This is a genomic window from Herbidospora cretacea (assembly GCF_001570605.1).
In the GTDB taxonomy this organism is placed as follows: domain Bacteria; phylum Actinomycetota; class Actinomycetes; order Streptosporangiales; family Streptosporangiaceae; genus Herbidospora; species Herbidospora cretacea.
The window spans coordinates 1-57671 of record NZ_BBXG01000004.1 but is presented as its reverse complement, the minus strand read 5'-3'; the positions used below and the strand labels follow the sequence as shown (position 1 = coordinate 57671).

Below are 57671 nucleotides of genomic sequence, written 5' to 3'. Positions count from 1 at the left end.
GGTGTCGGGCTTCTCGATGCCGCCCAGGATGCGCAGCAGCGTGGTCTTCCCGGCGCCGTTGAGGCCCAGGATGACGACCCGGTGGCCCCGGTCGACGGCGGCGTCGACGTCGGTGAAGACCTCAAGGGACCCGTAGGACTTCGACAGGTCGACGGCGGTCAGCGGGGTGCGCCCGCAGGGGGCGGGGGCCGGGAAGCGCAGCTTGGCGACCTTGTCGGAGCGCCGCTCGGGCTCGATGCCGCGCAGCAGCCGCTCGGCCCGGCGCTGCATGTCCTGGGCCGCCTTGGCCTTGGTGGCCTTGGCCCGCATCTTGTCGGCCTGCGCCATCAGCACGCCGGCCTGCTTCTCGGCGTTGGCCCGCTCGCGCTTGCGGCGCTTCTCGTCGGTCTCGCGCTGGAGCAGGTAGTTCTTCCACCCGACGTTGTAGGTGTCGATCACGCACCGGTTGGCGTCGAGATGGAGCACCCGGTTTACCGTCGCTTCAAGTAGACCAACATCGTGGCTGATGATGATCAAGCCGCCCTGGTGGGAACGCAAAAAATCACGAAGCCAGCCGATGGAGTCCGCATCGAGGTGGTTTGTCGGCTCGTCGAGAAGGAGAGTCTCCGATCCCGAGAAAAGAATGCGCGCCAGTTCGACCCGGCGTCGCTGACCTCCGGAGAGGGTCTCCAGCGGCTGGCCGAGCACCCGGTCGGGCAGGCCCAGGCTGGAGGCGATCGAGGCGGCCTCCGACTCGGCGGCGTAGCCACCCAGCACGTGGAGGCGGTCTTCCAGGCGGCCGTAGGCCTTCACGGCCTTGTCTCGGGTGCGGTCGTCGGCCGAGGTCATGCCCAGCTCGGCCTTGCGCAGGTCGCGGATGACCTCGTCGAGGCCGCGGGCCGACAGGATGCGGTCGCGGGCGAGCACCTGGAGGTCGCCGGTGCGCGGGTCCTGCGGCAGATAGCCGACCGCGCCGGTGATCGTGACGGTGCCGCCGGAGGGGACGCCCTCACCGGCGAGGGTCTTGGTGAGCGTGGTCTTGCCCGCTCCGTTGCGGCCGACGAGGCCGATCTTGTCGCCGGGGTTGACCCGGAACGACGCTCCCTCGATGAGGAGCCGCGAACCGACGCGGAGTTCGATGTCTGTGGCGATGATCATGGTTGGGGGACACTCCCGCTGACAAGCGAGACGCGGACGGCCGAAGGCCGGTCGTGGCTCGCGCTCTGAATCTGCCTGGAGACAGGGCTTGAGGACCGTGGGCACACGGAAGAGATCAATCGGGAGTGCGCATGCCTCCGATTGTATGGGGGCCCGGCGAAATCCCCGACTCCTTAAACCTCCGGCGGATCGACGATCCGGATCCTGACGGCCCGGAACTCCTCGGGCGTCTTCTCCAGCACCGCCAGCCGGGGGTCGGGGACACTCAGGAAGGGCCCGGTCTCCAGCGCGAACAGGGGCGCGAGGCGGCGGTCGGCCCGCAGTTCGTCGATCGCCTTCTTGTCTCCCCCCACGATGAATCCGTCGAGCCCCTGGTCCAGGGCGGGCAGCAGCACCCGGGCGGCCACGTCGGCGGCGGCGCCCATGGCCTCGTAGGCCTGCTTCTCCCGCCGCCGCGCGAACCGGTGTTGCGACCACCCCCCGGCGGCGCTGCGCCCGTGGACGAGCCGGGACCCCACCTTGGAGGCGAGCAGCCGGTCACCCTCGAAGACACCGGCGGCGTGACCCCCGAGCCGCACGAGAAGAATGGCGACGCGGCGGTCACGTGAGACGTGGGCGATCAGCGCGGAGGCGGCGGCATCCGGAGGAGGTGGTGACGCCTCGCCTGCCTCCCCCGGAACGGCCAGCGGGCCGAAGGGGACGTGGCACTCCGCCACCGCGCCGTCCGGAGCCGTGAAGACGACCAGGTCGGAGTGGCTCTCCGCGGAAGGCGGCCCGCCGTGGCGGGCGGCGAAGTTGTCGAGCCAGCGGGGCAGCCGGGACGGGGGGATCGACACCCACCGTCCGCCCCCGGCGGCCGGGCGTGCGCTCATGAGCGCTCAGCGTAGTGGGTGGGATATGGGCAGGCGTCCACGGTTGTCGATAGGGGGAAATGTGGGTGAATTTCGATTCACCTGCATCAATGAGTGAGAGTCGCGCAAGAGAATCGTGCCGTGTCGGTTCCCACGCCCTTTACGGCGCCGGTCGCGGTCACCCCACCAGGTGAGCAGTCCTCGACGACCGGTCCCTTCACTGTGCCGGGCTACGTGTCGGGGTACGTGCCGGCGTGGGCCGCCGCGCCCCACGACCCCACCGGCGGTCCGCCCGGCGTCTTCGGGCCCGCCTCCAGCTTCACCCCGGTCGTCGACCTCGACACCGGCGGGGTGATCGCCATCCAGGTCACCGGGGACACCCCCGCCGCGGAACGGTCCGACGTCGCCGGGACGGTCGCGGGGCTCCGCGCCGCCGCCGACGCCGACGCGCGGCTGCCCCTCGTGCTGCCCATCCCGATCCACGCCGTGTCGGCGGGGTCGGCCGGTCTCGCGCCGCTGCACGAGGCGATGCGGCTGGCCGGGCGGCGGCCCCGGGAGATCATCCTCACCATCGAGGGCGACCTCGACCCGGCCGGCCGGTCGCGGCTGCTGGCCGGGGTCGACGGGCTGCGGGCGGCCGGATATCTGATCGCCTTCGGCGGGGCCGGGGTCCGGAACCTCCCGCTCGACGTGCTGGCCGACGCCTCGCCCTACGTCATCCTGATCGCCCCCGAGCTGGTGGAGCGCGCCCCCAAGGACGCCCGACGGGCGGCGGTGGCAGAGGCGCTGGTCACCGTGGCCAAGGGGGTGGCGGCGCACATCCTGGCGCCGGGCGTGCAGGACGAGGCGCAGCTCGCGGCGGTGCGGGCGTGGGGGGTCAGGCTGGCCACCGGGCCGCTGCTGGCGCCGGGCGACTGGCGGCCCGCCGACGGGCGGGTGCACGTGCCGGTCCCGGCCACCGAGACCTCGCCGAACCTGTCGCATCTCCTCGGGCCCAGGGTGCAGGAGTTCCTGATGCCCGCGGTGACGCTGCCGATCACGGCGACCTCGGAGGAGGTCGTCTCGGCGTTCGGCACCGAGGCGTCGATCTCCAGCGTGATCCTGGTGGACGAGTACCAGCGCCCCCAGTCGATGATCGACCGCAGCCGCTTCCTGCTCTACATGGCGGGCGCCTACGGCCACGCCCTGCACGCCAAGAAGGCCGCCCACCGGATCGCCGACAGCGCCCGGCTGGTGCCCAAGACGACGCCGGCGATAGCGGCCATGCAGGTCGCCGGGCAGGACCCCAAGCGGGTCTACGACGACCTCGTGGTGGTCGACGAGGTGGGCCGCTGCCTGGGCACGGTCCACGTCAGCGACCTGATCAGGCACGTCGCCAACCGGCCGGGCCACTAGGGACCCGGCCGGTCGGCCCGTCTGTCAGAGGCGGCAGGCGTAGATGTCGGTGATCAGGATCGCCTTGGCGCCGAGGTCCCACAGCTTGTCCATGACCTGCTGGTGTCCCTTGCGGCGGATCATCGCGCGGACCGCCACCCAGCCCTCGCGGTGCAGCGGCGAGACCGTCGGCCCCTCCATGCCCGGCGTGACCTCGATGGCCTCGTCGATGCGCTCGACCCGGATGTCGTAGTCGATCATCACGTAGTCGCGGGCCGCCAGGACGCCCTGCAGACGCCGGATGAGCTGCTGGAAGCCGTTGTTCTCCGGCGCCCCGACCTGCTTGATCAGGATCGCCTCGGAGGTGCCGATCTGGTCGCCGAACACCTCCAGGCCGACGTTGCGCAGGGTGGTGCCGGTCTCCACCACGTCGGCGACGGCGTCGGCCACGCCGAGCCGGATCGCCGTCTCGACCGCGCCGTCGAGCTTGATGACGCGGGCGTCGACGCTCTGCTCCTCCAGGTAGCCGGTCAGCAGCCCGGCGTAGGCGGTCGCGACGCGCTTGCCGTTGAGGTCCTTGACGTTGGAGAAGACGCCCGTGGGCGCGGCGAAGCGGAAGGTCGAGCGGCCGAACCCCAGGGGCACGACCTCCTCGGCCGGCGAACCGGAGTCGATCAGCATGTCCCGGCCGGTGATGCCGGCGTCGAGGGTGCCCTCGCCGACGTACACGGCGATGTCACGGGGGCGGAGGAAGAACAGCTCGACGGAGTTCTCGGGGTCGACGACCACGAGCTCCTTGCTGTCCTTGCGCGGGCGGTAGCCCGCCTCTTTCAGGATCACCTGGGCGGCCTCTGACAGCACGCCCTTGTTCGGTACGGCAAGGCGGAGCATGTGCGTGGAACCTTTCGGGATGGACGCTGGCTTGAGCGAGGTCCGGGCACCCGGGGGTGCCCTAGAGATGCTTGTAGACCTCGTCGAGCCCGATCCCGCGGGCCAGCATGAGCACCTGGAGGTGGTAGAGAAGCTGCGAGATCTCCTCGGCCGTCCGGTCGGCCGATTCGTACTCCGCCGCCATCCAGACCTCGGCGGCCTCCTCGACGATCTTCTTGCCGATCGAGTGGACCCCGGCGTCGAGCGCCTTCACGGTCCCCGACCCTTCGGGACGGGTGCGGGCCTTCTCGGACAGCACGTCGTAGAGCTCATCGAACGTCGTCACTCGCCCAAGCCTAATGGGGCCTGCCGGTCGGATCACGGCACCGTCCACTGAGCGAGACCGTGTCGGCCCCCGGGCCACTCCGCCCCGCTGACCAGCCCTTCAGTGGAGCTCGGTTTCCGGGTCTCACACTGAGAGAGTTCTGACCATGATCCGCAGCGCGCGGCGCAGGTCCGGCTCCTCCACGTGGCCGAAGCCGAACACGACGCCGTTCCCGGCCCGGCCGGCCGGATGGTGGAACCCGGCGAGCGTCGCCACCCGGACCCCGCGCGCCCGCAGCTGCTCGGCCAGCGCCGTCGCCGGGAGCGCCCGGGGCAGCAGCAGCGTCGCGGTGGCGCCCGTCTCGGTGCCGATGACCTTGGTGTCGCGGCGGACCCCGGCCAGCGCTCCGCGGACCATCGACCGGCGCCGGGCGAAGATCGCCGACAGCCGGTCGACCCGCCGGGTCAGCGCGCCCGTGGCCAGCAGGTCGGCGGCGGCCCGCTGGCAGGTCTCCGGCACCGCGCAGGCCCGCGCCCGGATCCCGTCGGCCAGACGGCGCGGCACGACCAGGTACGCCAGCCGCATCCCCGGCGTCAGCAGCTCGCGGAACGACCCCAGCATGATCGTCGTCTCCGGGTCGCCCAGCGCCAGCAGCGACGGGTACGGGTTCAGGCTCGTGTTGAACAGGCCGTCGAAGGCCGGTTCGATCAGGTACGTCCCCCGGTCGGCCGCCCACGCCGCCAGCGCCTTGCGGTGCTCGGTCGGCAGTCGGTACCCCAACGGCTCGTTCCGGTCGGGTGTGAGCACCAGAGCGTCCACACCGGACGGAACCTGCGGCCCGGTGGAACTGACCGGGACGGGCACCACATGACCCGTATGGCCCGTCAGGGCCCCTCTGAGGCGAGGCAGCGCCGGGTCCTCGATCCCCACGACCGGCCGGCCCGGCGGCAGGGCGAGCTGGAGGGCGGTCTCGCAGCCGGTGGTGACCACGATCTCGTGCCGGTCCAGCACCAGCCCCCGGGTGTCGCGCAGGTGCGCGGCGATGGCCGAGCGCAGCTCCGGCAGCCCGCCGGGCGGCGGCTCGGCCGCGCTGGGCAGGCGGTGGCTGGCCCGCCGCCAGGCCGCCCGCCACTCGGCCAGCGGGAAGGCGTCGGCGGTCGGCTGGTCGGGCCGCAGGTCCACCAGGTTCTGGCGGGTCGCCGGGCGCAGCGGCGCCCGCTCGGTCTGCCGGGCCCGCGCGGCGACGTAGGTGCCGGAGCCGTGGCGGCTGGTGACGTACCCCTCGGAGTGCAGGATCTGGTACGCCGTCAGCGCCACCCCCCGGGAGATCTTGAGCGCCACGGCCATCGTCCGTGTGGACGGCATGCGGATCCCCGCCGCGAGCTGTCCCGAGTCGATGGCCTGGCGGAGCTGTCCGGCGAGCTGGTCGGGCAGCGGTTCGGCGGCGGCGCGGCCCAGGTGAATCGGCACGCGGAGCCCCTGTGGGTTGCGCATGGTGAATGCCCCCGTCGGTTCGGCGAATCTCTGTCACCTAGGGCGTGACACAGGTGTTCCATCGGAAGGAACGGCCGTGTGACGTGGCACAACAGAAAGACGCCGGCCCCCTGGAAGGGAACCGGCGTCTTCTGGATCTATTTAGCGACCGTTGAACCGGCCGCCGCCGCTCGGGCGGCCGCCGCGGAACCCGCCGCCGGAGCGGCCACGGGCGCCGCCGCGGGCCCGGTCCTCACCGAAGGTGCGGGGCTCGCCGCCGCGGTCGTCGCGGACGGGCCGCTCGCGGTCGCCGTAGGGCCGGGGCGCGCGGTCGTTGTTGTACGCACGCGGCGCGCGGTCGTCACGGTAGTGACCCCGGGCCGGGGCCGCCGAGGCGGCGGCGTCGCGGCGCGGACGGTCGTCGTTGTGGCGGGGACGGTCGTCCTCACGGCGGGGACGGTCGTCGTGGGCGAAGCGGGGGGCGTGACCGAACTCACGGCGCGGCGCGCGGTCGTCGCCGTCGCGGCGCGGCCGGTCGCCGCCGTTGCCGTTGTAGCGGGGACGCTCGTCGCCCTCACGGCGCGGACGGTCGTCCTGGGAGTAGGGGCGCTCGCCCTCGAACCGGCGGCGGCCCTCGAACCGGCGGCCACGGCCACCCGACGGACGCTCGTCGCGGCCGGCGCCGTTGCGGGCGCGGAGCGGCTTGCGGATGTCGGGCTCCCAGACCGGGATCGACTCGCCGCTGGGCTGACGCGCCCCGGCGATGTCGGCCAGCACCGGGGCGCCGGGAACGGCGCGGTGACGCGACGGCACGATGCCGGCGCGGCGGGCCATGGAGTCGGTCGAGCGGCGCTCGTTGGGCATGACCAGCGTCAGGACGCTGCCCTTCTCCCCGGCGCGGGCGGTGCGGCCACCGCGGTGCAGGTAGCTCTTGTGGTCGGCCGGCGGGTCGACGTGGAGGACGAGCGACACGTCGTCGACGTGGATGCCGCGCGCGGCGACGTCGGTGCAGACGAGCACCATGATGCCGCCCTCGCGGAACTCGCCGAGGATGCGGGTGCGCTGGTTCTGCCGCTTGCCGCCGTGGAGGCCGCCGGCCTTCACCCCGACGCGGGCGAGCTGCTTGACCACCCGGTCGACGCCGTGCTGGGTGCGCACGAACAGGATGGTGCGGCCCTCGCGGTTGGCGATCTCGGCGGTGACGGCCGGCTTGTCCTGCCAGCTCACCGTGACGAGGTGGTGTTCCATCGTGTCGACCGCCGAGGTGGCCGGCGCGAGGGAGTGGGTGATCGGGTCGACGAGGAAGCGGCGCACGAGCTGGTCGACGTCGCCGTCGAGGGTGGCCGAGAACAGCAGGCGCTGGCCGCTGACGGGGGTCTGGTCGAGCAGCGCGCTGACGACCGGGAAGAAGCCCAGGTCACACATGTGGTCGGCCTCGTCGAGGATGCTGATCTCGACGTCTTCGAGCGAGCACTCGCCCTGCTCGATCAGGTCGGTGAGGCGGCCCGGCGTGGCGACGATGACCTCGACGCCGCGGCGCAGCGCCTCGATCTGGCGGCCCATGGACATGCCGCCGACGACGGTCTTCATCCGCAGGGACAGGCCCCGGCCGAGGGGCTCCAGGGCGTCGTTCACCTGGAGCGCCAGCTCACGGGTGGGGACGAGGATGATGGCCTTCGGACGGCGCGGCAGCGCGCGCTCACCCGAGATGCGGGCCATCATCGGCAGGCCGAACGCCAGCGTCTTGCCGGAGCCGGTCGCGCCGCGGCCGAGCACGTCGTGGCCGGTCAGGATGTCGGGGATGCAGGCTTCCTGGATGGGGAACGGCGATGCGATGCCCTGACGGGCAAGCCCGGTGACCAGCGGTCGCGGCAGCCCCAGCTCGGCGAAACCGTTGACGGTCTCGTCGGTGGACTCGGTCGCGGGCATGGTCGGGTCGAGCATGGTCACGTGGTCGTGCCTTTCGGTGAGAGGACGTGCCGCAGCACGCAGGCGCGTCTCTTCTGCGAAAGGACGAGCCAGGTTGATCCGGGGCGGCATCCGCCGCATCGGGGGAGGGCACCCCTTCCAAAGGTGCCGAGTGCAAGCTCTGCGCACCGCCCGATAAACGCGCCGATCATGCGGCGCGAGAAACTGCATAGCAGTGTGCAGTCGCCGCGGTTCACAGTCGCGGCAGACGGCCGCCCGCCTCGAAAGCGGACGGCCTTTGAAGTCAACCCTCGTATCTTACACCGGGATCGTCACTGGGATCACCATTGGGGATCACACGTTGAAGCCGAGCATCCTCAATTGGTCACGGCCGTCGTCGGTGATCTTGTCGGGGCCCCACGGCGGCAGCCACACCCAGTTGATGACCACGCCGCTGACCAGGTCGGCCAGCGCCGAGTTGGCCTGGTCTTCGATCACGTCGGTCAGCGGGCAGGCGGCGCTGGTCAGCGTCATGTCGATGGTCGCGACCGGCTTCTCGCCCTCGCCGGCGGCGTCGAGGTTGAGGCCGTAGATCAGGCCGAGGTCGACGACGTTGACGCCGAGCTCGGGGTCGACGACGTCACGGAGGGCCTCCATGACCTCGTCGTTGGACAGGTCGCCCTCATAGGGGGCGGCCGTCGGGGTCTCGGTCGGCTTGCTCATCTCAGGCACTCCTCACCACGGCGTCCTTGTACGCCATCCACGACAACAGGGCGCACTTCACCCGCGCGGGGTATTTGGCGACCCCGGCGAACGCCACCGCGTCGCCGAGGACGTCCTCGTCGGCCTCCACCTGGCCGCGTCCCTGCATCAGCCGGGTGAACTCGTCGACCACGCCGAGGCTCTCCTCGACGGTGGCGCCGGTGGCCAGTTCGTGCAGCACCGAGGCGGCGGCCTGGCTGATCGAGCAGCCCTGGCCCTCGTAGGAGACGTCGAGGACCTTGCCCTCGTCGACCTTCACCCGGAGCGTGATCTCGTCGCCGCAGGTCGGGTTGACGTGGTGGACCTCGGCGTCGAACGGGTCGCGCAGGCCACGGCCCTGGGGGTGCTTGTAGTGCTCCAGGATCAGTTCCTGGTACATCGACTCAGCGATCATCCGAACACCTTCTGCACATGGTGGAGCCCCCGCGCCAGGGCGTCGATCTCGTCCGTGGTGTTGTAAAGGTACAACGACGCACGGGTGGTGGCGGGGATGCCGAACCGCAGGTGAAGCGGCCTGGCGCAGTGGTGACCGACCCTGACGGCGATGCCGAACGCGTCGTCGAGGATCTGTCCGACGTCGTGGGGGTGGATGTCGTCACCCGACAGGTTCTTCAGGGTGAACGAGATCGTGCCGCCCCGGGAGATGTTGGTGCGCGGGCCGATCACCTTCAGGCCGGGGACCTCGCCGAGCGCGTCGAGGGCGTAGCCCGTCAGCTCCTTCTCGTGGGCCCGGACGTCGGCCATGCCGATGCCGGTCAGGTAGTTCGCCGCCGCGCCCAGGCCGATGGCCTCGACGATCGGCGGGGTGCCGGCCTCGAACTTGTGCGGGATGGGCGCGTAGGTCGAGCGGTCCATCCAGACCGCCTCGATCATCTCGCCGCCGCCGAGGAACGGCGGCATGGCCTCCAGCAGCTCGCGGCGGCCCCACAGCACGCCGATGCCCGAGGGGCCGACCATCTTGTGGCCGGTGAAGGCGACGAAGTCGACGCCGAGCTCGGTCACGTCGACCGGCATGTGCGGCACCGACTGCGACGCGTCGAGCATCATCAGCGCGCCGACCTCGCGGACGCGGGCCAGGATCGGCGAGACCGAGTTGACCGTGCCCAGCACGTTGGACTGGTGGACGATCGAGACGATCTTGGTGCGCTCGTTGACCAGGTCGTTCAGGTCGTCGAGGTCGAGGCGGCCCTCGTCGGTCACCTTGAACCAGCGCAGCGTGGCGCCGGTCCGCTGGGCGAGCAGCTGCCACGGCACGATGTTGGAGTGGTGTTCCATCTCGCTGACGACGATCTCGTCGCCCGGCCCCACCCGGAAGCGCTCGTCGGTGGCGATCGGGTTGCCGAAGGCGTACGCGACCAGATTGAGCGCCTCGGAGGCGTTCTTGGTGAAGATGACCTCGTCGCGCGACGGGGCGCTGACGAACGCGGCGACGGCGTCGCGGGCGTCCTCGTAGGCGGCCGTCGACTCCGCGCCCAGCGTGTGGTGGGCGCGGCCGACATTGCTGTAGTGGTGGGCCAGGTGGTCGCGCATCGTGTCGATCACCTGGTTCGGCTTCTGCGAGGAGTTGCCGGAGTCCAGGTAGACGAGCGAGCGACCTCCCGGCAGCTCACGAGAAAGGACCGGGAAGTCCTTTCTGATGAGATCGACGTCGAACATCAGGAACTGACCTTCGTGTAGGCCTCGTAGCCCTCGTTCTCCAGCTTCTCGGCGAGCTCGGGACCGCCCTCTTCGACGATGCGGCCGGCCGCGAAGACGTGCACGAAGTCGGGCTTCACGTAGCGCAGGATGCGGGTGTAGTGGGTGATCAGCAGCACGCCGGTGTCACCCGAGGCGCGGAAGCGGTTGACGCCCTCGGAGACGACGCGCAGGGCGTCGACGTCGAGGCCCGAGTCGGTCTCGTCGAGGACGGCGACCTTCGGCTTCAGCAGCTCCAGCTGGAGGATCTCGTGGCGCTTCTTCTCGCCGCCGGAGAACCCCTCGTTGACGTTGCGGGTCGCGAAGGCCGAGTCGATCGCCAGGTTGTCCATGCCGGACTTGAGGTCCTTGGCGAACTGGCGCAGCTTGGGCGCCTCGCCCGACACGGCCGTGACGGCGCTGCGCAGGAAGTTGGACACCGAGACGCCGGGCACCTCGACGGGGTACTGCATCGCCAGGAACAGCCCGGCGCGGGCGCGCTCGTCGACCGTCATGTCGAGCAGGTCCTCGCCGTCGAGGGTGACGCTGCCGCCGGTGATCGTGTACTTGGGGTGGCCGGCGATGGCGTACGCGAGAGTGCTCTTGCCGGACCCGTTGGGGCCCATGATGGCGTGGGTCTTCCCGGCCTGGACGACCAGGTCGACCCCCTTGAGGATCTCCTTGTCGCCGACGGACACGTGCAGGTCGCGGATCTCAAGCGTGGACACGTTATGACTCCTTCGAGAGCGAGACATACACGTCGTCGCCTTCGATCTTGACTCGGTATGTGGGAACGGGCCTGGTCGCGGGCGGTCCCGTCGGTTTGCCGGTACGGATGTCGAAACACGATCCGTGCAGCCAGCATTCCAGCGTGCCGTCGTAGACCTCCCCCTCGCTGAGGCGCACCTCGGCGTGGGAGCAGACGTCGTGCACGGCGTACACCTCGGAGCCCTCGCGGACGAGGGCCACGGGGGTGCCGCCCACCTCGACGCCGATGACGCCCTCGTCGGGGACGTCCTCGATCTTGCAGACCTTCTCGAACGTCATCGCGCGAGCTCCGCCTCGACGGCGGCCAGCACCTTCTCCTGGATCTCCGGCACCTCGATGCGCTGGATCAGCTCGTTGAAGAAGCCGTGGACGATCAGCTTGCGGGCCTCGTCGGCGGGGATGCCGCGCGCCTGCAGGTAGAACATGTGCTCGTCGTCGAGCCGCCCGGACGCCGACGCGTGGCCCGCCCCGGCGATCTCGCCGGTGAGGATCTCCAGGTTCGGCACCGAGTCGGCGCGGGCGCCGTCGGTCAGCAGCAGGTTGCGGTTGAGCTCGTAGGTGTCGGTGCCCTCGGCCTCGGCGCGGATGATCACGTCGCCGATCCAGACCGTGTGGGCGTCGTCGCCTTGGAGGCCGCCCTTGTAGGTGACGTCGGAGGCGCAGTTGGGCACGCTGTGGTCGACCAGGAGGCGGTGCTCCAGGTGCTGACCGGCGTCGGCGAAGTAGAGCCCGACCAGCTCGGCCCGCCCGCCGGGAGCCGTGTAGGCCACCCGCGGCGAGATCCGCACCAGGTCGCCGCCGAGGGTGACCACGACCGACTTGAACGTGGCGTCCCTGCCGACCAGCGTCGTGTACTGCGCCACCTGGACGGCGTCGCGGTCCCAGTCCTGATTCGACACCACGGTGAGCTTGGCGCCGTCGCCGACGACGAACTCGACGTTCGCCCCCTGCACGCCGGTGCCCGTGTAGTTGAGCACGACGACCGCCTCGGCCATCGGCTTGACGTCGACGAGCAGGTGGCGGAAGACGGTCCCGCCCTGCCCGTGGACGTTGACGACGATCGGCTCCGACGGCACTAGCTCCTTGGGCACGGTGATGACACCGGCCTTCTCGAACGCGTTGTACGCCTGCGCCGCCACCCGGTCGGCCGGCTTGCCCGCCGTGCCGATCCGGGGGTCTTCCCGGCTGACCAGCTCGTAGCTCACCCCGGACGGGGTCAGGACCTCGGTGCGGTCGTTGCCGTCGTTGACGGCCGAACCGTCGTGGAGGCCCTTCAGCCGCGACAGCGGCGTGAACCGCCACTGCTCCTCACGTCCGGTCGGGACGGGGAAGTCGGCCAGGTCGAAGGAGGCCGTCTCGTGCAGGGTCACGAGCGGCTTGGTCTCAAGCCCCATGGTTAGCCCACCGCTCCTTCCATCTGAAGTTCGATCAGACGGTTGAGCTCCAAGGCGTACTCCATGGGAAGTTCACGGGCGATCGGCTCGACGAAGCCGCGCACGATCATGGCCATGGCCTCGTCCTCGTTCAGACCGCGGCTCATCAGGTAGAAGAGCTGGTCCTCGGAGACCTTCGAGACGGTCGCCTCGTGGCCCATGGACACGTCGTCCTCGCGGACGTCGACGTAGGGATAGGTGTCGGAGCGGCTGATCTGGTCGACCAGCAGGGCGTCGCACTTGACCGTGGAGGCCGATCCGGCGGCGCCCTCCTCGATCTGGACCAGGCCACGGTAGGAGGTGCGGCCACCGCCGCGCGCCACCGACTTGCTGATGATCGTGCTGGAGGTGTTGGGCGCCAGGTGCACCATCTTGGCGCCGGCGTCCTGGTGCTGGCCCTCGCCGGCGAACGCGATGGAGAGGGTCTCGCCCTTGGCGTGCTCCCCCATCAGGTAGACGGCCGGGTACTTCATCGTGACCTTGGAGCCGATGTTGCCGTCGATCCACTCCATGGTCGCGCCCTCGTAGGCCACGGCGCGCTTGGTGACCAGGTTGTAGACGTTGTTCGACCAGTTCTGGATGGTCGTGTAGCGGCAGCGGGCGCCCTTCTTCACGACGATCTCCACGACCGCGCTGTGCAGCGAGTCGCTGGAGTAGATCGGGGCGGTGCAGCCCTCGACGTAGTGGACGTAGCTGTTCTCGTCGACGATGATCAGCGTGCGCTCGAACTGGCCCATGTTCTCGGTGTTGATCCGGAAGTAGGCCTGGAGCGGGATCTCGACGTTGACGTTCGGCGGCACGTAGATGAAGGAGCCGCCCGACCAGGTGGCGGTGTTCAGCGCGGCGAACTTGTTGTCGCCGACGGGGATCACCGAGCCGAAGTACTCCTTGAAGAGCTCCTCGTGCTCGCGCAGGCCGGTGTCGGTGTCGACGAAGATGACACCCTTCTCCTCAAGGTCCTCACGGATCTTGTGGTAGACCACCTCGGACTCGTACTGGGCCGCGACGCCCGCGATGAGCCGCTGCTTCTCGGCCTCGGGGATGCCCAGCTTGTCGTAGGTGTTCTTGATGTCCTCGGGCAGTTCGTCCCAGGACGCCGCCTGCTTCTCCGTCGACCGCACGAAGTACTTGATGTTGTCGAAGTCGATGCCCGTGAGGTCGGAGCCCCAGGTCGGCATGGGCTTCTTGCCGAACAGGCGCAGCCCCTTCAGACGCAGGTCGAGCATCCACTCGGGTTCGTTCTTCAGCGCGGAGATGTTCCGCACGACGTCCTCGTTCAGGCCGCGGCGCGCCACGGCGCCGGCGGCGTCGGGGTCGGACCAGCCGAACTTGTAGTTCCCGAGGCCTTCCAGCTCCGGGCGGTCGGTGACAGTCACCTTCCGGGCTCCTTGCTCTCTATACGAGTGGCTCGCGCCAGCGCGTGGGGGCTGACGTGGGTGGTGCAGATTCCGTCTCCGTGGGCGATGGTCGCCAGCCGCTGGACGGGCGTGCCCAGGAGACGCCCGAACGCTTCGGTCTCGGCCTCGCACAACTGCGGGAACGCGGCCGCGACGTGGGCGACCGGGCAGTGGTGCTGGCAGAGCTGCTCTCCGCCGGTGCCCGTCTTGGTGGACGAGGCGGCGTATCCGTCGGCCGACAGCGCCTCGGCCAGCATCCGCACCCGCTGCTCGGCGGGTGTCGCACGCATGGCGGGCGCCAGCCGGGCGACCAGCCCGGCGACCTGCTGACGGGCGAACTCGGTGACGGCGGCGGCCCCGAGCCGTTCCTCCAGGAACCGCAGGGCGCTGCCGGCGAGGTCGTCGTAGGCGTGTTCGAAGGCGCTGCGCCCGGCATCGGTGATGCCGAACAGCTTGGCCGGACGGCCCCGCCCCCGCTGCCCCTTCTTGTGGGCCTGCCGGGTCTCGACCATCCCTTCGGCGAGAAGGGCGTCGAGGTGCCGCCGGACGGCGGCCGGGGTGAGCCCGAGCCGTTCGCCGAGGTCGGCGGCGGTGACCGGGCCGTGTTCGAGGATTAGACGCGCGACCCGCGCCCGAGTCCCCCGTTCCGAGGACACGCCGGAAGACCGCGTGGTCTCCGCTGCGCTGGTCCCGGTCACGTTTTTCACAACATCAGTGTGCCGTAATTCCTTCCCGCACGACAAACGGAACCCCGCATTCGTGGGTAATGCAATTTGTCACCCAGGTAAGGCTTACCTAAGTTGAACAGGTCACGAATGGGGCATCTTCCCGCTGGGGCAGGGCGGGTCGAGCATATAGTCCTGACGTGCGTGGCCGACGCCTGGACCGCTCCCTGACCATGGCCGACGCGCTCGCCGACGAGATCGGCGAGTGGATCGCGGCACGGCGGGCCGATTCGCGGTTCCACCGATTCTCGGGACATTTCCCGGTTTTGAGCACCGTGCTCGGCGAGATGCTGCGCGCGGTGCGCTCGGCCTACCTCTCGACCGACGATTTCGCGCGGCCGGACCGATGCCAGTTGGTGGTCCGCCGGATCTTCGAGTGGTACTCGGCCAAATACGACCAGCGCCTGTCCTCCCGGTGGGCGCCGGTGCTGGCGGCGGCCGACGAGGTGGTCCGCTCCTGCTGGGCCCAGCCGTTCTCCGTTCTCGGCAGGACCCCTCCCACCGGGCCTCTCGCCTATGTCGAGCACCGCTTCGACGCCTTCGCGACGCCACGGGTGTCGGTCCCCGTCGATCTCCGCGCCCCCGCCGACGCGGAGGCGGCCTCCTATGTGAAGGAGTTGCCGATCCCGGCGATCTGCCTGCCGGCGTGGTCGGCCTTCGAGTCGTGGTGGCTCGGCCTCGTGGCCCACGAGGTGGGGCACCATGTGCAGCTCGACCTGGACCTGGAGGCGGCGACCCGCGACCTGCTGGGCGACGACCGGCGGTTCGCCCGGGAGGTCTTCGCCGACGCCTGGTCGGTCCTGATGATCGGGCCGGGGGCGTCCTGGCTGGTGGCCGAGCTCGGCGGTCCCGAGCAGGCCGTCGGTGGCTATCCCCCTCTTTCCGTACGGCTGTCGCACATGCGCGGCCATCCGCTCCAGGAGCTCGGGCTGGACAGACTCGCGGGTTCGTTCGACGTCGGCGGCTGGCCCTCGGCGCTGCGGCGGCCCGATCCCCTGCTGGTCAAGCTCGGCGACCTTCCCGCCGCCCGGCGGCTGCTGGCGGCGGCGTTCGCAGGGGAGCTGACGCCGGTCGTCCACGAGAACCTGCTCAAAGCCTTGCCGAAGTGCGGGCCCGAGGGGACGCTGGGGGCCGTTCCCCGGCCGGATGTGAAGCGGCTGGCAGCCGATCTCGCCGGGCGGTTGGTACGGGTATGAAGGCAGCGCGCGTCATCGTCACCGTGGAAGGCGGCTCTGTGACGCTCTTCCATGAGGGGAGCGTGCTGGCGGGGCCGTACCCTCTGGGGTCCCTGCGAGGCGACCTCTTCGACGCCCTTCTCGGACCGGCCTGGCGGGCGCTGCGCCGCTTCCGCGCCCTGGAACTCACCTTGGAGCTGCCACCCGAGCTGCAAGGCCACAGCTGGGAGGCGATGCGCGCCGACGGCATCCCCCTGCTGGCGATCTCCCGGCGGCTGGGGGTGCGGGGGTTCCGTGAACCGGTGCGCGACGTGCCGAAGGTCCTGTTCGCGAGCGGCGCCGAGCTGACCGACCCGGTGATCAGGCCCGGGGCCATGTTCCTCGGCACGCTCCGCGACTGCGACGCCCAGGGCCTGGCCCAGACCCGGGTGGCGGAGGCCGTTACGCTCCGGCGGCTGAGCGACCGGTGCGCCTCCTTCTCCCCCGACGTGGTCCACCTGGTCGCCCACGGCCGCCTCGACGCCGACGGCGGGCTGTGGATCGGTCTGGGCGGCGAGTTCGTGCCCGCCGACCGGCTCGCCCCGGCGCTGACCTCGGGCGCCCGGCCGCCGCTCGCGGTGGTGCTGAGCATCTGCCACTCCGCGGTGACGGCGGGACCGGTGGAGGCGCTCTTACGCGCGGGCGTCCCGGTGGTCGTCGCGATGGGCGGCGAGATCACCGAGTACGCGTGCCGGCTGTTCTCCCGCCGCTGCGTCGACGCCCTCCTCCACGGCGAATCGGTGGCCGTGGCCGTCGCCCACGGCCGGCAGGCCGCGTCGGCGGCCGGGTCCGACTGGGCCCTCCCGGCGCTCTACGTCACCGACGACCTGCCGGAGGACTTCCAGGCCGTCGACCTGGCCGAGGTCCGGCGGATCTCCGGGCTGGCCGGACGCCTCGAACTCCTCGAAGCGCCCGCCTATGTGGGCCGGACCGCCATTTTCGACGCCCTCGACGAGGTGCTGGCGCCCGGCAGCGAACGCACCCTGCTGGGCATCACCAGCGGCGGCCCCTTCGAGAACATCGGCGGCACCCGCCTGCTCCGGGAGATCGGCCTGCGCCTGTTCCAGTCGGGCCATGTGCCCCTGCTGCTCGCGCCCTTCGACAACGAGCGCGCGGCCCCGCACAGCCTGCGGCAGGTGGTGGCCGAGATCCTCATCCACGCGATCAGGGCCGGTGAGCGCCTGGGCCTGCCGGTGACCGAGATGCGCTGCCTCGACCCGGTCGACCTGGCCGATCCCGTCCGCGCCCGGCAGGCCCTCAAGTCGGGGGTCGAGCGCTTCGCGGCGGCCGGCGAGGTCCTGAGCCCCGGCCAGATCGACTCCCTGCTCGCCGCCGACCTCGCGGACCTGGCGGCCGCGGCCCAGTCCCTCGGGCCGCCGTTCGGCGAGCACACCCGGGTGGCCGTCCTGGCCGAGGCCCTGCACCTGTGGGTCGACGCGCTGGGCTGGACCGAACGGGACAAGGGCCTGCTCGACCTGCTGACCCCGGCCGGTCTGGGCACCCCCGGGCGTCCGGCGCCGGTGATCGTCACGGCCGAGCTGAGCGCCTGCTACCCGTTGCGCAACTTCCGGGAGGAGAAGTCCGGGATGCCGTGGTGCGCGTTCCTCGAACTGGAGCCCTTCTCCGACGAGGAGGCCGCCCTGGGCTTCCAGTGGGTGCTGCTCCAGGAGTGGCACCCCGACCAGGCCTATCGCCGCACCTACTACGCCCCGCCCGGCCGCGACCCCGACGAGCTCAAGGAGAGCTTCCGCCGCCTGATGAAGGGCCGCCCCGGGCTGATCAAGACCGACCTCTACCGCATGGTCCACGCCCTGGCCGCGCTCCAGGTCTTCCACAGCCACAACGACTCCGAGGCCTGGCACGCCTACGCGCGCCTCCACGGCCTCCGGTACGAACCATGACCCCGGCGGAGCTCGAGGCCGCCCTCGCCCGGCGGTCGGCGGAGGAGCTGAGGCGGTTCCCGCCCGAGCTCCTGGCCAGGATCGCCCTGCTGCCCGAGTGGACGCCGGGACTGGCCCTGCTGCCCGAGGACATGATCCAGGCCCTGGAGGACGCGGGCCTGACGGAGTCCCGGACCCTGCTGAGCGGCGAGCGGTCCTCCTGGCTGCGGTCCAGCCGCCGGCGGGAGGTCGGGGAGTTCCTCCGCCGCGAACACGGAACCCTGGTGGAGCGCGAGCTGGAACGCATGCTCGGCTGGACGAGCCAGGTGCCCGGCCTCGACGAATGGCGCGCCGTGGTCACCGTGCACCGGGCCGACGCCTCGGGCCTGAGCTTGCTGAACGCCGTGGCCGCCGCGGCGAACGTCGGCGCGGCCTCCCGGCTCGTGGCCACGGCGCAGCTGCTCGGCGAGGTGCTCGGAGGACCGCTCGAAGGCAGCGCCCGCCGGGCCCGCCGGCGGGTCGACCGCGCCATGAGGGAGGCCGAGGACGCCCGGTTCCTGCGCCACTACCGCAACCGCGCCGAGTTCGAGTCGGCCGTGGAGACCCTGCTGTCCCCCGGCGCGCCCCGATGGGCCCTGCACCTGCTCGGTGCGGGCGGGGCCGGGAAGACCATGCTGGTCCGCTACCTGGCCGGAGGGCGGTTCGCCGCCGAACGGGGCCTGCCGGAGATCCCGGTGGCCCGGGTCGACTTCGACCACCTGGACCCTCGCTATCCGGAGGCCCGGCCCGGCGAGGTGCTGCTGGCGCTGGCCGGGGAGCTGCTGGGCTTCGGGGTCACGCGCGAGGTGGAGGGCCGCTACCGGCGGTTCCTCGACGCGGCCGGCGAACTGCACGAGGAGTCCTCGCGCGGCGTCCGCCTGACCGGGCGGGAGCGGCCGCTCATCGAGGGCATGGCCGCCGCGTTCGCGTCCTTCGTCGAATCGCTGGGCGCGCCGTATGTGCTCCTCGTCCTGGACACCTGCGAGGAACTGGCCAAACTCCACCCGCCCGGCTCCCCGGCCCCGGCCATCGAGACGACCTGGAACCTCCTCGAACAGGTGCACCGCCGGGCCCCGTCGGTGCGGGCGCTGCTCGCCGGACGCCGCCGGCTCGTCCCCCCGCCCGACGGCACGCCCTACGCGGGCCCGGAACTGTCGCGGAAGGACTTCGTGGCCGTCCACCTGATCAGCGGCTTCACGCCGGAGGAGGCCGAAGAGTACCTGGCCTTCCGCGAGGTGCCCGAGCCCCTGGTCCCGGCGGTCCTGGCGCGGGCGTCGGCCGGGGACCGGGTGAACCCCTTCGACCTGTCCGCTTACGCGGAATGGGCGCTGAGCGATCCCACTCTGGACCCGGCCGAGCTGCTGGCCGCCCCCGGAGACCCCTACGTGGAACGCCGCCTCATCGGCCGCCTGGGCGACCAGGGGGTGAACCGGGCGCTCGCAGTGGCCGCCGAGCTGGGCCGGTTCGACCTGCCGCTGGTCCGGCCCGCGCTGACCCGCCTGAACCTCGACCCGGAGGCGGTCTTCCTCGGGCTGGCCGCCCAGGAGTGGATGCGGGTGGCGGGCCTGGACGAGACCGGCCGCCCGGAGATCCTGGAGATCGAGGACCATCTGCGCGACCGCGTCCGCCGCGTCGCCTCGGCCCGTTTCCCGGTCAACACCCGGCGGCTCGGCCAGGACGCGGCCGACGTGATCGACGCCGCCCCGTCCCTGACCGAGGTCTCCGCCGCGACGGTGATCGCGGCCGTGCGGCTGAGCGCCGATCCGGGGGCGTCGTGGCAGCTCCTCGAAGAGCGGGTGGCCCGCGAGAACGCGTGGGCGTGGGCCGGGCAGGTGGCCGCCCGGGTGGCGGCGGAGGCGCCCGGAACCATCCTGGGCGCGGTCTTCGCCACCCAGGCCGCCGCCCGCATCCACACCGGAGGCGGCGGCGTGGCCGGCCTCTGGTCCCAAGTGGAGGCCCACGCGCACCGCCATCCGGACCCGCGTGCGGCCAGGATCCTGGCCGACCGGGCGTTCCTGGGATTGGCGGCGTGCGGTCATCAGGTCGGCCTCGGCGAACGGTTACCCGAGATCGCGGGCCGGGGTGAGGCGCCGTCGGGCTCGATCGTCGCCGCCCTGGACGGCTACCTGACGTGGGGCGCCTGGGAGGAGCTCCGCGACGAGGACGTCGCGGCGGCGAGCGGAGAGGGCACGTTCGCCGAAGGGCTGGGGCCGATCACGCACTTCGCGATGACACCCCGGGGAGACCGGCTCGCCGCGGCGCACGGCTCGCGCCTGCTGACCTCCTGGCATGTCGTCGACGGCCTCTCCGCGCAGTGGCGCGGAGCGTACCCGCGCGGCATCGACGCCGTCGCCCTCAGCCCGGCCGGCGACTCGCCCGTCGTCGCCATGGACCGGACGCTGGCCCTCGACGGCGTCTCACCCACCGTGACCACCCCCAGCCGCATCACCTGCCTGGCCGCCGCGCCCGACGCCCCGTGGGTCGCGGCCGGTCACCAGAACGGGGAGGTGTCCGCGTGGAACCTCGACGGGTCGCGCCACACCTGGGGCGGTTCCGACCGGCGTGCCCTTCCCGGCAACCGCAGCCCGATCGCCGACCTCTGCGTCGCCCCCGGGAACACCTGGCTCGCCTCCGTCGCCAAGGACGGCCGGGTCCGCGTCTGGAACATGGACGGCACCCTCCGCACCATCCTGTCGGCCCTGCGCGTCGGCCCGGAACACGCCGTGCGAGTGCACGCGTCCCCGGACGGCACGTGCATTCTCACCGCCGGGCGGGACGGCCTGCTGCGCCTCTTCCTGGCCGACGGCACCCAGATCGGGGTGGCCGACCGCCCGGTCGTCCCCTATGGAGTCGCCGACCCCGGGCCCCACCGCCTCACCGCCACCGCGGGCGCGCGCATCGTCCGCTGGGACGGCGAGCGGGTGGGATCGGTCATGGCCGCGCCCACGGCCGCCGGCGTGGTCGCTCCGGACGGCACCTGGTTCTCCGGCACCGGCGACGGCGGCGCGCGGACCTGGACCCCGGACCGGCGCCTCCTGGCCGCGACCCTCGGTCAGCGCGCGCTTCTGGCCTGGCAGAGGGGCGACCTGGAGCTCGCGCGCGGCCTCTCCGAGGAGGCGGTGCGCGCCTACCCCGACGACTCCGGCGACGGCATCGGCAAATGGACCGACTGGCGTCCGCCGCCCGGACTGGCCTCGCGGCTGCTGCTGCTCCGCGACGTGCTGAGCGAAGAACCCGAGGTTCGGCGGTGGAGCGACCTTCCACCCGAAGCGATCACCGACATCGACACCGAGCGCCTCCACGCCTGGCGGGTCGCCGCCGGCAACGGCGAGCGCCCGCCCGAACCCGAGGTCCTCGACCTGCTCACCCGCCGCGACGCCTACTCCGCCTCCCGCCGCCCGGCCACGTGGCTCCACCACGTGACGCCTTCACTGGTCGAGGCGGTGGCCGAGGCGTGGCGCATCCGGGGAGAGCCGGAAAGGGCCGCGGCCCTGCTGCGCGACCGGATCGAGGAGGCGGTCGCCACCGGAGACGACCCGGACACGGTGGAGAGGTGCCAGATCGCCCTCATCCGGCTGGCCAGGCGCATGCGCTCCCTCGACCTGTTCCCCGAGACGACCGCTCTCGCGCGGTCGGGCACCCCCTTGGTCCAGGCGGAGGCGTGGATCACCCTGGCCCTGTGCACGGGTGAGCAGCCGTCCTCACCGGCCCAGGCGGGGAGCTGGTACGGCTGGTGGCAGGCGCAGGACCGTCATTCCCTGGCCGGCGGCTGGCCGCCCGCGCCGCGGCTCGCCGCGGAGCCCGGCATCCCCTGGTCCATCGCCGGTCGAGCCGTCGAGGAGTACGCCGCGGCCCACGATCCCGACCTCGTCATCGCCCCCCCGGGCCATCCGCGTCCGGTGCTCCCGGGGCGCGGCAACCGGGCCAGGGCCCTGGTCGCGGACGCCGAGATCCTGGCCATGCGGGACCCCGAAGAGGCGATTCCCCGGCTGGCACAGGCGGCCGGGCTCTTCCGTGAGCTGGGCAGTCCCGTGGAGGCCTGCCAGTCGGAGCTCATCGCCCTCCTGGCGGCGCGCCGCCTGTCCCCCACCGGCCCCCCGCCGGCCGAGACACACGTGGCGGACCAGGACGTCGAGCGACTGCCATCTGCCTGGCGGTACCGCCACCGAATGCTGCGCTTCCACCCCGGCGAAGAGGTGATCCTCGGCGACGGGGACCCCGTGGAGCTGCGCTTCGGCGCACCGCTCATCCGGCCCGCGGAAGAGCGGAACACGTTCGCCCGCGTCGGCCGGGTGGAGCGGCTCGTGGCCCGGGTGTGCCCCGTGACCGTCTCCGTGAGCTCCGACGCCCGATATCACCGCGTCACGGAGTACCGGCCGCACCTGTTGGTCCGATGGGGGCCCGGCTGGCGCCTTCCGCTGGGCGGGGTGCTGCGGCTGCGCGTGTCCGCCGACCTCGACTCGGCACCGTGGGAGCTGGAGATGTGGGACCACGGGTCCATGGCGTTCCGGGACGTCCCCGGCCTGCTGCCCGGCGGCCGGCCGGAGACCGTGCCGGCGGAAGAGGATCCCCACAGTCCCCTTGTGCATCTTCAGGGCACGGCTGTGCAGACCAGCGCCGGGGTCAGGTTGCGGCTCACCGGGGAGACCGCGCTCACCGCGCCGCATCGGTTCTCGCCACGGTACCGGTCTCTGGTCGTGCTCCAGCCGGAGGTCGTCGACAGCGGGCCACGGGAGCTGAGCCAGGCCGAGCGTGGGAGGTTCACCGGGCTCGCCCGGGACTTCGCGGCCCAGAAGGCCGAGGCCGTGCTCGTCCTGCCGCTCCTGCCCGACGCGGTCTCCGACGCCGTCCGGCGCGTGATCGCGGGATGCCGGACCCGCCCGAAGGACCTGCTCCGGCTTCAGAGGACCATCCGTGGCCTGATCTTCGAGGCGGGCGGCGACCGGGCCGCCGCCGCCGACGTGATCCTTTTTCTCAGGACCAAGAAGGACGAATATGTGGCGCCGCATTGAGAACTGGTTCAACGCCCAGGCGGAGCGGATCACCGCCGTCTTCGTGCCCGACCCCGGCGGTCTCACCCTGTCCCCCTACGAGGGCTACCTGCAGGTCTCGATCGCCGAGGGTCTCCTCGGGCAGCGTCGCCACTGGGCCAAGGACCAGTACCCGGCCCTCCACGGCGGCGTCTGCCTGTCCCGGCCCGGCGCGCCGGCGCTGGAGTTCACCACGGTCCAGCCCCAGGACACCTGGAAGGCCCCGGGCATCACGCTGAACCGCCTGATCACACCGGAGATCCCGTACAACGGAGGATCCGTAACCGTTCAAGCTGGTCTGTACCGGGTTCCGGCCGACGGTCCGCTCGACGCGGCCATCCAGGTCGTCTCGTCGCTGGGTGATCTGCTCGTGCCGCTCAGGACGGCGGCCGACATCGCGGGGCGGGTGTCGCGCGGGCTCGACCAGATCCTGGGGAACCTGGGCGAGCAGCCGGTGCTCGGCGTGAACTGGACCATGGCCGACGGCTCCCTGAGAGCGGGCCGCATCGTGGTGGTCAACGCCCCCGACGCCCCGGTCGAGTTCGCCGGCGACCGGTTGACGACCGCCCCGGGGCTGGACTTCCTGGTGATCCGCCTCCACTGCCGCACGGAGCGAAGCTCGTGGCTGTTCCCCGAGCTCACCGAGCTCATCGGGCGCTCCGCCGAGGCCTTCTTCCAGTACGGGGACGGTCAGGTGTTCCGGGATCTCCGCACCGCGGCCGTCTCCCTGGCCTGGAATTCGCCCGACCTCACCCCCGTCGACAGGAAGCGCGTCGCCAGAGCCGTCATGGCCCAGGTCGACGACGTCCTCACCCTCGGCGTCGTTCCGGATGTGAGCGGATTCGACCGGATTCCCCCCGCCGACGACCCCGGTCTCGCTGCCTTGACCCTCTCCGATCTCCTCGCCGGGTGACTCAGAGGTCCGATGTCTGTGACACGACAGGTCAGAAATTGATCCGATCTCTTCTCGGTCACCCGTCCCACTGATTGTCATTCGAAGATCAAAAGGCCCTATCCATCGGACTAGACCACCCGATGAGGCGTGGGTCACAAGTTGGTTGCGGTGAAATTCATCGGATCTCAGAGCTTGTTTCGGCCAAGTTTCGGTGCTATTTCATTGTTAGATCACCAACCCTGACCCATAAGGAACACCCGTGAGTCACCCCCCACGGCGGCTGCTCGGCGCCGCCACGGCGCTGGGGCTGGTCATGGCTCTGGGCGTGCCGGTGCTGCAGGGCAGCACCGCCACGGCTCAGGTCCAGGAGACCGCCGCCGCGCAGGACGATTTGACCCTCTGGTACGACAAGCCGGCGACCAACTGGGAGTCGCAGGCGCTCCCGATCGGCAACGGCGCTCTGGGCGCCATGATCTTCGGTGGTGTCGGCACCGAGCAGATCCAGTTCAACGAGAAGACCCTCTGGACCGGCGGCCCCGGCTCCAACGGGTACAACTTCGGCAACTGGACGACGCCGCGGCCCACCGCGATCGCCGACGTCCAGGCCTTGATCGACCAGAACAAGCAGATGACGCCGGCTCAGGTGGCGCAGCGCCTCGGGCAGGGCAAGACGAACTTCGGGTCCTACCAGACGTTCGGCGACATGTTCCTGGACTTCCCGGGCGCGCCGGCGAACCCGACCGACTACAAGCGGTCGCTGAACCTGAACGACGCGGTGGCGGCCGTCACGTACAAGGACGGCGGGGTGACCTACAAGCGTGAGTACTTCGCGAGCTACCCCAACAACGTCATCGTGGGGCGGATCTCGGCCGACGCGGCCGGGAAGGTCAACTTCACGGTCCGGCACACCTCGCCGCGCAACGACAAGACCGTCAGCGTCTCCAAGGGGCGCATGACGATCCGCGGCAAGCTGGCCAACAACGGGCTCAACTTCGAGTCGCAGGTCAACGTCGTCACCGAGGGCGGCGCGCGGACCGACGGGGCCGACCGCATCACGGTCGCCAACGCCAACGCGGCGTGGTTCGTGATCTCGGCCGGCACCGACTACTCGATGCAGTACCCGACCTACCGTGGCGAGGACCCGCACGACAACGTGCGCCACTGGGCCAACTGGGCGTCGTCGATGTCGTACGCGGCCCTCAAGCAGGCCCACCTCGACGACTACCACGGGCTGTTCGACCGGGTGAAGCTGAACCTGGGCCAGCAGGCCCCGAGTGTGCCCACCAACGTGCTGCGCTCGTCCTACTCGGGCGGCTCGGCGGCGCAGGACCGCTACCTGGAGGCCCTGTTCTACCAGTACGGCCGCTACCTGCTGATCTCCTCCTCGCGTGAGGGGTCGCTGCCGGCCAACCTGCAGGGCGTGTGGAACAACGTCACGAACCCGCCGTGGGACGCCGACTACCACGTCAACATCAACCTGCAGATGAACTACTGGCTCGCCGAGCAGACCAACCTCGCCGAGACCACCAAGCCGTACGACGACTACATCTCCTCGATGGTCGCCCCCGGCACCAAGACCGCGACGGACATGTACAACGCGCGCGGCTGGGTCGTGAACAACGAGACCAACCCCTGGGGCTTCACGGGCCTGCACAACTACCCCGAGTCGTTCTGGTTCCCCGAGGCCGCGGCCTGGACCACCCAGCAGATGTACGACCACTACCGCTTCAGCAACGACGAGAAGTACCTCAAGCGCACCGCCTACCCGGTGATGAAGGGCGCGGCCGAGTTCTGGCTGGACTTCCTGCACACCGACCCGCGTGACGGCAAGCTCGTGGTCTCCCCGTCGTACTCGCCGGAGAACGGCCAGTTCACCGCCGGCGCGTCGATGTCGCAGCAGATCGTCACCGAGCTGCTCACCAACACCCTGAACGCCGCCAAGACCCTCAAGGTCGACACGGCGCTGCAGGCCGAGCTGACCAACACCCTGGCCAAGCTCGACCCGGGCATCCGCATCGGCTCCTGGGGCCAGCTCCAGGAGTGGAAGGAAGACCTGGACAACCCGAACAACGACCACCGCCACGTCTCGCACCTGTTCGCGGTGCACCCGGGCAACGCGATCAAGGCCGGCACCCCCGCGGGCGAGGCCGCCAAGATCTCGCTGACCGCGCGCGGCGACGGCGGCACCGGCTGGTCGAAGGCCTGGAAGGTCAACTTCTGGGCGCGCCTGCTCGACGGCGACCACTCGCACAAGATGCTCAGCGAGCAGCTCAAGTCCTCCACGCTGGACAACCTGTTCGACACCCACCCGCCGTTCCAGATCGACGGCAACTTCGGCGCCACCTCGGGCGTCACCGAGATGCTGCTGCAGTCGCACCAGGACACGATCCACGTCCTCCCGGCCCTCCCGGCCGTGTGGAAGAACGGCTCGGTCTCCGGGCTGCGCGCCCGCGGCAACGCGACCGTGGACGTCGAGTGGGCCAACAGCAGCCTCACCAAGGCCGTCATCAAGGCCGGCGACACCGGTGAGCTGAAGGTCCGGGCCGGCGCGATCAACGCCCGTTACTCGTTCGTCGACGACCAGGGCAACCCGGTCGACGCGATCCGCACCGGCGACACCCTCACGTTCGGCGCCGAGGCGGGCCGCACGTACACCCTCTACAACGAGATCCAGCTCTCGGTGTCGGCTCCCGCCGAGATCGGCGCCGGTCAGACCGTCCCGGTCAAGGCCACCGTCACCGCGATCCAGAACGCGTCCCCGGCGGGCACCCTGACCCTCCAGCTCCCCACCGGCTGGACCGCCGACCCGGCCTCGACCGCGGTCGCCTCGGTCCCGGCGGGCGAGAGCCGCGAGATCACGGTCAACGTCACCGCCGGTCCCTCGACCGGGGCGACGTCGGCCCGCATCCAGGCGACCCTGGCCGGCTCCGGCTGGTCGATCAGCGCCGCCACCGGCGCCGCCCTGAACCCGTGTGCCGTTCCCCCGGCCGACCGTGCCATCGTCGCCTGGGACCCGGCATCGGGCACGACCGTCGCCGACCAGTCGGGCTCCGGCCGCAACGGCGTCGTGGTCAACGGCGCGGCGAACTACGACGCCGACGGCGGCCTGATCCTCGACGGCCAGAACTACGTCCGCACCGAGCAGCCGACGACCCTCGGCTACCTGCGTGAGGCCACGTTCGCCGCCGAGGTGAAGATCGGCGGCTCCGGCTACCGCCGCCTGTTCGACTCGCAGCCCTCGGGCAACCCCGGCACCGACGGCGTCCTGATGGACGTCACGCCGGAGAACCGCCTGCGCCTCATCGGCGCCGGCCAGGGCGTCACGACCAACGCGACGCTGCCCACCGGCCGCTACATCGACCTGGTGATCACCCTCAACCGCAACGGCGCCATCGACGTCTACGTCGACGGTGTCCGCGCGGGCGGCGGCAACACCGGTTCGACCGGCATCTACGGCTGCAACAACCGGCCGCTGATCTTCGCCGCCAACCAGGGCGGCGGCGAGCGGATGACCGGCGCCGTCGACCGGATGGCCGTCCTCCCCTACGCGCTGCCCGCCGCCCAGGTCTCGACCTGGCAGGACATCGCCTTCTAACCAGCACGTCCTCAACAGCACGGAAGAGAACCGGCCGGGGTGCTTCCCGGCCGGTTCTCCGCTGTTCAGGGGGTGCTCTCCCAGAGCCCCACGGTCGCCCCGGCGGGGTCGGTGATGATCGCGAAGTTGCCCATCCCGGGGACCTCGGTCGGCCCCACCATCTGGGCGGCGCCCAGCCGCGCCGACTCCAGCAGGGCCGCGTCGAGGTTGTCGACCCCCAGGTAGGCCAGCCAGTACGACGGCACGTCGACCGGCAGGGCGTCGGGCATGGCCATCATCCCGGCCATCACGTGCCCGTTCTCGGCGAAGGTCGTGTACTCCATGTCGTCCATGGGGCGGGAGGCGGCGGTCCAGCCGAAGACGTCGCCGTAGAACTCCTTGGACGAGAAGGTGTCGCGGGTGATCAGCTCGCTCCAGTTGAGGGTGCCGGGCTCGTTGGCCAGCCTGGCCCCCATCTTGTCGATCGGCTCCCAGGCGCAGATGTAGGCCCCGGCGGGGTCCATGAAGGCGGCCATCCGGCCCTCGTTCATGATCTGCATGGGTTCCGCGACGATCGTGCCGCCGCTGTTGCGGACCATCTCGGTGGTCTTGGCGACGTCCTCGGTGCAGATGTAGGTGTTCCAGGCGGCGGGCATGCCCTCCTGGTAGACGGGGCCGATCCCGGCGACCTCCTTGCCGTGGAGATGGAAGTTGCCGTAACCGCCGTAGTCCTCGCTCTCGTCGAAGACCGCCGTCCAGCCGAAGAGCTCGGTGTAGAAGTCCGTGGACGCGTCGAGGTCGGGAGTGGACACGTCCACCCAACACGGCACGCCGGGTGCATAGCCCGTGAATTCGGACATGCGCCACCCTCCTTGCGTATCAAGCCATGGGGACAATTCCACCCTTGCATGCATAAACACGGCTATCGCGGAGCGTGGCCCTTCCCGGAGGAAGCCTTTACCGGGCCGGTCGCGGACGGAGGCGGGGTGCTCACTCCCTACACTCGAAGGCATGGAATCCGCCGCGGTCGAGGTCCGCGATCTGGTCAAGCGCTACGGCCGGAACACCGCGATCGACCACCTCGACCTGCGCTGCCGCCGGGGCGAGGTGACCGCCGTCCTCGGGCCCAACGGCGCCGGGAAGACCTCCGCGATCGAGATCTGCGAGGGCTTCCGCGCCTTCGACTCGGGCTTGGTCAGCGTGCTGGGGCTGCGGCCCGACGACCCGGCGCTCAAGCCGCGCATCGGGATCATGCTCCAGTCGGGCGGGGTGCCCCAGGCGGCCCGCGCCGGTGAGTGGCTGCGGCTGGTCTCCCGGTTCCACGCCCACCCGCTCGACCCGCAGGCCCTGCTCGAACGGCTGGGGCTGGCCGAACACGCCCGCACCCCCTACCGCCGCCTGTCCGGCGGCCAGCAGCAGCGGCTCGGGCTGGCGGCGGCCGTGGTCGGCCGTCCCGAGCTGGTCTTCCTCGACGAGCCGACGGCCGGGCTCGACCCGCAGGCCCGCCACGCCTGCTGGGACATGGTGCGCGACCTGCGCGCGGCCGGGGTCTCGGTGGTCCTCACCACCCATTTCATGGACGAGGCCGAGAAGCTCTCCGACCACGTCGTCATCATCGACCGGGGCCGGGTGGTCTCCGAGGGCTCACCGGCCGACCTGACCGGCGCCGAGCGCCAGCTCCGCTTCCGCGCCCGCCCGGGGCTCAACCTCGACGAGCTGCTCAGCGCGCTGCCGCCGGGCTCGGCCGCCAAGGAGTCGCCGGCCGGCCACTACATCATCGAGGGCCAGGTCGACCCCTCGCTGCTGGCCACCGTGACGGCGTGGTGCGCCACCGAGGGCGTCACGACCGAAGACCTCAGCATCGAGCGGCGCACCCTCGAAGACGTCTTCCTCGAACTGACCGGACGGGAACTGCGATGACCACCCTCGACCTGTCCCCGGCGCCCGGCGCGGCCCCGCTGCCGAAGATGGTGCTCGCCCAGGCGGGCGCGGAGGTGCGGGCCATCCTGCGCAACGGCGAGCAGCTCCTGCTGACGCTCATCATCCCGGTCCTGCTGCTGGTGGGGTTCTCCAAGGCCCCGTTCCTCGACCTCGACGGCCCGCGCGTCGACTTCGTGGCGCCCGGCGTGCTGGCGCTGGCGGTGCTGTCGACGGCGTTCACCGGCCAGGCGATCGCGACCGGCTTCGAGCGACGCTACGGCGTGCTGAAACGGCTGGGGGCCACTCCCCTGTCGCGGACCGGGCTGATGCTGGCCAAGACCGCCGCCGTGGTCGTGGTGGAGCTGCTCCAGATCCTGGTCCTGGTGCTGGTCGCGCTGGCGCTGGGCTGGTCGCCGCACGGCGACCCGCTGACCGTGGCGCTGCTGGTGATCCTCGGCACGGCCGCCTTCAGCGGTCTCGGCCTGCTGATGGCGGGCACCCTGCGCGCCGAGGCGACGCTGGCCGGGGCCAACCTGGTCTACCTGCTGCTGCTCGCGCTGGGCGGGGTGGTGCTGCCCGTCTCGGCGTTCCCCGAGGGCATCCGGCCGCTGCTGGAGATCCTGCCGATCACGGCGCTGACCGACGGGCTGCGCTCGACGCTGACCGGGGTGGGCGGGTTCCCCGTGGGCGCGACGCTGGTGCTGCTCTGCTGGGCCGTGCTGGCGCTGGCCGCGGCGGCGCGCTGGTTCCGCTGGGAGTAGCTCCTCCCCGCCGTCTCACAGAGCGGAAACATGAGCGATCTTGATGTTTGCCCCTTACAGTGAGATCCGCTGATTTCGGGTGAGGGGTGGCGAGGGTGACCGCAGACGCGGGCGCGTACAAGGGATCGTTGCGGCTCGCCGACGCCGTTCCGCCGCCGCTGCTGGTCATGCTGGGCATCGTGTCGGTGCAGATCGGCGCCGGCCTGGCCAAGAACCTGTTCACGCAGCTCTCCCCGACCGCCGTGGTGTTCCTGCGGATCGCGGCCGGCACGCTCGTGCTGGTGGCCTTCGTCAGGCCCCGGGTCCGGGGGCTCTCGTGGCAGAGCATCGGGATCGGGGTCGCCTTCGGGGCGATCCTCGCGGTGATGAACCTCAGCTTCTACGAGGCGCTGGCCCGGCTGCCGATCGGGATCGCCGTGGCCATCGAGTTCCTGGGGCCGCTCGGGGTGGCCGTGGCCGCCTCGCGACGCCGGCTCGACGTGCTCTGGGTGGTGCTGGCCGGAACGGGGATCGCGCTGCTCGCGCCCTGGGGCGACGCCGCCAACGCCGACTGGATCGGCATCGCCTTCGCCGCCGGGGCGGGGGTCTGCTGGGCGGGGTACATCCTGCTGTCGGCATCGGTGGGGCAGCGGTTCCCCGGGACGTCCGGGCTCGCGTTCGCCATGATCGTCTCGACGCTGGTGGTCGCGCCTCCCGGGATCGTCTCGGGCGGGACCGGGCTGCTCGACCCGATGATCCTGCTGATCGGGCTGGGGGTCGGGCTGCTGTCGTCGGTGATCCCCTACTCGCTGGAGCTGGAGGCGCTGCGCAGGATGCCGAAGCGGGTGTTCGGCATCCTGATGTCGCTGGAACCGGCCGTCGCCGCCCTCGTGGGGCTCGTCGTGCTCGGCGAGATCCTGCACCTGCGCGAGTGGGCCGCGATCGGGTGCGTCGTCGTGGCCTCGGTCGGGGCCGCGCGCTCGGACTCGGGGACGGGCTGAGCTACTCGGGCTTGGCGGCCCAGATGCCGCGCACGTGCTGGATGTGGTGGCCCATCACGTGTTCGGCCGCGCGGCGGTCGCCCTTGATCAGGGCGTCGAGCAGCTCGGTGTGCTCGCGGGCCGAGTCGACCAGCTTCCCCGCGTCGGCCAGGCTCTTGAGCCCGTAGAGGCGGGCCCGGCTGCGCAGCTCGCGGACCACCTCGACCAGGTGGGCGTTGCCCGCCAGGCCCAGCAGCTCGACGTGGAAGCGCAGGTCGGCGTTGACGTAGGTGAGCAGGTCGCCGCGTTCGGCGGCGCTGACGATCTCGCGGGCCAGCGGGCGCAGCCGTTCGAAGTCGGCCTGACGCCCCGACTCGGCCAGCTTGGCGACCGTCGGCACCTCGATGAGGCGGCGGATCTCGGTGATGTCGTCGAGGTCGGAGTCGGACATCTCGGTGACCCGGAAACCCTTGTTGCGCACCGCCTCGACCAGGCCCTCTTTCGCCAGGTCGAGCATCGCCTCCCGGACGGGGGTCGCCGAGACGCCGAACTGGGCGGCGAGCACCGGCGCGGAGTAGACGACCCCCGGCCTCATCTCCCCCGCGACCAGCGCATCGCGGAGGGCTTGCGCGACCTGTTCGCGCAGGCTCTGCCGCTCACCCACGACCGGCAGGCCGAGGCCCTCTGCTCCCGTGGCCATTCCACTCCCATCCGTGACATCGGATCTGGTGATCGTACCGGTTCGGACCGGTAAGGGACCGCCTGGTCACAGGAGGAATCCCTGCGGGAAGGGGTCGCGGGGATCGAGGAAGTACTGGGCGGTGCCGGTGAGCCAGGCGCGACCGGTGATGTGCGGCACCACGGCCGGGCGGTCCCCGACGGCCGACTCCCCGACCAGGCGTCCGGTGAACCGGGTGCCGATGAACGACTCGTTGACGAAATCGGCGCCGAGGGGCAGCTCGCCGAGCGCGTGGAGCTGCGCCATCCGGGCGCTGGTGCCGGTCCCGCAGGGCGAGCGGTCGAACCAGCCGGGGTGGATCGCCATGGCGTGCCGCGAGTGCCCGGCGGTCGAGCCGGGGGCGAGGAACTGCACGTGGTGGCAGCCGTGGATGCCGGGGTCCCGAGGGTGGACGGGCTCGTCCCGGTTGATCACGTCCATGATCGCCAGACCCGCGTCCAGGATCTGCTGCTTGTACGCCCGGTCGAACGGCAGCCCCACCGCCTCGATCGGCAGGATGGCGTAGAAGTTCCCGCCGTAGGCCAGGTCGTAGGTGAGCTCGCCGAGGCCGTCGACCTTGATCGTCTGGGCGAGGGCGTGGACGTACGACGGCACGTTCTCGATCGTGACCGACTCGGCCACCCCGTCGCGGACCGCGACCGACGCGGTGACCAGCCCGGCCGGGGTGTCGAGGCGGATCGTGGTGACCGGTTCGACGACCTCGACCATGCCGGTCTCGACCAGCACGGTGGCCACGCCGATCGTGCCGTGGCCGCACATCGGCAGGCAGCCGGAGACCTCGATGTAGAGCACGCCCCAGTCGGCGTCGGGCCGGGTCGGCGGCTGGAGGATGGCGCCGCTCATGGCGGCGTGCCCCCGGGGCTCGTACATGAGCAGGGTGCGCAGGTGGTCCAGGTTCGCCATGAAGTGTTCGCGGCGTTCGGCCATCGTCGCGCCGGGGATCACCCCGACGCCGCCGGTGATCACGCGGGTGGGCATGCCCTCGGTGTGGGAGTCGACGGCGTGGAAGATCTTTCTGGTGCGCACGTCACATGACCTTCTCTGTCGCGGCGCGGATCCCGGCCGCCGTGGCCGGAGGGAGGGGCAGGCGGGGCGGCCGGCAGGCGCCGCCATTCAGCCCGGCCACGTCCATCGACAGCTTGATCGCCTGGACGAACTCTACCCGCGCGTCCCACCGGAGCAGGGGGTGCAGATCGCGGTAGAGCGGCACCGCCGTGCGCAGGTCGCCGGCCTCGGCGGCGCGGTAGAGCTCGACGCACTGGCGGGTGACCGAGTTGGGGAACCCGGCGACCCAGCCCTTGGCCCCGGCGGTGAGCAGTTCCACGACCACGTCGTCCGACCCGACGAGGACGTCCAGGCCGGGGGCGACCTCCTGGATCTCGTAGGCGCGGCGCACGTCGCCGCTGAACTCCTTGACCGCCACGATCAGGCCCTCGCCGAACAGCTTGGCCAGCAGCGCGGGGGTCAGGTCGACCTTGGTGTCGATCGGGTTGTTGTAGGCGACGATCGGCAGGCCGGCCTTGGAGACGGTCCGATAGTGCTCCAGCACGGCGTCCTCGCCGGCCCGGTAGGCGTTGGGCGGCAGCAGCATCACGCTGGCGCAGCCGGCGTCGCGGGCCTGTTCGGCCCAGGTCAGCGCCTCGCGGGAGCCGTAGGCGGCCACGCCGGGCATCACCCGGTCGCCGCCGACGGCCTCGACGGCGGTCCGGACCACGCGGGCGCGTTCGTCGGGCGTGAGGGTCTGGTATTCGCCCAGGGAGCCGTTGGGCACCACGCCGTCGCAGCCCTCGTCGACGAGCCGGCGGCAGTGCGCGGCGTAGGCGTCGTGGTCGACGGTCAGGTCACCGGTGAAGGGGAGCGCGGTGGCCACCATGATGCCGTGCCAGGGTCGGATCATGTGCTGTCCTCTCGATCGTGCAGGGTCAGGTCTGCGAGGGTGATCGGCTGGGCGAACGGTCTCTTCTGGGGGGCCGGGTCGTGCCCGGTCAGCCGGGCGACGGCGTGGCCGCACATGCGGCCCTGGCACCAGCCCATCCCGGGGCGGGCCAGCAGCTTGACCGTGCGGGGGTCGTCGGCGCCGAGGTCGCGGGCCTCTTCCAGGGCGCTCACGGTGACCTCTTCGCAGCGGCAGACGAGGGTGCCGGGGGTGAGCCAGTGCTGCCAGCCGTCCCGTACCGGATAGGAGAGTTCGAGGGCCCGCGCGAAACGGCGCAGGCGCGCCCTCTCGGCGAGCAGGCGCGGCGGCGGTGCGCCGATCAGGGCGTGCACGGCCAGCGCGCCCTCGACCACCGCGGCGGCGGCGCCCGCGACCCCGGTGACCTCCCCGGCGGCGAGCACCCCGTCGACGGAGGTCCGCTGGTGGTCGTCCACGGTGACGTGGTCGCCCTCGGTCCGGCAGCCGAGCTGGACGAGCAGGTCGGCCTGCGGGGTGAAGCCGTAGCCGACGGCGAGGGTGTCGCAGTCGACGGTGCGCCAGGCGTAGGGCTTCCAGTCCCTGGTGAGCTTCGCGACGGTGACGCCCTCGACGGAGTCCTCGCCGTGGGCGGCGACGACGGCGTGCCCGGTCCGGTACGGCACCCGCGCCTCCGCCAGCCGTCTCGCGTAGCCCAGCGCCTCGGCGGCCTTCGACGGGACCCGGGCCAGCGCGGCGGCCATCCGGGGCGAGGGCCGGTTCGCCTCCAGGACCTCCTTGACCCGGACCCCCGCGTCGAGCAGCGTCACCGCCACCGGCAGGAGGAACGGCCCGGTCCCCGCCACGACGACCTCCTCGCCGGGCTTCACTCGCTCGCCCTTGACCAGCGCCTGGGCCCCTCCGGCGGTCAGGACGCCCGGGAGGTCCCACCCGGGGAACGGGATCACCCGGTCGTGGGCGCCGGTCGCGACCAGCAGGGTCGTGGCGGTGGTGGTCTCGGAGGCGTGGATCTCGAACCTCTCCTGGGACTTCTCCACCGCCCACACACGCCGGCCCAGCCTCACGTCGACACCGGTCAGCCGGGGTTGCGCGGCCCCTCGGAGGAACTGGCCGCCGGTCTTGGCGTAGGCGTCGAGGAGGGCGACGCTGAGCCCGCGCCGGGCGGCGACGCGTGCGGCGGTCAGGCCCGCGGGCCCGGCCCCGACGACGGCGAGGTCGTAGATCATGCGGTCACCTCGTCACCCGGGCGCGCCACGGTCTGGCAGGCCCGCTGGTCGGGGCGGCCGTTGACGGTGAGCAGGCAGTCGAAGCAGGCGCCGATGGCGCAGAACAGGCCGCGCGGCCGGTCGCCGAACCGGGTGGTCCGCCACGACCGGATCCCGGCGGCGTGCAGGGCCGCGCCGATCGACTGGCCCTCCTCGGCGGTGATCACCCGGTCCTGGAAGCGGAACTCGATCACGGGAACCTCCCCGGGGCGAACGGTGACGGCTCGACCGAAGGGCCCGCACCGGTGATCTGCGCGGTGATCATCTCGGCGGTGGCCGGGGCCAGCCCGATGCCGGCGCCCTCGTGCCCGCAGGCGTGGAAGAGGTTCTCCAGGCGGTGGTCGGGCCCGATGACCGGCAGGTGGTCGGGCGAGTAGGGCCGCAGCCCCGCGTAGGCGCGGATGACCTGCCGGTCCGCCAGGACGGGGAACAGCCCGATCGCCTGCCGGGCCAGCTTGGCGAGGACCCGGTAGTCGATCGAGGTGTCGTGGCCGACCCGCTGGCGGGAGGCCCCGATGAGGACGGTCCCGGCCCGGGTCGACTCGATGACGCCCGACGTCTCCAGCCCCTCGGCGTCGCTGGCGACGTTGGTGACGTAGGCGGCGGTGTAGACCTTGTGCCTGACCGGCGGGTCGGCGAACGGCTGGGTGACCAGGATGAACCCCTTGCGCGGCCGGATCGGGAGAGGCGCCTGGGCGAAGCCGCCGGCCCACGTCCCCGCGGCGTTGACGACCGCGTCGGCGCGCAGGTCGCCCTCGCCGGTGCGGACCCCGGTCACCCGGTCGCCGGTGACGAGAAAACGCTCCACGGCGGTCCGGACCAGCCGGGCGCCGGAGGCCCTGAGCAGGCGGGCGGCGGCCAGCATGGGCTGCACCTGCGCGTCCTGCGGGTAGTGGACTCCCCCGGCGAGGCCGTCGGCGAGGTGCGGCTCGAAGTCGCGCAGGTCCCCCGGGGCCACCCGGGCGGCGGCGACGCCGCCGGCCCGCTGGCCGCCGGCGAAGGCCGTGAGGGCGTCGAGGACCTCCGGGGTCTCGGCCACGACGAGGCCGCCCTTGGGTTCCCACTCGAACCCGCCGCACTGCTCGTCCAGGTCCCGCCAGAGCGCGTTGGACCTGAGCGCGAGGTCCAGTTCAGGCCCCGGTTCCTTGTCCGACACCAGGATGTTGCCCTCGCCCGCGCCGGTCGTGCCCGACGCAACTCCCCCGCGATCGACTACCGTTACCCGCACACCGGCGCGGGTCAGGAAATAGGCGCACGACGCGCCCACGATCCCGGCTCCGACCACGAGAACGTCCACGGTTTGTACCATGTCACATGACATATCGGGCCGCAAGAGGGACCACCCCCCACCGCACCTAGCATTGACGCCGTGAAGCGTCTCCTCTCCTCCGTCTGGACTCCCACCACCCGGAACCTGCGAGCCTGGGCGCTGGCGGCGGTCGTGGCCAACGCGGGCATCACCGTCACCGGTGCCGCCGTGCGGCTCACCGGATCGGGGCTCGGCTGCCCGACCTGGCCCCGGTGCACCGCCGACAGCTTCGTCCCGGTCGCCCATCCGGACCACTCGCCGATCAACACCGCGATCGAGTTCGGCAACCGCATGTTCAGCCTCATGGTGCTGGCGGTCGCCGTCGCGGTCTTCGTGGCGGTGTGGAGGTCGGGGCGGCGGTCGCTGGTCCCGCTGGCGCTGGTCCAGCCGCTCGGGGTGGTCTTCCAGGCCGTGTGGGGCGGGCTGGTCGTGCGGTCGGCGCTCAACCCGGTCACGGTCAGCGTCCACTTCCTGGTCTCGGTCGGGATGATCGCGGCGGCGTACATGCTGTTCGCGCGGTCGACCGAGGGCGACGGGCCGGTGGTCCCCGTCGTTCATCCGTGGATCGTCACGCTGAGCAGGGTCCTGACCGGGGCGATGCTGGTGCTGCTGGTGGCGGGCGTCGTCACGACGGGCACCGGCCCCCACTCCGGCGACGAGCGGGCCAGCCGGTTCGACTTCGACATCGAGATCGTGGCCCGGATCCACGCCGACATCGTCTGGATAGTGGTCGGCCTGACGTTCGCGCTGCTGTTCGCCCTCTATCTGACGAAGGCGCCCGAGCAGGCCAAGCGGGCGGCGCTGATCCTGTTCGGCGTGGAGATCGCCCAGGGGGTCATCGGGTACGTCCAGTACTTCCTCGCCGTCCCGGCGCTGCTGGTCGGGTTCCACGTGCTGGGAGCGGCCCTCGTGTGGATCGCCACCCTGCGGGTGGTCCACAAGCTGCGGGAGCGCGACGAGTTCTCCAAGATCGTGAACTCGGGCACGGCCGCCCGCGTCTGACCCTGCGTGAAACGTGCCGTGTTCCTCGGCGCCGTCGCGGCCAGTCTGCTCGCGGTGGCGCCCATGACCTGGGCGTGGCTCTCCAGTGAGGGCCACCGGATCGACACGAACGATCCCCGCTGGACCCTGGAGGTGCCGCCGGCGCCGGTCGCGCTGGTGCTGGGGGCGGGGGTGAACGGCGACTGGCCCTCGGCCATGCTGCGCGACCGCCTGGAGATCGGCCTGGCCCTCTACCGGGCCGGGAAGGTGCGGGCGCTGCTGCTGTCGGGCACCAACCACGTCAAGGACTACGACGAGCCCACGGTCATGCGCGACTACCTGCTGGCCAGGGGCGTCCCCGCCGAGGCGCTGGTGCTCGACTACGCGGGCCTGGACACCTGGGACTCGTGTGTGCGGGCGAGGAGGATCTTCGGCGCCTCCCAGGTGACCGTGGTCACCCAGACCTTCCACCTGGCCCGCGCGGTGACGCTCTGCCGGGAGGCCGGGCTGACCACCTTCGGCGTCGGCGACGACTCCCGGCGGAAATACGCCCTGACGACCTACACCTACGCCGCCCGCGAGTTCCTCGCGACCGGCAAGGGCTTCCTCGACGCGGTCGTGCTCAGGTCAGACCCCGAATTCCTCGGGCCCTACGAGACCTCGCTCGACACCGCTCTGGCGAAACGTTCATGACCCACCTGGGCGGACGCCGCCCGGGTTGGCCGACGAGAGGGGCGGCCGGTTATGGTGCCGGTGACCTCGTGACCGCGGAAGCCCGCCACGCCCTGCCGTGGCGGGCTTCCCGTGCCTAACGGCAGGTGCCGGGCGTGACGGTCGGGGTGCCGCTGCCGCTGAAATTGGACAGGAAGCCGATCGTGATCGTGCCGCCCGGCGGGATCGTGGTGTTCCATGCCAGCGGCCGGAACGTCAGCGTCGTCGAACTCTGCGTGTAAGCGGCGTTCCAGGCCGAGGTGACCGTGGTGCCGAAGGCGACGGTCGCGGTGGCCGTCCACGAGGAGATCGGGGTCGAGCCGGTGTTACGGATGATCACGCTGCCCTGGAAGCCGCTGTTCCAGGAGCTCGCGATGCCGGTCGTCACGGTGCACTGGCCCGAGGGATTGGGCGTCGGGCTGGGGCTGACCGGCGGGCACGACGGCGCCGGGGTGGCCGCCCCCGGCTCACATCCGCCCGGGAACGACGGGCTGGGGCTGGGGCTGACCGGCGGGCACGACGGCGCCGGGGTGGGCGCGCCGGGCTCGCACCCGGGGAACGACGGGCTGGGCGTGGGGCTGGCGGTGCCGCCGAAGACCACGTCGGAGCAGCTGTAGAAGGTCTCGGCGCTGTCGCTGCGGGTCCAGACGGCGTAGATGATGTGCCGGCCGGTGCGGACCGGGAGGGTGGCGGTCCAGCGGTAGGCGCCGTTGTCGAGCGCGGGCTGGGGGTCGGCGGTGAAGAAGGGCTGGTCCTCCATCATCGACCAGGTCAGCGGCTGGCTCGGGTCGTAGCCCTGCTTGGTGACGTAGAGGCGGAAGGCGCCGGGGTGGGGCACCCAGGCGCCGTAGACGAAGTTGTACCTGGCGCCCGAGGTCAGGTTGGTCGAGGGCCAGTCGGTGCGGGGCTGGTCATACGCGGCGTACTTGGTGTTGCCGCCGGAGCAGATCTGCCCGTCGGGGATGTAGCCGCGGGTGCGGCCCGCGCCGTCGGAGCGCAGCACGCCGTACCAGTCGTACAGGGGCTGGGTGCCGCCCTGGGCGACGGCGGCGGCGCAGGCGGGGTTCTTCGGGATGATCTGGCCGCCGCTCAGTCCGTCGACGTAGCAGGCGTAGGTGCGGCTGGCCGGATTGGTGGTGGCGCCGTGGGCCTGCGCCGACGGCGATGCGACGACCATCGCCACGAGTGCCGCCAAGGCGGCCACCACGGCGATCAGGGGTCGGGTCACGTTGCGGTCCTCTCGTTCGGGGGCATGCGTCGTACGCCCTCCGGAAAGACGGCCCACCCGGAGACAGGGGGCCCGATGACCTGCGTGACGATCCGGACGATGACAGCGGCCCGGCCGGGCCGTCGAGCGGACTGCCCGGCCCAGGGCGCTGACCTGGGGATATCCCTGAACGTTTCAGCCCTGGAATCAGCCGCAGTAGATGTCGGCGATGGTGGGGGCCTCTTTGGCGGCGCCCTTGAACCCGGCCACCTCGGTCGCACCGGGCTTGAGCACCTTGTTCCACTTCTCGGCGTGGATCATCACGGAGGGCCCGCTCTGCATCCACGTGCCGTTCCACGACTGGTTGATCTTCGCCTCCAGCGGGACGTTCCACTGGACGTACCAGTCGTTGATCGGAGCCGTCCCGGTGTTGGTGATCTTGGCCTCACCCTGGAAACCCCCAGGCCAGGTGGTGATCAGCTTCACTTCGGCGGTGCACTTGGCGGCCTCGACGGCAGGTGAGGGCGAGGGGTGGAAGTGGACCGGCTCGGCGGCGCTCACCCCCGTGATCCGCCAGACGACCAGGGCGGCCCCCGCGACGAGGGCGAGGGCGGCAAGGGCGGTGAGGGAGTTTCTCTTCAACGGGGGCCCTCCAGGCGCGACGGATCGACAGTCGTCACGTGGGTTCGGGCCCGCCGGAATTGAAACACGGCCCCCGGCCGGAGCGCCAGGGGCCGTGTTCGGTTCAGCGGGTCACTTCACGTCGGCAGCTGAGGACGACCAGTAGAGCGCCTTGGCCACCTGGGCGAACAGGCCCTTGGGGTGGTTGCGGAACATCGGCTCGGTGCCGAACATGACCACGGCCGCGCCGCGTTCGTCCCGGCCGCTCACCACGGCCGCCTGGCCACGGGCGGCGTCCTGGCCGCCGGTGCCGTTGGCGTTGGCCCGCCAGTGGCCGCTGACCAGCGGGCCGTCGGCCGCGTACGCCTGCTCGACGCGGACCTCCGGGCCGAGGCCGGTGAACCAGCGGGGCGAGTAGACGAACGAGTGGGCGGGGGCGTCGCCGCCGACCGCGCCACCGGGCGAGGTGACCTTCACCACGCCGTTGGCGTCGCCGCGCCCGGCGACCGGGGTCAGCGTGAGCAGCCCGGCGGCGGTGTTGAAGGCCGAGCCGGTGCTGCCCCGGGTGACCACGCCGCCCGTGGCCAGGTAGGCGTCCAGCGCGGCCTTCGCCTCGGCGGTGAGCTGGCCGTGGTTGAGGCCGCTGGAGACGAAGAGCACGTCGGTCGCGCTCCAGTCGAACCCGGCGTTCAGCACGGCCGTCGACACCGGCGTGACCTGGAAGCCCAGCTCACGCAGGGTGAACAGCTCGTCGGCCGAGACGGCGGCGGCGATCCGGACCTGGCCGAGCTTGATGCCCGTGGCCTTGTCCGCGACGCCGAAGTCGACGTCGTACTTGCGGGCGACGCCCTCGGCGGCGCGGCGGGCCGAGGCGGGGATCACGGCGGTGCCGTTGTCGGCCCAGGTGACCTGCACGCCCTGGCCGAGCAGCTCGTTCACGGCCTGGATCTCCCGGCCGTCGGTGATCCGCAGGGACAGCGGGCGGTTCGTCCCCGGCACGGAGCCGTCGAGGCCGGCCCGGTCGACGGGCCTGGAGTCGGCCCGCAGGGAACCGATCGTCTCGACGGTCGCGCCCCACAGGTGGGCCAGGCTCCAGCCGGAGATGTCGTACATGGAGTCGACGCGCGGGGTGATGTCGGCGCCCGGCTCCAGCATCACGTTGGCGATGCCGCGCTTGGGCTGGTGCATGTCGACGATGTAGGAGCCCTCGGGGTAGACCTTCCCGCCGGCGGCGAACGACCGCCTGGCCTGCTCCACCCGCACGTCGTTGGCGATCAGGTGGTCGACCAGGCGCGCGGCGGCGGTCGCCGAGCGCTGGTGGTCGCCCGCCGGGATCACGTAGGCGCGCGGGTAGGTGGTGTTGTAGACGTCCTCGGGGCCGAAGCCCGGCACGATGCCGATCGGCACGACCTTGGACTGCTCACCGGCGGCGCCCCGGCGGAACATCTCGATCTGGTCGGCGATCAGCTGGTCGTGGCGGTCCTGCACGAAGGTGTACGTCGACCGCATCACCGCCGCCGCGATGTCGGTGTTGATCCTGGAGCGCCGCTGGAGCTCCTCCACCGGGAGATTGGCGTAGTCGGCGTTGTTGACCCGCATCGGGAACTCGATGGTGTGGGAGGCCACCGCGCCCTGGAAGGGGGCGTACTGCGGGGTGAAGATCGGGGGCCAGTCGTCCCAGCCCTCGGCGTCGTCGCGGAACGGGATGGTCGGCGGGTTCACGCCGTCCTTCTCGGGCGTGTAGCCGAGGCCGAGCACGGCCTGCTCCATGCCGAGGCCGTTGGCGTAGGTGTTCTTGATGAACAGGTCGTACTCGTAGTTGGCGCCGTGCGGCGGGGTCGTCGGCTCGATGAGGGTGCCGTTGACGTAGCCGTGCAGGTCGATCATGGCGACCGGCTGGGTGTCGATCATGACCTGGCGCATCGCCTGGACCTCGGGCTGCGAGGCGGTGATGAAGTCGCGGTTCATGTCGAAGCCGGCGCCGTTGGCGCGGGTGTTGACGAACCGGCCGTCGGGGTTGGCGGTGACGTTGAAGTAGAGCCGGGTGCGGTTCAGCAGGTCGGCGATCTTCTTGTCGCCGCTGGTGGCCAGCTCCTCGATCACGCGCAGGGCGGCGTCGGTGCCCTCCCACTCGTTGCCGTGGATGTTGTTGTTGACGAACACCGGCGCCTTGTACTTCCCGGGCAGCTTCCGGTCCTTGGCGGCCTTGGCCGCGTCGTTCTCGATGCGGTCGCGGATCCGGTCCTGCTCGCGCGTCTGCTGCTTGCTCTCGGGCGCGGTGACCGTCACCAGGTAGAGGTCGCGGCCCTGGTGGGTCTTGGCGATGATCTCGACGCTGACGCGGTCGCTGCGGGCCTGCAGGGCGTTCAGCTTGCCCGCGATGGCGTGGTAGGGGGTCAGGCCGAGCTTGACGGAGGCGTCGGCCGGGTTCTCCGCCGGGACGGGAAGGCGGGTCTGGCGGGGGTAGCCGCGCTCCTTGTCCCGGAAGTCGCGGAAGAAGGGGTACTGCTTCAGCCGCTCGGCGGCGGCGGCCGGGGTCTCGGCGGTCAGGGCTCGTAAGGTGCCGGCGGTCTGCTCGGACAGGCCGGCCGCCTCATCGTTTCGCTCGGGACCGTTGCCGAAGTCGCGGGTGGTCACCCCGGGCGGCGGGGCCGGCTCGGCGGAGGCCGAACCCGTCGGGACGAGGAGCGTGGTCGCGACGGCGACGCTCAGGAGGGCGATGGGGGCACGCAACAGGGAACCTCCGTGTCGGTGGTGCGTGCCCTATTCCTAATGATCAAATGTCATATTTCACAAGGTCTCACAGGGAACTCTCAGTAATGCCAGGGCGGCGGGACGGCCACCCGGGGCTCCGGGACCGGGAACATGCCCCGCGAGTAGGCCATCAGGTCGGCCAGCGACCGCTGGGTCTTCAGGAAGTCGTCCTCCGAGACCCCGCCGCGCACCGCCCGCTCGTGGAGCAGCCCGAGCTCGGTCGCCGCGAGCTGGTAGTCGCTCATCGCCCGCTGACCGGGCCGCCCGCCGTGGGTGCGGGCCCACTTGCGGGCCTCGCGCCGGTGCTTGAGCGAGGAGAGCATGACGATGTCGGCGGCCGTGATCAGGCCGGTTCGCTCGTAGGGCGGCAGGTAGTGCTGGATCATGCCGACCACCCGCTTGCGGTCGCGCACGATGACCCACAGCTCCAGGAAGAGCAGCGCCATCAGGATCAGGTAGGCCACGATCAGCCCGTTGAAGCCGGAGAACGACGCGAAGCCGTTCCACAGGCCGTGGAGGATCATCGCGCCGATCCAGCCGAAGACCACCATCCACACGCCGCGCGCGCCCCGGTTCTGCGGCTGGGCGGCGTAGGCCACCGCGATCCCGATCAGCGAGGTGAACAGCGGGTGGGCGAAGGGCGAGAGCACCCCGCGCAGGACCACCGTGGCGGCCAGGCCCTCGGGGCCGTTCTCCGTCAGGGCCGCCAGGTAGTAGCTGACGTTCTCGGACATCGCGAAGCCGAGGCCGACCATGCTGGCGTAGATGATGCCGTCGGTCGGCCCGTCGAGCTCCTGCCGCCGGAAGCGCAGGAACCCCACCAGGACGAGCCCCTTCATCGACTCCTCGACGAGCGGGGCGCCGAAGGTGGCGACGTAGTTGCGGGCGCCCTCGGGGTCGCCCAGCGCGTTTTCCACATAGATCAGGTTGAGCGAGTTGAGCAGGCCGGCGAACAGCACCGCGATCCCGGCGCCCCACATGAAGGCGAAGACCAGGTTGCCGCGCGGCTCGGGCTCCATGCGGTCGAGCGCCAGCACGCCCGCCAGCAGCAGCGGCACGGGGGCGATCGCCGCCGCCAGGGCGATGAAGAACTGGACGGGATCGCCGTTGAGGATGTCGAAGGAGAACGACACCGTCGCGCAGATGCCCGCCAGCACGAGCCCGATGATGAGCCCGAAGGACGGGCGCCCCCTCAGCACCGACCGCGGATCCAGGCTCGCCATTCCGCGAGCGTAACCGAACCTCGACCCTCTGTCCGCTCAGGCGATCGGTCAGGCGATCAGGGAGTCGATCGCCACGGCCAGGAACAGCAGCGCCAGGTAGATGTTCGACCAGTGGAAGAACCGCATCGGCCGCAGGTCGACGCCGGTCTTGCCGGCCCGCAGGCGGTGCCGCAGGGCGTACACCTCGAAGATGCACGCGGCGCCCAGCACGGCCGCGACGGCGGGGTAGAACAGCGAGGTCCCGGCCACCGGCCACAGCAGCAGCGAGCACGCCACGGTCGCCCACGTGTACCAGATGACCTGCTTCACGACGACGGCCTCGGTGGCCACCGTCGGCAGCATGGGCACCTTCGCGGCGGCGTAGTCGTCGCGGTAGCGCATCGCGAGGGTCCAGGTGTGCGGCGGCGTCCAGAAGAACACCACGCCGAACAGCACGACCGGGGCCCAGGCCATGCCGCCGGTGATGCCGGCCCAGCCGATGAGCACGGGCATGCAGCCGGCGATCCCGCCCCAGACGATGTTCTGCGACGTGCGCCGCTTCAGGAACATCGAGTAGAAGAGGACGTAGAAGAGGATCGCCCCCAAGGAGAGGGCGGCGGCCAGCCAGTTGACGGTCAGGCCGAGCCCCAGCGTGGAAGCCGCGCCCAAAATCACGCCAAAGGTGAGCGCGCCCCGGGGGGACACCGTGTGGCGGGCCAGCGGGCGGCGCCGGGTGCGGCGCATCACCTCGTCGATGTCGCGGTCGATGTAGCAGTTCAGCGCGTTGGCGCTGCCCGCCGACAGGGTGCCGAACACCATGGTGTTGATCGCCAGCCACAGGTCGGGAAGGCCCTTGGCGGCGAGGAACATGACCGGCAGCGTGGTGATCAGGAGCAGCTCGATGATCCGCGGCTTGGTCAGCGCTATGTAGGCACGGATGACCTCGCCTGCGCCGCGGCGAACCGCGGCGGGGGCCATCGCTTCGTTCTTCATGAGCACCGTCAAGGCGCTTCCAGCACGTGCGGGGTCAACGCGTAACCTCGGGATTAGAGCGGGATCTCCGGGCAGTGGCCGGAACTAGGGAAATCACTGTAGTGGGACGAGGCCGTGGTCCCTGAATCGGGGCTGCTCACCCACCTCCTGATCGTTAGGGGGGTGGGCTACCAGACGGTACGCACGCCCACCCGTTAGGGTCCCGTGTGGGCGGGAACGCCTGAACCGCGTGAGTAAGAAACAAGAGGGGATCGAGCGAGTGAGCAGTGCGGGTCTTGAGTGGAGCGACCTCGATCGACAGGCCGTCGACGTGGTGCGCGCCCTGGCGATGGACGCTGTCGAGAAGGCGGGCTCGGGACACCCCGGAACGGCGATGAGCCTGGCTCCCGCCGCCTACCTGCTGTTCCAGAAGACGATGCGGCACGACCCAACCGATTCCCACTGGGTGGGCCGTGACCGATTTGTACTGTCCTGTGGGCATTCCAGCCTCACACTTTATATCCAGCTTTTCATGTCCGGTTACGGCCTGAGCCTGGAAGACATCCGGGGCCTGCGCCAGTGGGACAGCCTGACCCCCGCCCACCCCGAACACGGCCACACGCTCGGCGTCGAGACCACCACCGGCCCGCTCGGCCAGGGCATCGGCAACGCCGTCGGCATGGCCATGGCGGCCCGCCGCGAGCGCGGCCTCTACGACCCCGACGCCGCCCCCGGCACCTCGCCCTTCGACCACCACATCTGGTGCGTGGCCTCCGAGGGCGACATCGAGGAGGGCATCAGCCACGAGGCCAGCGCCCTGGCCGCCCACCAGCGCCTGGGCAACCTGACCGTGGTCTTCGACTCCAACCACATCTCCATCGAGGACGACACCCAGATCGCCCTCTCCGAGGACGTCGTCGCCCGCTACGAGGCCTACGGCTGGCACACCCAGACCGTCGACTGGACCGCCACCGGCGAATACGTGGAGGACGTCGCCGCCCTCCACGCCGCCCTGGAGGCCGCCCGCGCGGAGACCGACCGCCCCTCGTTCATCCGGCTGCGCACGATCATCGGCTGGCCGGCCCCCAACAAGCAGAACACCGGCAAGATCCACGGCTCGGCGCTGGGCGCCGACGAGGTCGCCGCCACCAAGAAGGTCCTGGGCATGGACCCCTCCGAGCACTTCGCGGTGCCCGAGGCCGTGCTGGCCCACACCCGCCAGGTCGCCGAGCGCGGCCGGGCCGCCCACGCCGAGTGGGAGAAGGGCTACCAGGACTGGCGCGCCGCCAACCCCGAGCGGGCCGCCCTGCTCGACCGGCTGAGCGTGCGCGAGCTGCCCACCGGCTGGACCGAGGCGCTGCCGACCTTCGAGGCCGGCGGCTCCGTGGCCACCCGCAAGGCCTCCGGCGAGGTGCTGAGCGCCCTGGCGCCGGTGCTGCCCGAGCTGTGGGGCGGCTCGGCCGACCTGGCCGAGTCGAACAACACCACGATGAAGGGCGAGCCGTCGTTCATCCCCGAGGAGTTCCAGACCAAGGAGTTCCCCGGCGGGCCCTACGGCCGCACCCTCCACTTCGGCATCCGCGAACACGGCATGGGCGCGATCCTCAACGGCATCGCGCTGCACGGCGGCACCCGCCCCTACGGCGGCACCTTCCTGGTCTTCAGCGACTACATGCGCCCGGCGGTCCGCCTGGCCGCGCTGATGAAGCTGCCGGTCACCTACGTCTGGACGCACGACTCCATCGGCCTCGGCGAAGACGGCCCGACCCACCAGCCGGTCGAGCACCTGTGGTCGCTGCGCGCCATCCCCGGCCTCGACGTGGTCCGCCCCGCCGACGCCAACGAGACCGCCGCCGCCTGGCGCGTCATCCTGGAGCACAACGACCGCCCGGCCGCCCTGGCGCTGACCCGGCAGAACCTGCCCGTCTACGCCGGCACCGGCGACGCCGCCAAGGTCGCCAAGGGCGGTTACGTCCTGGAGGACGCCTCCAACGGCCAGCCGCAGGTGGTCATCATCGGCACCGGCAGCGAGGTGGAGATCGCCCTCGGCGCCCGCGCGCTGCTGGAGGAGCAGGGCTTCCCGACGCGCGTCGTCTCGATGCCGTGCGTCGAGTGGTTCCACGCTCAGGACGCCGCCTACCGGCAGGAGGTCCTGCCCCCGAATGTTCACGCGAGGGTCGCCGTGGAGGCGGGAATCGCGCTGGGCTGGCGGGAGTTCGTAGGGGACGATGGCGTCGTGGTGAGCCTGGAGCACTTCGGGGCATCCGCCCCCTACAAGACCCTCTACGAGCAGTTCGGCCTCACTGCGGAGCGCGTGGCCGCGGCGGCGAAGGCCTCGCTCGCCAAGACCGGCGCCGACAAGGGCGAGACGACGGGAAACTGACTATGAGTGAGAACCTCTCCAAGCTGACCGGATTCGGCGTGTCGATCTGGCTCGACGACATCAGCCGCGAGCGCCTGCGCACGGGCAACCTGGGCGACCTGATCCGCGACAAGAACGTCACCGGGGTCACCTCCAACCCCACGATCTTCGCCTCGGCGCTGAGCAAGGGCGACGCCTACGACACCCAGCTCCACGACCTGGCGGTCCGCAAGGTCTCGGTCGACGAGGCCGTCCGCGCGATCACCACGTTCGACATCCGCTGGGCCGCCGACGTGCTGCGCCCGGTCTACGACGCCACCTCCGGCGTCGACGGCCGGGTCTCCATCGAGGTCGACCCCCGCCTGGCCCGCGAGACCGAGGCGACCATCGCCGAGGCCCGCGCCCTGTGGTGGCTCATCGACCGGCCCAACCTGTTCATCAAGATCCCGGCGACCCTGGAGGGCCTGCCCGCGATCACCGCGGCCATCGCCGAGGGCATCAGCGTCAACGTCACGCTGATCTTCTCCCTGGAGCGCTACCGCGCGGTCATGGACGCCTGGCTCGACGGCCTGGAGCAGGCCAAGGCCAAGGGCCTCGACCTGTCCCAGATCGAGTCGGTCGCCTCGTTCTTCGTCAGCCGCGTCGACAGCGAGATCGACGCCCGGCTCGACAAGATCGGCACTCCCGAGGCGCTGGAGCTCAAGGGCAAGGCCGCCGTGGCCAACGCCCGCCTGGCCTACGCCGCCTTCGAGGAGATCGTCAACACCCCGCGCTGGCAGGAGCTGCGCGCGGCCGGGGCGCGTCCCCAGCGCCCGCTGTGGGCCTCCACGGGCACCAAGAGCCCCGACTACCCCGACACCCTCTACGTCGACGAGCTCGTCACCGCCGGCACCGTCAACACGATGCCGGAGAAGACGCTGAACGCCGTGGCCGACCACGGGCGCATCTCGGGCGACACGATCCGCCCGTTCTACGAGGCCGCCTGGAACGCCATGGCCGCCCTGAAGAACGTCGGCATCGACTACGACGACGTCGTGAAGGTGCTGGAGGAGGAGGGCGTCGACAAGTTCGCCGTCTCGTGGAAAGAACTGCTGGAGACCGTCACCACCGAGCTGGGGAAGGCCCGATAACTCATGACGGTAGAGGTGACCCTGGGTCACGCGGCTGAGGCCGCGGCGGCCGTCAAGGACAAGCTGGTCGCAGAGGGAGTGCCGGCCGCTCTCGCGGCGGGCGACTCGACCCTCTGGGGGCCGGAGGCGCAGACCGAGGCGGCCATCCGCCTGGGCTGGCTGACCCTGCCCACCACCAGCCGGGAGCTGCTTCCCGAGCTGACCAAGCTGGTGGAGAAGGTGCGGGCCGAGGGGCTCGACCACGTCGTGCTGGCCGGAATGGGCGGCTCGTCGCTGGCGCCCGAGGTCATCTGCGCGACCGAGGACGTGCCGCTGACCGTGCTCGACACCACCGACCCCGGCCAGGTGCTGCGCGCCCTGGGCGACCGGCTGGAGAACACGGTCGTGGTGGTCGCGTCCAAGAGCGGCGGCACCGTCGAGACCGACAGCCACCGCCGGATCTACGAGAAGGCCTTCCGCGACGCCGGGATCGACCCGGCCGACCGGATCGTCGTCGTGACCGACCCGGGTTCACCTCTGGAGAAGACCGCCGCGGAGCTGGGTTACCAGGTCTTCCTGGCCGACCCCAACGTCGGCGGGCGTTACAGCGCGCTCAGCGCGTTCGGCCTGGTGCCGAGCGCGCTGGCCGGCGCCGACGTCGTGAAGCTGCTCGACGACGCCGCCGAGCTCGCTCCGTCGCTGGCCCTCGACGAGGGCAATCCCGGTCTCGACCTGGGCGCGCTTCTGGGCGCCCAGGCCCTGGCCGGCCGTGACAAGCTGATCCTGCGCGACGCGCTGTCCGACATCACCGGGCTGCCCGACTGGATCGAGCAGCTCATCGCCGAGTCGACCGGCAAGTCGGGCAAGGGCATCCTGCCCGTCGTCGGCGCCGAGTCGGCCGAGGGCCACGACCAGTTCGCGGTGGACATCGGCCCGGAGGGCGACGTCCACGTCGACGGTCCGCTGGGCGCGCAGTTCCTGCTCTGGGAGTACGCCACCGCGATCGCCGGCCGCGCGCTGGAGATCGACCCCTTCAACCAGCCCAACGTGGCCGAGTCGAAGGAGAACACCGCCAAGATCCTGGCGGCCGAGCCGCATGTGGCCTACCCGGCGCTGGTCGACGGGCCGGTCGAGGTCTACGGCGACATCGGTGAGAACTGTGACAATCTCGCCGACGTGCTGACCTGGGTGCTGCGGGAGATCCCTGACAACGGCTACCTCGCGATCATGGCCTACCTCGACCGGGAGGCGGCCTTCGACGCCGCCGTGCTCGGCGGCGCCGACTTCGAGCAGACGACCGAGGCGTGGGCGCGGGCCGACGTCGCGACGCTGCGCAACCTGCTCGACTACCGCACCGACCACGCCGTCACCTTCGGGTGGGGCCCCCGGTTCCTCCACTCGACCGGGCAGTACCACAAGGGCGGTCCGCAGGTAGGGGTGTTCCTGCAGATCACCGGCGTCAATAATGTCGATGTGGAGGTCCCCGGCAGGCCCTACGGCCTGGCCGAGCTCCAGCTCGCGCAGGCGCTGGGCGACCTCGGGGCGCTCCAGTCGCGGGGCCGCCCGACCGTGCGCCTCCACCTGACCGACCGGCGGGCGGGCGTCGCCCATCTGCTCTCGGTCGCCGAGGAGCTCTGACCGGATGCATGAGATCAAAACGGAGCCGTCGCACAGGAGGGCGCCGAATGATGTCTGAAAACGAGCCCGCCACTCTCGCGGACGAGACCCAGGTCTCCACCGCCGCCGTGGCCGAGGTCGCGGTCACCGACCAGACCATCGCCGAGAACCCGCTGCGCGACCCCCGGGACAAGCGGCTGCCCCGGGTGGCCGGCCCGTGCGTCCTGGTGCTGTTCGGCGTCACGGGCGACCTGGCCAAGCGCAAGCTGCTGCCGGCCATCTACGACCTGGGCAACCGCGGCCTGCTGCCGCCCGGCTTCTCGCTGGTCGGCTTCGCCCGGCGTGACTGGGCCCACGAGGACTTCGCCAACGTCACCTACGAGGCCGTCAAGGAGCACGCCCGGACCCCGTTCCGGGAGGAGGTCTGGAAGCAGATCTCCGAGGGCATCCACTTCTGCCCCGGCGAGTTCCACGACGACGGCGCGTTCGACTGCCTGGCGATGATGCTGAAGGAGATCGACGAGACCCGGGGCACGGGCGGCAACTACGCCTTCTACCTCTCGGTCCCGCCGAAGTTCTTCCCGACGGTCGTCGAGCAGCTCAAGCGCACCGGCCTGGCGCAGCACCCCGACGGTTCGTGGCGGCGCGTGGTGATCGAGAAGCCGTTCGGCCACGACCTGGAGAGCGCCCAGGACCTCAACCGCATCACCAGCGCGGTCTTCCCGGAGAGCTCGGTCTTCCGGATCGACCACTACCTGGGCAAGGAGACGGTCCAGAACATCCTGGCGCTGCGCTTCGCCAACAACCTCTACGAGCCCATCTGGAACCGCAGCTTCGTCGACCACGTGCAGATCACGATGGCCGAGGACATCGGCATCGGTTCGCGGGCGGGCTACTACGACGGCATCGGCGCGGCCCGCGACGTCATCCAGAACCACCTGCTCCAGCTCCTGGCGCTGGTCGCGATGGAGGACCCCACGTCCTTCGACGCCAACTCGCTGCGCCGCGAGAAGGAGAAGGTCCTCAAGGCGGTCCGGCTGCCCGACGACCTGTCCACCGGCGCCATCCGGGGTCAGTACACCGCGGGCTGGCAGGGCGGTGACAAGGTCATCGGCTACCTGGAGGAGGACGGCATCCCGTCCGACTCGCTGACCGACACCTACGCCGCGATCAAGCTCGAAGTGGCCAACCGCCGCTGGGCCGGGGTGCCGTTCTACCTGCGCGCGGGCAAGCGCCTGGGCCGCCGGGTGACCGAGGTCGCCGTGGTGTTCCAGCGGGCGCCGCACCTGCCGTTCAGCAAGGACGACACCGAGATCCTCGGCCAGAACGCCCTGGTCATCCGCGTCCAGCCCGACGAGGGCATCACGGTGCGGTTCGGGTCGAAGGTGCCCGGCACGGCCATGGAGGTCCGCGACGTGTCCATGGACTTCGCCTACGGCGAGTCGTTCATGGAGAGCAGCCCCGAGGCCTACGAGCGGCTGCTGCTCGACGTGCTGATCGGCGACCCGCCGCTGTTCCCGCACCAGCGGGAGGTGGAGCTGTCCTGGCAGATCCTCGACCCGATCGAGGAGTACTGGGCCACCCACGGCCGTCCCGAGGGCTACCCGGCCGGGACCTGGGGTCCCGCGGGCGCCGACGAGATGCTCGCCCGTGACGGACGTGTCTGGAGGCGGCTGTGACCAGCTTCAACCTGACCGCGACCACCGCGTCGAAGATCAGCTCCGCGCTGACCAAGCTCCGCCACCAGATGGGCGCCCCCGCGGTCGGGATGGTGCTCACGCTGGTGGTGGTCTCCGACGAGGCCGGCCAGTACGACTCCGTCCGGGCCGCCACCGACGCCGCGCGGGAGCACCCGTCGCGGATCCTCGTGGTGATCCGGCGCGACCCCCGGGAGCCCGACCGGCTCGACGCGGAACTGCGCGTCGGCGAGTCGTCGCCCGGCGAGGTCGTCATCCTGCGCCTCTACGGCGAGCTGACCCAGCACGCCGAGTCGGTGCTCAGCCCGCTGCTGCTGACCGACACCCCGGTGGTGGTCTGGTGGCCGGCCGACGGCCCGTCCGTCCCGGCCAAGGACCCGATCGGCCACCTGGCCACCCGGCGGATCGTCGACGCCCGCACCGCCAACGACAGCGCCAAGGTCATCGCGTCGCGGTGGCACGGCTACGTCCCCGGCGACACCGACCTGTCCTGGACCCGGCTCACGTCGTGGCGCTCGCTCCTGGCGGCCGCCTTCGACCAGCCGCTCGGCCCGGTGACGGGCGGCGTGGTGGAGGCCACGGCCGGACACCCCAGCGCCTACCTGCTGGCGTCCTGGCTGTCCGACCGCCTCGGCACCGAGGTCGCCGTCGCCGAGTCGAACGGGCCGGGCCTCACCGCCGTGCGGCTGTCGCTGGCCAAGGGCGGCGAGCTCACCCTGACCCGCGGCGACGCGCGGCTGGCGACCCTGTCGCGGCCGGGCCAGCCCGACCGGAACGTCGCCCTGGCGCGGCGCACCGACTCGGAGCTGCTGTCGGAGGAGCTGCGGCGGCTCGACCCCGACGAGATCTACGCGGGCGCGCTGAAGCACCTCGCCGGGAGTTAAGATCGTCAACCGCCCGTCTCCCTGGAGACGGGCGGTTTCTCATTTACGGAGGTACGTCGTGAGCGCAGAACCCACCGTCGTGGTGCACCGGGACCCGGGCGTGCTGGCCGAGGCCGTGGCGGCCCGGTTGATCACCCGGCTGGCCGACGTCCAGGCGGCGCGAGGTTCGGCGTCGGTGGTCCTGACCGGCGGGACGATCGGCATCGCCACACTGGCCGCCGTCGCCGCCTCCCCGGCCCGCGAGGCGGTCGACTGGCGCTCCGTGGACGTCTGGTGGGGCGACGAGCGGTTCGTCCCGGCCGATTCCCCCGACCGCAACGAGAAGCAGGCCCGCGAGGCGCTCCTGGACGCCGTCGACCTCGACCCCAAGCGGGTCCATCCGATGGCGGCCTCCGACTCCGGCCTGACGCCGGAGGAGGCGGCGGAGCGGTACGCCGCGAACCTGGGGTCGGCGCCGGAGTTCGACGTGCTGATGCTGGGCATGGGGCCCGACTCCCACGTGGCGTCGCTGTTCCCGGGTCACCCCGCCCTCCACGTGTCCGACCGGACGGCCGTGGCCGTCCACGACTCCCCCAAGCCGCCGCCCACGCGCGTCTCGCTGACCTTCCCGGCGATCCGGGCCGCCCGGGAGGTGTGGGTGATCGCCTCCGGCGCCGAGAAGGCCGCGGCGGTGCGCCTCGGGCTGACTGGTGACCCGCTGTCGGCTCCGGCGGCGGGCGCGCGGGGCGTCGAGAGGACCCTGTTCCTCCTCGACCGCGCCGCCGCCGCCGAGCTCCCCGGCCGGTGACGAGCAGGCCTCAGCCGAGCAGGGTCTTGCCGTCCTCGGCCCGGATCAGGGTGATCAGGGCGCGCAGGCCCCTCTCCGTGCGGGCGATCTCCTCGTCGGTGATGAAGATGGACGGTTCGAAGCGCAGGGTGCTGGTGGCACTGGCGGTGGGGAAGACCCGCATGTTGTGCTCGCGCAGGAGGTAGCCGGAGAACATGTAGCCGATCAGACCGCCCCTGGCCTGCTCTGCGAGGATTTCGGAGGCCGAATCGGACAGGTCGTGGAACTCCAGGCCCATCATCAGCCCCTTGCCCCGGACGTCCTTGACGACGTCGCCGAACTCCTCGCGCAGCGCGCCCAGCATGGCGAGCAGCTTGTCGCCCCGCTCGGCCGCCTGCCGGTACGCCGCGCCGCCGTCGGCTTCCAGCAGCTCCACGGCGCGCAGGGCGATGAGGGTGGAGAGGCTGTCCTTGGCGAACGTCGAGGTGTGCACCAGCTCGAAGTCGCTGCGGTAGCGCGACGACCGGATCAGCGTGACCGCCGCCTTGGCGATACCCCCGCCCAGGCTCTTCGCCAGGGTGATGTAGTCGCCGCGCAGTCCCAGATGTGACGCGGCGAAGAACGCGCCGGAGCGACCCATACCGCTCTGCACCTCGTCCACGATGACCGGGATGTCGGCGGCGTCGAGCAGCTCACGCACGCGGGCGAGGGCGTCGACGTCCAGGATGCGGATGCCGGCCTCACCCTGGATGGGCTCCAGCACGAACGCGCTGATCACCGGCAGCGGACGCTCGACGACCCGGATGACGTCGCCGTCGACGGCGAGGTCGAGCAGGGTCCGGCTCTCGGCGGCGATCGTGTCCGAGATGACGTCGGGCCGGTCGAGGGGCACGAACCGGCACGGCGCGGCCATGGCGATGAACGGTGTGCGGTAGGCGACGTTGTGGGTGAGCTGGATGCTGCCCGCGAGCTTGCCGTGGAAGGAGCCCACGGGGGCCAGGTAGACCGGCGGCGTGGCGGCGCGCTCGGCGTTGGCGGCGCGCAGGGCGGCGACGACCTCGTCGATGTCCGACCCGCGCGGGGGGGACGCGGCCACGGTCGCGCCGGAGGCCGCCGCCGCGACGGCGGCCTCGATGTGGGCTTCGACCTCGGCGAGCGCCTCACCGATCTTGTACACGCGGTCCATCTCGGCGTGCTTGATGGCGACCTCGTTGGCCTCGGCCCCGCTGTTGGCGAAGATCACCGCGTAGTTCTCGTCGGTGCCGAACTCGCGGTGCGCGATGGTGTTCAGCGTCCAGGCGAGATTGTTCGCATAAGGATGCCGGGAAAACTGCGCGTGGATTGGGGTGTCGCCGTCCAGCAGCGATTTCGTGTACTCGATGAGCTGAGGGTTGTTGTGCCCGAGAATGGTCGACCCATAACCGCCGACGAGGTCGAGCACCTCAATCTCGGCGCCACCGGCGTCGCGGTAGTACAGGGAGTCCTTCTTCGACCTGGTGTATTCGACACCGAGTCCCAGAGATGCCAGCCAGGCGAACATGTACGGCTCGGCCAGCTCGGGCTTGTCGGCCACTGGATTCATTCTTCGTCCCCTGTCCACGTGAGGTTCTCGGAGGCGACGGTAACCAACGCCCGGTGAATCACGGCCTATGTCTGGTCTAGCCCCGGTAATAGCCGGTGCTACGGCCGGCAGGAAGAATCTCTGTCGGTGATTTACCGGACGTACTCCGGGATCGTGTTCACGAAAACCCGGTAATCGACGTTCAATCATGCCCTTACCGGCGGAAGACCGGCAGTGGGTCGTAAACCGCCCGCCGTGGCTAATGTCATACGGGTTTGGGTTGGGATAACCCGTCCGGTTTCCGGCAAGCGAAGGGCAGCCGATTTCCATGACGAGTGGTCAGCAATTCCACGGCACTCAAGAAGACGACGCGATCGCGGTCGTCGGAATGTCCTGCCTGCTACCAGGGGCGCCTGACATCGCCGCGTTCTGGGACCTCCTGCGGTCCGGGCGAGACGCGCTGACCGACATGCCGGAGAATCGCTGGGAACCGATTTCCGCCGACGCGGGCGACCCGGTGCGCAGAGGCGGCTTCCTCGACTCGATAGCCGACTTCGACGCCGCCTTCTTCGGGATCTCGCCACGCGAAGCGCGGGTCATGGACCCGCAGCAGCGCCTGCTGCTGGAGTTGGCCTGGTCCGCGCTGGAGGACGCCGGAATCGTCGCCGCCGACCTGGAGGGCAGCCCGACCTCGGTCTACGTCGGCACCGCACGCGAGGACTACGCCGCTCTGGTCTACCGCCAGGGCTCGCCCGCGATCACCCAGCACACCAACGCCGGCGTGCACCGCGGCGTCATCGCCAACCGGATCTCCTACGCCCTCGGTCTGCGCGGCGCGAGCCTGACCGTCGACACCAGCCAGTCGTCGTCGCTGGTCGCGGTGCACCTGGCCTGCGAGTCCCTGCGCTCGGGGGACTCCGCACTGGCGCTGGCCGCAGGCGTGAACCTCAACATCCTGGCCGAGACCGTGCTCGGCGCCGAGCGGTTCGGCGGGCTGTCCCCCGACGGCCGCTGCCACACCTTCGACGCCAAGGCCAACGGCTACGCGCGCGGCGAGGGGGCCGCCGTGGTCGTGCTCAAGCCGCTGCGGACGGCCATCGCCGACGGCGACCGGGTGCACGGCGTGCTGCTGGGCAGCGCGGTCAACAACGACGGCGCGACCTCCGGTCTGACGGTGCCGAGCGCGCTCGCACAGGAGCAGGTGGTGCGGGCGGCGCACCGCAGAGCGGGCGTGTCCCCCGACGACGTGCAGTACGTCGAGCTGCACGGGACCGGCACCCCGGTGGGCGACCCGATCGAGGCCACCGCGCTGGGAGCGTCGATCGGCACGCTCAAGCAGTCAGGCGACCCGCTGGTCGTCGGCTCGGTGAAGACCAACATCGGCCACCTGGAGGCCGCGGCGGGCATCACCGGCCTGGTGAAGACCGTGCTGGCGATCAGCAACCGGGAGCTGCCCGCGAGCCTCAACCACGAGACGCCGAACCCGGCCATCCCCTTCGACGAGCTGAACATCTCCGTCGTCACGAGCCACTCCCCCTGGCCGCACCCGGACCGCCGACTCGTCGCGGGGGTCAGTTCCTTCGGCATGGGTGGCACCAACTGCCACGTCGTCGTCGCGGAGGCGCCGGCCGCCGAACCCGCCGAGCCCGGCGGTCCCGGCGGTCCCGGTGTCGCGGCGCCGCTGCCGGTGGTCGTCTCCGGCCGCACCCCGCAGGCGCTCCGCGCGCAGGCCGAACGGCTCAGGGCCGCCGTCGAGGCGGGCGACGCCGACGTCGCGTCCGTCGGCTGGTCCGCCCTGACCACGCGCACCCGGTTCCCCCACCGCGCCGCCGTCGTCGCCGCGGACCGCGAGGAGCTGATCGCCGGTCTGCACGCGCTGGCGGCCGGCGTCCCTTCCGCCGGGCTCGTCACCGGCGTCACGTCGGGAGGCGCGACGGCGGCCGTGTTCACCGGTCAGGGCGCCCAGCGGGCCGGCATGGGCATGGAGCTGCACGCGGCGTTCCCGGTCTACGCGCGGTCTTTCGACGAGGTCGCGGCGCTCATCGACCCGCATCTGGACCGTCCCCTGCGCGAGGTGATCGAGAGCGGGGCGGACCTGGACCAGACCGGCTACACCCAGCCCGCGCTGTTCGCGGTCGAGGTGGCGCTGTTCCGGCTGTTCGAGTCGTGGGACCTGCGACCGGACTTCGTGATGGGTCATTCCGTCGGCGAGATCGCCGCCGCGCACGTCGCGGGCGTGCTGTCCCTGCCCGACGCCGCCGCACTCGTCTCGGCACGCGGGCGCCTGATGCAGGCGCTGCCCGGCGGCGGCGCGATGGTGGCCGTGGGGGCGACGGAGCGGCAGGTCGCCGAGTACCTGACCGGCACCGTGGCGCTCGCCGCCGTCAACGGCCCGGACGCGGTCGTGATCTCCGGTGACGAGGACGCGGTGCTGCACGCGGCTGAGCGGCTGCGGCAGGCCGGGCACAAGACCAAGCGGCTCCCGGTGAGCCACGCCTTCCACTCCCACCGCATGGACGCGATGCTCGACGCCTTCCGCGATGTCGTGTCCGGCCTGGAGTTCCGCCCGCCGCGGATCACGGTGGTCTCCACGGTGACCGGGCAGGTCGCCCCCGCCGAACTGCTGGCGTCCCCGGAGTACTGGGTGGAGCAGGTCCGCGCGACCGTCCGCTTCAGCGACGCCGCGCGCGCCCTGGAGGCGGCGGGGGTGCGCACGGTCGTCGAGTTCGGCCCGGACGACGTGTGCTCGGCCCTGGTCGCCGACAGCGTCGCCGACCGGTCGGCGGTGCGGGCGGGGTCGGTGCTGCGCAAGGGCAGGCCGGAGGCCCGTACCGTCATGGCCGCGGTGTCCCGGCTGGCCGTGTCCGGGGTCGAGTTGACGTGGGACTCGATCTTCGCGGGCACGGGGGCCCGCCGGCTCGACCTGCCCACCTACGCCTTCCAGCGCGAGCACCACTGGGTCACCGACGGCGCCGACGGCACGGCCGACGGCGCGGCCGACGGCGCCGCCCCCGCCGCGCCGCGAGTCAGCCG

At 71.3% G+C, this 57671-nt stretch carries 45 protein-coding genes (1 of these 45 running past the window's edge); 18 read left to right on the top strand and 27 right to left on the bottom strand.

What is annotated here, in order from left to right; all coding sequences use genetic code 11:
* Together AW270_RS08395 and AW270_RS08390 are read right to left on the bottom strand one after the other, a co-directional pair.
* A protein-coding gene (locus tag AW270_RS08395) for an ABC-F family ATP-binding cassette domain-containing protein (protein WP_061292526.1) crosses the window boundary here: on the bottom strand, positions 1 to 1137 show its 5' portion. 462 nt of this gene lie to the left of the window's left edge; only the first 1137 of its 1599 coding nucleotides appear in the window; it begins with the start codon at positions 1135 to 1137; the stop codon falls past the left edge of the window.
* A gap of 173 nt (positions 1138 to 1310) precedes the next feature.
* Complete coding sequence (locus AW270_RS08390; protein ID WP_061292524.1) at positions 1311 to 2009, bottom strand: acVLRF1 family peptidyl-tRNA hydrolase; 699 nt, start codon at positions 2007 to 2009, stop codon at positions 1311 to 1313.
* 120 nt (positions 2010 to 2129) lie between these two features.
* On the opposite strand from AW270_RS08390, the gene AW270_RS08385 reads away from it, so the two are divergent.
* Positions 2130 to 3383, top strand: coding sequence for an EAL domain-containing protein (locus tag AW270_RS08385; RefSeq protein ID WP_245674624.1), 1254 nt, complete (start codon positions 2130 to 2132; stop codon positions 3381 to 3383).
* 24 nt (positions 3384 to 3407) lie between these two features.
* Here the strand turns inward: AW270_RS08385 and hisG are convergent, their stop codons facing one another.
* The 12 genes from hisG to AW270_RS08325 all read right to left on the bottom strand — a co-directional run bounded on the left by hisG (position 3408) and on the right by AW270_RS08325 (position 14628).
* Positions 3408 to 4253, bottom strand: a complete 846-nt coding sequence (hisG, locus tag AW270_RS08380) for an ATP phosphoribosyltransferase (protein WP_061292522.1) — start codon at positions 4251 to 4253, stop codon at positions 3408 to 3410.
* A gap of 61 nt (positions 4254 to 4314) precedes the next feature.
* The gene (locus tag AW270_RS08375; RefSeq protein WP_030452281.1) at positions 4315 to 4578 is read right to left on the bottom strand and encodes a phosphoribosyl-ATP diphosphatase; all 264 of its coding nucleotides are present in this window, start codon (positions 4576 to 4578) and stop codon (positions 4315 to 4317) included.
* A gap of 123 nt (positions 4579 to 4701) precedes the next feature.
* Positions 4702 to 6027 (bottom strand): aminotransferase-like domain-containing protein, encoded by a 1326-nt coding sequence (locus AW270_RS08370; protein WP_169807279.1) that lies wholly within the window; start codon positions 6025 to 6027, stop codon positions 4702 to 4704.
* A gap of 165 nt (positions 6028 to 6192) precedes the next feature.
* Positions 6193 to 7974, bottom strand: coding sequence for a DEAD/DEAH box helicase (locus tag AW270_RS08365; RefSeq protein ID WP_061293462.1), 1782 nt, complete (start codon positions 7972 to 7974; stop codon positions 6193 to 6195).
* Between the two features lie 318 nt (positions 7975 to 8292).
* Positions 8293 to 8661, bottom strand: a complete 369-nt coding sequence (locus AW270_RS08360) for a metal-sulfur cluster assembly factor (RefSeq protein ID WP_061292518.1) — start codon at positions 8659 to 8661, stop codon at positions 8293 to 8295.
* Position 8662: 1 nt separating this feature from the next.
* A complete protein-coding gene (gene sufU, locus AW270_RS08355; protein ID WP_061292515.1) occupies positions 8663 to 9094 on the bottom strand; it encodes a Fe-S cluster assembly sulfur transfer protein SufU in 432 nt (143 codons plus the stop codon).
* Positions 9091 to 10356, bottom strand: coding sequence for a cysteine desulfurase (locus tag AW270_RS08350; RefSeq protein ID WP_061292513.1), 1266 nt, complete (start codon positions 10354 to 10356; stop codon positions 9091 to 9093). Before AW270_RS08350 ends, sufU begins: the two co-directional genes overlap by 4 nt.
* On the bottom strand, positions 10356 to 11102 hold the full coding sequence (sufC, locus tag AW270_RS08345) for a Fe-S cluster assembly ATPase SufC (protein WP_061292511.1): 747 nt from the start codon (positions 11100 to 11102) through the stop codon (positions 10356 to 10358). Before sufC ends, AW270_RS08350 begins: the two co-directional genes overlap by 1 nt.
* Before the next feature lies 1 nt (position 11103).
* Entirely contained in the window at positions 11104 to 11421 is a 318-nt protein-coding gene (locus AW270_RS08340; protein ID WP_061292509.1) for a non-heme iron oxygenase ferredoxin subunit, read from the bottom strand.
* Positions 11418 to 12536, bottom strand: coding sequence for a Fe-S cluster assembly protein SufD (gene sufD, locus AW270_RS08335; protein WP_061292508.1), 1119 nt, complete (start codon positions 12534 to 12536; stop codon positions 11418 to 11420). The genes AW270_RS08340 and sufD overlap by 4 nt, the downstream gene beginning before the upstream one ends.
* 2 nt (positions 12537 to 12538) lie before the next feature.
* Complete coding sequence (gene sufB, locus AW270_RS08330) at positions 12539 to 13951, bottom strand: Fe-S cluster assembly protein SufB (RefSeq protein WP_061292506.1); 1413 nt, start codon at positions 13949 to 13951, stop codon at positions 12539 to 12541.
* On the bottom strand, positions 13948 to 14628 hold the full coding sequence (locus AW270_RS08325; RefSeq protein WP_245674623.1) for a helix-turn-helix transcriptional regulator: 681 nt from the start codon (positions 14626 to 14628) through the stop codon (positions 13948 to 13950). The genes sufB and AW270_RS08325 overlap by 4 nt, the downstream gene beginning before the upstream one ends.
* Positions 14629 to 14837: 209 nt before the next feature.
* On the opposite strand from AW270_RS08325, the gene AW270_RS39470 reads away from it, so the two are divergent.
* From AW270_RS39470 to AW270_RS08300, 5 genes are all read left to right on the top strand, one after another.
* On the top strand, positions 14838 to 15893 hold the full coding sequence (locus AW270_RS39470; protein ID WP_169807278.1) for a hypothetical protein: 1056 nt from the start codon (positions 14838 to 14840) through the stop codon (positions 15891 to 15893).
* A gap of 38 nt (positions 15894 to 15931) precedes the next feature.
* Positions 15932 to 17812, top strand: coding sequence for a CHAT domain-containing protein (locus AW270_RS08315; protein WP_169807277.1), 1881 nt, complete (start codon positions 15932 to 15934; stop codon positions 17810 to 17812).
* On the top strand, positions 17809 to 22842 hold the full coding sequence (locus tag AW270_RS08310) for a WD40 repeat domain-containing protein (protein WP_061292496.1): 5034 nt from the start codon (positions 17809 to 17811) through the stop codon (positions 22840 to 22842). Before AW270_RS08315 ends, AW270_RS08310 begins: the two co-directional genes overlap by 4 nt.
* Positions 22826 to 23773 (top strand): hypothetical protein, encoded by a 948-nt coding sequence (locus tag AW270_RS08305; RefSeq protein ID WP_061292494.1) that lies wholly within the window; start codon positions 22826 to 22828, stop codon positions 23771 to 23773. The genes AW270_RS08310 and AW270_RS08305 overlap by 17 nt, the downstream gene beginning before the upstream one ends.
* A gap of 241 nt (positions 23774 to 24014) precedes the next feature.
* Positions 24015 to 27350 carry a glycosyl hydrolase family 95 catalytic domain-containing protein gene (locus AW270_RS08300; protein WP_063819144.1) on the top strand — a complete coding sequence of 1112 codons (3336 nt, stop codon included), beginning with the start codon at positions 24015 to 24017 and terminating at the stop codon, positions 27348 to 27350.
* Positions 27351 to 27415: 65 nt separating this feature from the next.
* Here the strand turns inward: AW270_RS08300 and AW270_RS08295 are convergent, their stop codons facing one another.
* A complete protein-coding gene (locus AW270_RS08295) occupies positions 27416 to 28159 on the bottom strand; it encodes a VOC family protein (RefSeq protein ID WP_169807276.1) in 744 nt (247 codons plus the stop codon).
* A 181-nt stretch (positions 28160 to 28340) separates the two neighbouring features.
* On the opposite strand from AW270_RS08295, the gene AW270_RS08290 reads away from it, so the two are divergent.
* From AW270_RS08290 to AW270_RS08280, 3 genes are all read left to right on the top strand, one after another.
* Positions 28341 to 29249 carry an ABC transporter ATP-binding protein gene (locus AW270_RS08290; RefSeq protein WP_061292490.1) on the top strand — a complete coding sequence of 303 codons (909 nt, stop codon included), beginning with the start codon at positions 28341 to 28343 and terminating at the stop codon, positions 29247 to 29249.
* Positions 29246 to 30010 carry an ABC transporter permease gene (locus AW270_RS08285; protein ID WP_061292487.1) on the top strand — a complete coding sequence of 255 codons (765 nt, stop codon included), beginning with the start codon at positions 29246 to 29248 and terminating at the stop codon, positions 30008 to 30010. The genes AW270_RS08290 and AW270_RS08285 overlap by 4 nt, the downstream gene beginning before the upstream one ends.
* Positions 30011 to 30105: 95 nt before the next feature.
* The gene (locus AW270_RS08280; protein WP_245674622.1) at positions 30106 to 30990 is read left to right on the top strand and encodes an EamA family transporter; all 885 of its coding nucleotides are present in this window, start codon (positions 30106 to 30108) and stop codon (positions 30988 to 30990) included.
* Between the two features lies 1 nt (position 30991).
* On the opposite strand, the gene AW270_RS08275 is transcribed toward AW270_RS08280, so the two are convergent.
* From AW270_RS08275 to AW270_RS08250, 6 genes are all read right to left on the bottom strand, one after another.
* Entirely contained in the window at positions 30992 to 31669 is a 678-nt protein-coding gene (locus AW270_RS08275; protein ID WP_061292483.1) for a GntR family transcriptional regulator, read from the bottom strand.
* Between the two features lie 66 nt (positions 31670 to 31735).
* Entirely contained in the window at positions 31736 to 32734 is a 999-nt protein-coding gene (locus tag AW270_RS08270) for a proline racemase family protein (protein WP_061292480.1), read from the bottom strand.
* Between the two features lies 1 nt (position 32735).
* Positions 32736 to 33605 (bottom strand): dihydrodipicolinate synthase family protein, encoded by an 870-nt coding sequence (locus tag AW270_RS08265; RefSeq protein ID WP_061292477.1) that lies wholly within the window; start codon positions 33603 to 33605, stop codon positions 32736 to 32738.
* Positions 33602 to 34846, bottom strand: a complete 1245-nt coding sequence (locus tag AW270_RS41750) for an NAD(P)/FAD-dependent oxidoreductase (protein ID WP_061292475.1) — start codon at positions 34844 to 34846, stop codon at positions 33602 to 33604. The genes AW270_RS08265 and AW270_RS41750 overlap by 4 nt, the downstream gene beginning before the upstream one ends.
* A complete protein-coding gene (locus AW270_RS08255; protein WP_061292472.1) occupies positions 34843 to 35079 on the bottom strand; it encodes a (2Fe-2S)-binding protein in 237 nt (78 codons plus the stop codon). The genes AW270_RS41750 and AW270_RS08255 overlap by 4 nt, the downstream gene beginning before the upstream one ends.
* Positions 35076 to 36182, bottom strand: coding sequence for an NAD(P)/FAD-dependent oxidoreductase (locus AW270_RS08250; RefSeq protein WP_245674621.1), 1107 nt, complete (start codon positions 36180 to 36182; stop codon positions 35076 to 35078). Before AW270_RS08250 ends, AW270_RS08255 begins: the two co-directional genes overlap by 4 nt.
* A 72-nt stretch (positions 36183 to 36254) precedes the next feature.
* Between AW270_RS08250 and AW270_RS08245 the strand changes: the two genes are divergently transcribed.
* Complete coding sequence (locus AW270_RS08245) at positions 36255 to 37196, top strand: COX15/CtaA family protein (protein WP_245674620.1); 942 nt, start codon at positions 36255 to 36257, stop codon at positions 37194 to 37196.
* Positions 37197 to 37202: 6 nt separating this feature from the next.
* Positions 37203 to 37868 (top strand): SanA/YdcF family protein, encoded by a 666-nt coding sequence (locus tag AW270_RS08240; RefSeq protein WP_061292466.1) that lies wholly within the window; start codon positions 37203 to 37205, stop codon positions 37866 to 37868.
* Positions 37869 to 37983: 115 nt separating this feature from the next.
* Here AW270_RS08240 and AW270_RS41745 read toward each other — a convergent pair whose 3' ends face one another.
* The 5 genes from AW270_RS41745 to AW270_RS08215 form a co-directional block, all read right to left on the bottom strand.
* Positions 37984 to 39114, bottom strand: a complete 1131-nt coding sequence (locus tag AW270_RS41745) for a lytic polysaccharide monooxygenase (RefSeq protein ID WP_275477749.1) — start codon at positions 39112 to 39114, stop codon at positions 37984 to 37986.
* Between the two features lie 186 nt (positions 39115 to 39300).
* Positions 39301 to 39735: a cellulose binding domain-containing protein gene (locus tag AW270_RS08230; protein WP_061292464.1), complete on the bottom strand. Its 435-nt coding sequence runs from the start codon at positions 39733 to 39735 to the stop codon at positions 39301 to 39303.
* A 111-nt stretch (positions 39736 to 39846) separates the two neighbouring features.
* Positions 39847 to 42447, bottom strand: a complete 2601-nt coding sequence (locus AW270_RS08225; RefSeq protein ID WP_061292463.1) for a M14 family zinc carboxypeptidase — start codon at positions 42445 to 42447, stop codon at positions 39847 to 39849.
* 80 nt (positions 42448 to 42527) lie between these two features.
* Entirely contained in the window at positions 42528 to 43691 is a 1164-nt protein-coding gene (locus tag AW270_RS08220) for a PrsW family intramembrane metalloprotease (protein ID WP_061292461.1), read from the bottom strand.
* A 48-nt stretch (positions 43692 to 43739) separates the two neighbouring features.
* Positions 43740 to 44663 carry a heme o synthase gene (locus AW270_RS08215; protein WP_061293455.1) on the bottom strand — a complete coding sequence of 308 codons (924 nt, stop codon included), beginning with the start codon at positions 44661 to 44663 and terminating at the stop codon, positions 43740 to 43742.
* Between the two features lie 259 nt (positions 44664 to 44922).
* Between AW270_RS08215 and tkt the strand changes: the two genes are divergently transcribed.
* From tkt to pgl, 6 genes are read left to right on the top strand one after another with little or no spacing between them, the layout of a single operon-like run.
* Positions 44923 to 47025, top strand: a complete 2103-nt coding sequence (gene tkt, locus AW270_RS08210; RefSeq protein ID WP_061292459.1) for a transketolase — start codon at positions 44923 to 44925, stop codon at positions 47023 to 47025.
* Between the two features lie 2 nt (positions 47026 to 47027).
* Complete coding sequence (tal, locus tag AW270_RS08205) at positions 47028 to 48134, top strand: transaldolase (RefSeq protein WP_061292457.1); 1107 nt, start codon at positions 47028 to 47030, stop codon at positions 48132 to 48134.
* A 3-nt stretch (positions 48135 to 48137) separates the two neighbouring features.
* Positions 48138 to 49751 (top strand): phosphoglucose isomerase-related protein, encoded by a 1614-nt coding sequence (locus tag AW270_RS08200; protein WP_061292455.1) that lies wholly within the window; start codon positions 48138 to 48140, stop codon positions 49749 to 49751.
* Positions 49752 to 49801: 50 nt separating this feature from the next.
* Positions 49802 to 51409 carry a glucose-6-phosphate dehydrogenase gene (zwf, locus tag AW270_RS08195; RefSeq protein ID WP_082801451.1) on the top strand — a complete coding sequence of 536 codons (1608 nt, stop codon included), beginning with the start codon at positions 49802 to 49804 and terminating at the stop codon, positions 51407 to 51409.
* Complete coding sequence (locus AW270_RS08190; protein WP_061292452.1) at positions 51406 to 52311, top strand: glucose-6-phosphate dehydrogenase assembly protein OpcA; 906 nt, start codon at positions 51406 to 51408, stop codon at positions 52309 to 52311. The genes zwf and AW270_RS08190 overlap by 4 nt, the downstream gene beginning before the upstream one ends.
* 58 nt (positions 52312 to 52369) lie before the next feature.
* Positions 52370 to 53098: a 6-phosphogluconolactonase gene (gene pgl, locus AW270_RS08185; protein ID WP_061292450.1), complete on the top strand. Its 729-nt coding sequence runs from the start codon at positions 52370 to 52372 to the stop codon at positions 53096 to 53098.
* Between the two features lie 10 nt (positions 53099 to 53108).
* Here pgl and AW270_RS08180 read toward each other — a convergent pair whose 3' ends face one another.
* Entirely contained in the window at positions 53109 to 54659 is a 1551-nt protein-coding gene (locus AW270_RS08180; protein ID WP_061292449.1) for an aspartate aminotransferase family protein, read from the bottom strand.
* Between the two features lie 307 nt (positions 54660 to 54966).
* Between AW270_RS08180 and AW270_RS08175 the strand changes: the two genes are divergently transcribed.
* The coding region (locus AW270_RS08175; RefSeq protein ID WP_157521770.1) for a type I polyketide synthase at positions 54967 to 57671 on the top strand (2705 nt) is incomplete at its 3' end.

Excerpts from the sequence above, each read along its gene's own strand:
- AW270_RS08390 (WP_061292524.1), bottom strand. The coding sequence starts at position 2,009 with ATGAGCGCACGCCCGGCCGCCGGGGGCGGACGGTGGGTGTCGATCCCC.
- hisG (WP_061292522.1), bottom strand. The coding sequence starts at position 4,253 with ATGCTCCGCCTTGCCGTACCGAACAAGGGCGTGCTGTCAGAGGCCGCC.
- AW270_RS08365 (WP_061293462.1), bottom strand. The coding sequence starts at position 7,974 with ATGCTCGACCCGACCATGCCCGCGACCGAGTCCACCGACGAGACCGTC.
- AW270_RS08360 (WP_061292518.1), bottom strand. The coding sequence starts at position 8,661 with ATGAGCAAGCCGACCGAGACCCCGACGGCCGCCCCCTATGAGGGCGAC.
- sufU (WP_061292515.1), bottom strand. The coding sequence starts at position 9,094 with ATGATCGCTGAGTCGATGTACCAGGAACTGATCCTGGAGCACTACAAG.
- AW270_RS08350 (WP_061292513.1), bottom strand. The coding sequence starts at position 10,356 with ATGTTCGACGTCGATCTCATCAGAAAGGACTTCCCGGTCCTTTCTCGT.
- AW270_RS08340 (WP_061292509.1), bottom strand. The coding sequence starts at position 11,421 with ATGACGTTCGAGAAGGTCTGCAAGATCGAGGACGTCCCCGACGAGGGC.
- sufD (WP_061292508.1), bottom strand. The coding sequence starts at position 12,536 with ATGGGGCTTGAGACCAAGCCGCTCGTGACCCTGCACGAGACGGCCTCC.
- AW270_RS08310 (WP_061292496.1), top strand. The coding sequence starts at position 17,809 with ATGACCCCGGCGGAGCTCGAGGCCGCCCTCGCCCGGCGGTCGGCGGAG.
- AW270_RS08305 (WP_061292494.1), top strand. The coding sequence starts at position 22,826 with ATGTGGCGCCGCATTGAGAACTGGTTCAACGCCCAGGCGGAGCGGATC.
- AW270_RS08290 (WP_061292490.1), top strand. The coding sequence starts at position 28,341 with ATGGAATCCGCCGCGGTCGAGGTCCGCGATCTGGTCAAGCGCTACGGC.
- AW270_RS08285 (WP_061292487.1), top strand. The coding sequence starts at position 29,246 with ATGACCACCCTCGACCTGTCCCCGGCGCCCGGCGCGGCCCCGCTGCCG.
- AW270_RS08275 (WP_061292483.1), bottom strand. The coding sequence starts at position 31,669 with ATGGCCACGGGAGCAGAGGGCCTCGGCCTGCCGGTCGTGGGTGAGCGG.
- AW270_RS08265 (WP_061292477.1), bottom strand. The coding sequence starts at position 33,605 with ATGATCCGACCCTGGCACGGCATCATGGTGGCCACCGCGCTCCCCTTC.
- AW270_RS41750 (WP_061292475.1), bottom strand. The coding sequence starts at position 34,846 with ATGATCTACGACCTCGCCGTCGTCGGGGCCGGGCCCGCGGGCCTGACC.
- AW270_RS08220 (WP_061292461.1), bottom strand. The coding sequence starts at position 43,691 with ATGGCGAGCCTGGATCCGCGGTCGGTGCTGAGGGGGCGCCCGTCCTTC.
- AW270_RS08215 (WP_061293455.1), bottom strand. The coding sequence starts at position 44,663 with ATGAAGAACGAAGCGATGGCCCCCGCCGCGGTTCGCCGCGGCGCAGGC.
- tal (WP_061292457.1), top strand. The coding sequence starts at position 47,028 with ATGAGTGAGAACCTCTCCAAGCTGACCGGATTCGGCGTGTCGATCTGG.
- AW270_RS08200 (WP_061292455.1), top strand. The coding sequence starts at position 48,138 with ATGACGGTAGAGGTGACCCTGGGTCACGCGGCTGAGGCCGCGGCGGCC.
- zwf (WP_082801451.1), top strand. The coding sequence starts at position 49,802 with ATGTCTGAAAACGAGCCCGCCACTCTCGCGGACGAGACCCAGGTCTCC.
- AW270_RS08180 (WP_061292449.1), bottom strand. The coding sequence starts at position 54,659 with ATGAATCCAGTGGCCGACAAGCCCGAGCTGGCCGAGCCGTACATGTTC.